We start from the raw sequence: 55,036 nt of genomic DNA on the forward strand, positions 1-55,036 counted from the left end.
AGCGAGACCGCGTGGAACATGCAGACGCATAACGGCGACCGCGGCGGCGTCGGAAACGACCCCGAGCTGGGCAACGCCCAGGCGGGTGCCCGCCTGGCCCACGTGCGCAACAACGCCAACCAGATCACCCCGCGCGACGGCATCGCCCCGGTCACGAACATGTACCTGTGGCAGCCGACCGCCGGGGGCTTCTACGGCCCCTGCGTGGACGGCGACTACGACATGTCGGTCATCGGACACGAATACACCCACGCCATCTCCGGCCGTATGATCGGCGGCCCCCTCTCCGGCTGGCAGGGCGCACAGGCCGGCGCGATGAACGAGAGCACATCCGACCTGTTCGCCATGGAATACCTCTACGAGTACGGCTACCGCCCCCGCGGCGAAACCCCCTACGTCACCGGCGGCTACGTCACCGGCGACGCCAAGGCCGGCATCCGCAACTACGACATGTCCCGCTCGCCGCTGAACTACAGCAACATCGCCTACGACGTGGTCGGGCAGCAGGTCCACGCCGACGGCGAGATCTGGTCCGCCACCCAGTTCGACGTGCGGCGGGCCTTCATCAAGAGGTACGGCCTCGCCACACCGAAAGTGCAGCGCGCCTGCGCCGAAGGCCACCGCCCGCTCGACGCGTGCCCCGGCAACCGGCGCTGGGTGCAGCTCTCGTTCGACGCCCTGCTGCTGATGACCAGCGGCGCGGTGTCCTACATCGACCACCGCGACGCCATCCTCGCCGCCGACGCCATCCGCTTCGGCGGGGCCAACCAGGACATCCTCTGGAACGCCTTCGCCGGCCGCGGCCTCGGCAAGGACGCCGCCGGCACCGGCCCGAACGACCCCGACCCGACGCCGAGCTTCGCCTCCCCCCACGCCCGCAACGCCACCGCCACCCTCGCCCCCGAGGGCGAGGCGGCGAACGCGCCGATCAGGCTGTACGTCGGGGACTACGAGAACCGCTCCGTCCCCGTGGCCGACACCGACCCGGAGACCCCGCTCGGCCCCACGTTCGAGATCACCCCCGGCACGTACTCCTTCCTCGCCACCGGCCCGGGATTCGGCCACACCAGGTTCACCGAGACCTTCACGCGGGGAGAGACCGAAACCCTCGACGTCGAACCCGCCCGCAACCACGCCTCGGCCGCGGCCGGGGCCACCGCGACGGGCGACGGCGTCAACCACGCCGAACTCATCGACGGCACGGAGAGCACCAACTGGGCCTCCCTGACCGGGCCGGCCGCCGGCAGGACCGTCACGGTCGACCTCGCGGGCACGGACCCCGTCAAGATCCGCCGCGTCCTGGTCAGCGCCATGCTGCGGCCCAACATCGGCGACCCGGAGGACCGCGGATCGCAGAACCGGTTCAGCGCCCTGCGATCCTTCGAGATCCTGGCCTGCAACAGCGCGGCCGGGAGCGACTGCGCCGACCCGTCGGCGTATTCGGTCATCCACACGAGCAAGGCCAACGCCTTCGACGCCCGGCGGCCCAGGCCCAGGGGCGCGGACCTGCTCGCCACGAGCTTCGCCGTACGCCCCACCGAGGCCACCCACCTCGCGCTGCGGGCGCTCACCACGCAATGCACCGGTAACCCGGTCTACGCCGGCGAGCAGGACAACGACCCGAACTCCGCCACCGACTGCACCACCTCAAGCGCCTCCGCCGGCCAGGTCCGCGCCGCGGAACTGCAGGCGTTCACACGCTGACCCGCCCTCCTGAGGGGGCGCCCCGCCCCCTCAGGACCGTCCTCAGTAGGACACGATCTCGGGCGCCCCCAGCCTGATCGCGTCGGCCTCCTGGTCGGTGTCCTGCTCCTGCGACAGGCGTTCGGCCTCGATGCGCTTGGTGTAGTACTCCACCTCGCGTTTGACCTGCTCACCGTCCCACCCGAGCGGCCCGGCCATGAGCTCGGCCGCCTCGGCGGCCACGGCCAGACCCCGGTGGAAGGTCTCGATGGAGATGTGGGTGCGCCGGGTCAACGCGTCGTTGAGGTGGCGGGCGCCTTCGCGCGTGGCCGCGTAGACGATCTCGGCCCGGAGGTAGTCGTCGGCGCCCGTGAGGGGGCGGCCGAGGGCCGGGTCGGCCTCGATGAGCAGGAGGACCTCGTCGATGAGCGAGCCGTACCTCCGCAGCAGGTGCTCGATGCGGGCCACGTGCAGCCCCGACGACTGGGCCAGCCGGTAGCGGGAGTTCCACAGCGCCTGGTAGCCCTCGGCTCCGGCGAGGGGGATGCGGTCGGTGCAGGACGGCGGGACGCGCTGGTCGAGGCCGTGCGCCACGGCGTCCACGGCGTCACGCGCCATCACCCGATATGTCGTGTATTTCCCGCCGGCCACCATCACCAGCCCCGGCACCGGATGGGTCACCACGTGCTCGCGTGACAGCTTGGAGGTCTGATCCGACTCCCCGGCGAGCAGCGGGCGCAGCCCGGCATAGACACCTTCGACGTCGTCCCTGGTCAGAGGCACCGAAAGCACGGCGTTGACATGGTTGAGCACATAGTCGATGTCGCCCCGGGACGCGGCCGGGTGCACCTTGTCGAGGGTCCACTCGGTGTCCGTCGTCCCAACGATCCAGTGGCGACCCCAGGGGATCACGAAAAGCACCGACTTCTCGGTGCGCAGAATGATCCCGGTGAGCGAATGGATCCGGTCACGCGGCACCACCAGATGGATGCCTTTGGAGGCCCGCACATGGATCTGGCCGCGTCCTCCCACCAATCCCTGGATATCGTCCGTCCACACACCTGTGGCGTTCACCACCTGCTGCGCGCGGATGTCGAACTCGTGCCCGTTCTCCACGTCCCGTGCCCGCACTCCCGTGACCCGCTCCCCCTCCCGCAGGAAGCCCGTCACCCGGGTGCGCGACGCGATGTGCGCGCCGTACGTCGCCGCCGTGCGCAGCGTGGTCATCACATAGCGCGCGTCGTCCACCTGCGCATCCCAGTACTGCACAGCCCCGGTAAACACACTTTTACGCAGTGCGGGGGCCAGCCGCAGCGCCCGCCGCCTCGACAGGTGGCGGTGTCCGGGAACGCCCCGGGTGAACCCGAAGGAGAAGCCCAGCGAGTCGTACAGCGCCAGCCCCGCCCCCACATAGGGCCTCTCCCACACCATGTGGGTCAGCGGAAACAGAAACGGCACCGGCCTGACCAGATGCGGGGCGATCCGCTGCATCAGCAGCGCCCGTTCCTGCAGCGCCTCCCGGACCAGGTCGAAATTGAGCTGCTCAAGATAGCGGACGCCGCCGTGGATCAGCTTGGACGACCGCGACGACGTGCCCGAGGCGAAATCCCGCGCCTCGACCAGCCCGACGCTCAGCCCCCGCGTCGCCGCGTCGAGCGCCACCCCGGCCCCCACCACACCTCCGCCGACGACGACCACGTCGAGTTCCAGCGAACCCATCCGCGCCAGCGCCGCCTCGCGCTCTGCGGGGCCAAGCCCCGCGGTGCCCAGTCCCGCAGTCATGCGCATTCCCCCCGGGTACGGCTATCGCGTGCACTTCCTTTCCTACCCGTTTCCCCTACCCACTGGTAGCCAATAACCATTCTCGGTAGGCGACCCTCAGGGTCTCGCAACCTGACCGCGATCTGTGATCCTTTAACTATGAGCATCACACTCGCCGACGCCCGCATTGTGACCACCGACGGTGTCCATGAGGGCTGGCTCACGATCGAGGACGGTCGGATCACCCACATCGGCCACGGCTCGGCCCCCGGGAACGGCTACCGCCTTTCCGGGCGCTACGTCGTGCCCGGGTTCGTCGACATCCACAACCACGGTGGGGCGGGCGGCTCCTTCCCCACCGGCGATCAGGAGCAGGCCGGGAAAGCCGTGGCCTTCCACACCGCCCACGGCACGACCACGCTCATCGCGAGCCTCGTGAGCGGCCCGACCGCCGCCCTGACCGAGGCCGCATCCTCCCTGGCCGAGCTCTGCGAGGAAGGGCTGCTGGCCGGCATCCACTACGAAGGGCCCTACATCTCGACCCGCCGCTGCGGAGCCCACGACCTCGCCCAGCTCCGCAGCCCCGAACCCGCCGAGGTCGAGCAGCTCATCAAGGCCGGGCGGGGCCACATCCGCATGCTCACCATCGCCCCTGAACTGCCCGGCGCGCTCGACGCCATCAGAACCCTCGCCTCCCACGGGATCATCGCCGCCCTCGGCCACACCGACGCCACCCTCGACCAGACCCTCGCCGGGGTCGACGCCGGCGCCACCGTCGCCACGCACCTCTACAACGCGATGGCCCCCCTCCACCACCGCGACCCCGGCCCCATCGCCGCGCTCCTCCAGGACGAACGGGTCACCGTCGAGCTCATCAACGACGGTGTCCACGTGCACCCCGCCATGATGAGGCTGGCGTTCGACGCCGCCGGCGCAAGCCGTACGGCCCTCATCACCGACGCCATGACCGCCGCCGGCATGGGCGACGGCCGCTACGACCTGGGCGACATGGGCGTCACCGTCGAAGGCGGCGTGGCCCGCCTGATCGAAGGCGGCGCCATCGCCGGCAGCACCCTCACCATGGACGTCGCCTTCCGGCGCAGCGTCCGAGAGGTCGGCCTCTCCCTCACCGAGGCCGCCGTCATCGCCTCCCTCACCCCCGCCACCGTCCTCGGCCAGGCCGACCGCATCGGCTCCATCGCCGTCGGCAAACAGGCCGACCTCGTCATCCTCACCGACGACCTGCAGGTCTCCGGCGTCATGAAACGCGGCTCCTGGGTCACCGAACCCACCGCCTGAGCCGCCGTACGGCCGGCCAACTCGCGCGAACGCCTCCCAGAGCGGCCCGCTCCGACCACGACCCCGACCGCCTCCGGATCAACCCGACAGCGCCGTCGGGTTGTGAGGCGCACATCCCCCACCGCGAACACGCCGGCCCGGCCCGGTCAGCGGAAGTCGCCCGCGTGCTCCCGAGCCCCCTGGCCGAAAATGCGGCCCGGCCGTCCTATAACCTCCTCGACCGCCGGGGACACCCGCGAAAGCACATGTGAACGTTAAACATTCACACTTTGGCGACCTGCGAAAACATGCTTCGATGTGGAGTCGCCTCGCGCCTTCCGAGCAGATAATCGGAAAACCCGCGGCCGATACCCGACGGCTCGGATTCGCCATGGCGACCACCGCGTCACCATGCACACCAAGTGCGTCAAAATCATTTATGACCGGCCATGGAACGTTACAGACGCCCTGGTCACAGCCATAGGCATGGGCAAGTGGCCACAGCGCGGCAGGCGGGCAGGCCCGAGGGCCTGGCCTCAGCGAGGCGGAGCGCCCGCGAGGTAGCGTTAAAGAATGACGGATACCGCCTGTCACTCGCGAACCCGCGTGGCGGCACGAGGCACCTCGAAAGGCGAGAATTCCCATGCCCATTCATTTCAACCACACCATCGTCGCCGCCCATAAGAAGGAGGAGTCCGCCCGTTTCCTCACCGACCTGTTCGGGCTTGAACCCCCCTTCGTCTTCGGCCCTTTCCTTTCCGTGGAGTTGGGGAACGGCGTCACCCTTGACTACGCCGACATTCCCGGCGAGTTCCCGGCCCAGCACTACGCGTTCCTCGTCGGAGACGCCGACTTCGACACCGTCTTCGGCCGGATCCGCGACAAGGGGCTCACCTACTGGGCCGACCCTTACGGGGAGAAGGAGATGGAGATCAACCACCTGGACGGGGGGCGCGGGGTCTACTTCCATGATCCCTCAGGGCACAACCTGGAGATCCTCACCCGTCCGTACGGCGGAGGCTCCGGGCTGACAGATTAGGCAATCCACGACAAGGCCCCAGAAAACGGTAAAGGCCCCGCGAACGGGGCCTTCGCCGTACGAGATCTGGCCTTACCGATGTAGAGCACCGATGTCGCGCACCGATGTCGCGCACCGATGTCGAGCGCGGCCGATGTCTAGCGCGTGTGCGGGGCGACGACGACCTCGACGCGCTGGAACTCCTTGATGTCGGAGTAGCCGGCGGTGGCCATCGTGCGCTTGAGGGCTCCCATGAGGTTCATGGAGCCGTCGGCGACGCTGGAGGGACCGTGGAGGATCTCGGCCATGGTGCCGATGGTGCCGACCTCGACGCGGGCGCCGCGGGGAAGCTCGCCGTGGTGCGCCTCGGAACCCCAGTGGTAGCCCTGGCCGGGGGCCTCGGAGGCGCGGGCGAGCGGCGAGCCGACCATGACGGCGTCGGCGCCGCAGGCGATGGCCTTGGCGATGTCGCCGGAGTGGGTCATGCCGCCGTCGGCGACGACATGGACGTAGCGACCGCCCGACTCGTCGAGGTAGTCGCGGCGGGCCGCGGCGACGTCGGCGATCGCGGTGGCCATGGGGACGGCGACGCCGAGGACGGTGCGCGTGGTGTGGCCGGAGCCGCCGCCGAAGCCCACGAGCACGCCCGCGGCGCCGGTGCGCATGAGGTGGAGCGCCGCGGTGTAGGTGGCGCAGCCGCCGACGACCACGGGGACGTCGAGCTCGTAGATGAACTGCTTGAGGTTGAGCGGCTCGGCCCGGCCGGAGACGTGCTCGGCGGAGACGGTGGTGCCGCGGATGACGAAGATGTCGACGCCCGCCTCGATGACGGCCTTGTGGTGCTGCACGGTGCGCTGGGGCGACAGGCGCACGGCCGTCGTCACACCGGCGTCGCGGACCTCGGCGATGCGGCTGCCGATGAGGTCGTCCCTGATCGGAGCGGTGTAGATCTCCTGAAGCCGGCGCGTCGCGGCCTCACCCTGCAGCTCGGTCACCTCGGCGAGCAGCGAGGCGGGGTCCTCGTAGCGGGTCCACAGCCCTTCGAGGTCGAGGACCGCCAGACCGCCGAGCCGCCCGATCTCGATGGCCGTCTTCGGCGAGACGACGCTGTCCATCGGGCTGACCACGACGGGCAGATCGAACCGGTAGGCGTCGATCTGCCAGGAGATCGATACCTCTTCGGGGTCGCGGGTGCGCCGGGAGGGAACGATGCCGATCTCGTCGAGCGCGTATGCCCGCCGACCGCTCTTGCCGCGCCCGATCTCCACCTGTGTCATTGTGCCCATCTCTCCAAGATCACACGAATCCGGCACGCGCCTGAAAGCGCACGCCGTCAACGAACATTAGCGCCGGTGGTAGTTGGGAGCCTCAACCGTCATCTGGATGTCGTGCGGGTGGCTCTCCTTGAGCCCCGCCGACGTGATCGGCATGAGTTGCCCCCGTTCGTGCATCTCGCCGATCGTGCGCGACCCCGTATACCACATCGCCTGGCGCAGACCGCCGACGAGCTGGTGGGCGACGGCCGCGACGGGGCCGCGGTAGGGCACCTGGCCCTCGATGCCCTCGGGGATCAGCTTGTCCTCGCTCGACACCGCGTCCTGCGAGTAGCGGTCCTTGCTGAAGGAGCCGCCGCGCTCGCGGTTGCGCATCGCCCCGAGGGAGCCCATGCCCCGGTAGGACTTGAACTGCTTGCCGTTGATGAAGATCAGCTCCCCGGGGGACTCCTCGCACCCGGCGAGCAGCGAGCCGAGCATGACGCTGTCGGCGCCGGCGGCGATGGCCTTGGCGATGTCGCCGGAGTATTGCAGGCCGCCGTCGCCGATGACCGGCACCCCCGCGGGCGCGCAGGCGAGGGACGCCTGGTAGATCGCGGTCACCTGCGGGGCGCCGACACCCGCGACGACACGCGTGGTGCAGATGGACCCCGGCCCGACGCCCACCTTGACGGCGTCGGCCCCCGCGTCGACGAGGGCCTGCGCCCCCGCCCGCGTGGCCACGTTGCCGCCGATGACGTCGACCCGGGAGTTGGCCTTGACCTTGGAGATCATGTCGCACACGCCGCGCGAGTGGCCGTGGGCGGTGTCCACGATGATGACGTCGGCCCCCGCCTCGATCAGGGCCATCGCGCGCTGCTCGGCGTCGCCGGCCACACCGACCGCCGCGCCGACGACCAGGCGCCCGTCGGCGTCCTTGGTGGAGAGGGGGTATTGCTCACTCTTGGTGAAGTCTTTGACCGTGATCAGGCCACGGAGCCGACCGCGCGCATCGACGAGGGGAAGTTTTTCGATCTTGTGCGTGCGCAGCAGGGCGAAGGCGTCGTCCCGGGAGACACCGACCGGGGCGGTGACGAGCGGCATCGCCGTCATGACCTCGCGCACGGGCCGGGAGTGGTCGGTCTCGAAGCGCATGTCACGGTTGGTCACGATGCCGACCAGCACGCCCTCGGCGTCGGTCACGGGGACGCCGGAGATGCGGTAGCTCGCGCAGAGCCGCTCGACGTCGGCGAGCGTGTCGTCCGGACCGCAGACGACGGGGTTGGTGACCATGCCGGCCTCGGACCGTTTGACGAGGTCGACTTGCTGGGCCTGCTCCTCGATCGAAAGGTTGCGGTGCAGTATCCCGATGCCGCCCTGGCGGGCCATGGCCACCGCCATGCGCGCCTCGGTCACGGTGTCCATCGCCGCCGAGACCAAGGGGATGCGCAACGTGATCGACCTCGACAGCCGGGTCGCCGTATCGGCCTCGCCCGGTTGGAGGTCGGAATGAGCGGGCACGAGCAGCACGTCGTCGAACGTGAGCCCTGTCTCGGTGAACTTGGTCATGCTGGGACCCCTCCTGCGTGCGGCGCGCTAAGGGAGTGGGGAACGGCGCCGACCTCCGGAACAGTCATTTTAGTGGGTCGCCCCAGGCAGCCCGCCGTATGACCGCAATGCCGGGATTCGCGATGCTCAGAAGGGTGACAAGAGGCACGCCCATGCGCTCGTGGCTCCCCCCGCGAGGCCAGGCACCCATAAGGTGGGATGCGTGCTGGAAGACGTCCCTCGCGACCCGTTCGCGGACGACCCCAATGACCCCGCGTCGGCGCTGGGCGAGTTCGACGGTCCCGAGCCGCTCACACCGGCCGAGCGCGACGAGGCCCTGACGGACCTCGCCGATGTCGAGGTGTTCAGATCTCTCCTGGAACCCCAGGGAGTGCTGGGTCTTGTCCTGGATTGCCCGGAGTGCGGAGAGCGGCATTACTTCGACTGGGAGCTGCTCCGCGGCAATCTGCGCCAGATGATCGACAACGGGTGGCCCCAGGTGCACGAACCCGCCTTCCAGCCCGACCCGACCGACTATGTGAGCTGGGAATACGCCAGAGGCTACGTCGACGGTGTGATCGACACCGAGGAACGCCGCTGAATCGGCCGCTCGCGCGTCACCGACGACGCCGACCCGCCCCCGCGCGCCCCCCGCCCACCCTCGACACACCGGACACGTCTTCCACGAGCGCCGCGAGCAACCTGAGAGCGGGATCACCCCTGTCGGGCACCTTCTCCCGCCGGGAGATCGCATCGAGGATCGCGTCGGTGGCGAGCTCGTCGGCCGTATCCTCAGAGCTCCGCCTGCGCCCCGAACGCCACGGGTGAACAGCCGTCAAGCTATCGACTCCAGCTCGGCCATCTGCCGCAGCCGGGCCAGGGCCCGATGTTGGGCCACCCGAACCGCACCTGGTGACATGCCGAGTACATTACCTGTCTCCTCCGCCGACAATCCCGAGACCACCCTCAGCATCAGCAGCTCCCGTTGATTGTCGGGAAGGCGGGACAGAAGCCGCCGGGCATGCTCCGCCTCGATGTAGCGGACCACCGTCTCCTCCGGCCCCGGCCCCTCGTCCGGCCCGTCGGGGAGGTCCTGGGTGGGCACCGCGGAGCGCACGGAGCTCCTGAGGGCATCGGCGACCTTGTGGGACGCGATGCCGAACACGAAAGAGGCGAAAGGGCGCCCCATATCCCGATAACGCGGTAGAGCGGACAGGACAGCGATGCACACTTCCTGCGCCACATCATCGGCAATGTGATATTGGCCGGAAACACGGCCCAGTCTGGCGCGGCAATAGCGCACAACCATCGGACGCAGTTCGGCCAACAGGGATTCGATCGCCCCGCGATCCCCCTGCACGGCCAGGTTAGTCAGCTCCCGCAGATCGTCCCTGGGAGCAACCCCGTCCGACCTCGTCGCAAGCCCTACCCCACTTTTGGCGTCGGCGACGCATCCCTCGGTCACGTTAGGCATGATGCCCGTACTGATCCAGCCTGTCGTCATCGCGAACGGCTACGGATTGGTCACATTGAGGAGACGGCGACGGCCCGTGATCGACCAACGACGGTGGGGTTTTTCAGAGCGCCGAAATTTCCAAAGCATTACTGGCACATGCGGTAATTAGTCAAAACCGCGAGACATGTCTAGACGCTCCGCCAGGCCCGATGGTTTACCGGGAAACGTGTACGGCTCGCGCAAAGCGCGAGCCGTACACCATGATCTTGCCTTCGCGGAGAAACGCGCTCAGTGGCCGTGCCCGTGGCCGTGACCGCCGGCGGCGGCGGGCACCTCCTCCTCGGGCTTGTCGACGACCAGGACCTCGGTCGTCAGCAGCATGCCGGCGATGGACGCGGCGTTCTGGACGGCCGAGCGGGTGACCTTGACCGGGTCGATGACGCCCTGCGCGAGCAGATCGCCGTATTCCCCGGTGGCGGCGTTCAGACCGCTGCCCTGGGAGAGCTCGGAGATCTTGAAGGTGACCACATAGCCCTCAAGGCCGGCGTTCTCGGCGATCCAGCGGGCCGGCTCGACGAGAGCCCTGCGGACGACGCCCACACCGGTGGCCTCGTCGCCGGACAGGCCGAGGTCGTCGAGGTCCTTGCCCACGTGGACGAGCGCGGAGCCACCGCCGGAGACGATGCCCTCCTCGATCGCGGCGCGCGTAGCCGAGATCGCGTCCTCAAGGCGGTGCTTCTTCTCCTTGAGCTCGACCTCGGTCGCCGCACCGACGCGCAGCACGCAGACACCGCCCGAGAGCTTGGCGAGGCGCTCCTGCAGCTTCTCGCGGTCCCAGTCGGAGTCGGACTGCTCGATGGCGAGCCTGATCTCCTTGACGCGGTCCTCGATGGCCTGCGAGTCGCCGGCGCCGTCGACGATCGTCGTGGCGTCCTTGGTGACCACGACACGGCGGGCCGTGCCCAGCACCTCAAGCCCGACGTGCTCCAGCTTGAGGCCGATCTCCTCACTGACGACCTGGCCGCCGGTCAGGACGGCGATGTCCTGGAGCATCGCCTTGCGGCGGTCGCCGAACCCGGGAGCCTTGACGGCGACCGAGGTGAACGTGCCGCGGATCTTGTTGGTCACCAGAACGGCAAGGGCCTCGCCCTCGACGTCCTCGGCGATCACGAAGAGCGCCTTCTTGGTCTGGGCGACCTTCTCAAGCAGCGGCAGGAAGTCCGCGATCGAGGCGATCTTGCTCTGGGTGAGCAGGATGTAAGGGTCTTCGAGGACCGCTTCCATCCGCTCGGAGTCCGTCACCATGTAAGGCGAAAGGTAACCCTTGTCGAACTGGAGACCCTCGGTGAACTCCAGCTCCATGCCCATGGCGTTGGACTCTTCGACGGTGATCACACCGTCCTTGCCCACCTTGTCGAACGCCTCGGCGATAAGGTCACCGATCTTGGCGTCCTGGGCGGAGATGGTCGCGACGTTCGCGATCTCCTTCTTGTCCTCGACAGCGCGGGCCACGGCGAGCAGCTTGTCGCTGACCGCCCGGGCCGCCAGGTCGATGCCGCGCTTGAGGGAAAGCGGCGAGGCGCCGGCGGCGACGTTGCGCAGACCCTCGCGGACCATGGCCTGGGCCAGCACGGTCGCCGTGGTCGTGCCGTCACCGGCGATGTCGTTGGTCTTGGTGGCGACTTCCTTGGCGAGCTGAGCGCCGAGGTTCTCGTACGGCTTCTCCAGCTCCACCTCACGCGCGATGGTCACACCGTCGTTCGTGATGGTCGGGGCACCGAACTTCTTGTCGATGACCACATTGCGGCCGCGGGGGCCGAGGGTCACCTTGACGGCGTCCGCGAGGGCGTTCACGCCACGCTCAAGAGCGCGCCGCGCGTCCTCCTCGAACTCCAGGATCTTCGGCATGTCTGTCCTCTCTCGGGGAGCACCTCAGTGCTCCGGACGCACCAAACCCCGGGCGCTGAAGGCGACCCGGGGCTTGGCGCGTCGAACGGGTAAGGCCCCGCGGGCTGCTTACTTCTCGATGATGGCGAGCACGTCACGAGCGGAGAGCACGAGGTACTCCTCGCCGCTGTACTTCACCTCGGTGCCGCCGTACTTGCTGTAGAGGACGATGTCGCCCTCCTTGACGTCCAGCGGAATGCGCTTCTCGCCGTCCTCGTCCCAGTTACCCGGGCCCACCGCGAGGACCTTGCCCTCCTGGGGCTTCTCCTTCGCGGTGTCCGGGATGACCAGGCCGGACGCGGTCGTCTGCTCGGCCTCAAGCGGCTGGACCACAATGCGGTCACCAAGCGGCTTAACGGGAACCTTAGTGGCGGTCGTCACGATCGGACCTCCCCTTCAGATTTGAATGATCTAGAAGAGGCGACCAGCGGCCTGCCGTCGCGGGTGTCAGACCTGCCTCGTCGCTTTGATTTGGCACTCTCACCAGGAGAGTGCCAACACGAAACAGTATGCAAGCACGCGTGGACAGTCAACACGAACCGCCCCGCGAAGCCTTCCGCAGGTCAGGAAGGCCCCACAAGCGATACTTCCATCCCCTTCGCCCGACTGAACCACCCCCACCACACACCCCAACCCCGCACAGCCCAGCACCGCCCACCCCAGAAGCGCGAGAAGTCAGCCGACTCGGCCCGTCCCCATTCCGGACCCGCCCACCCCGGGAGCGCGAGGGGGCGCCGGTGCTTGGACCGAGGAGCGCCGGGAGCGCAGCGACCAGAGCGACGAGGGAAAGCACCGGACCAAGAGCCCCCTCGCCGCGACGCGAAGCGTCGCCATCAGAACCGGACCAAGAGCCCCCTCGCCGCGCGCCGCAGGCGCGCAATCAAATACAGCGAAGCGTCGTAATCGCACACGGGGCGCTAACGTCGGACAGCGTGGATCTCGACACCTTCCTTGACCTGCTGACCGAACGGGGCCGGCGGGCCCTCGCCGAGGCCGTCGAGGCCACCTCCTCCGGCCTCGATCCTGTCGTGGCCGCCACAAGGCTGCGCAAGACCTACGACCCGGCCCTCTCGGCGGTCGCCTTGACGCAGGCCGCCCTGCGTGAACGCGCCAGGGACAAGTTCGGCCCCGACGCCGCCGCCATGTACTTCACGCGCGCCGGCCTTGAGCAGTCCACCCGCCGCGAGGTCGCCGACCACCGCGCCCGCCGCCTCGCCGCCCACTTCGGCATCGCACCCCTATCCGCGCAGGCCGCCCTGACCGCGCCACCACAAGCCGCCCCCTCTATGCCACCGGCCGCGTCCCCGAACGGGCCGAGTGTGGCCGACCTGTGCTGCGGAATCGGCGGCGACATGATCGCGCTCGCCCGGGCGGGCTTCGCCGTACACGCCGTGGACGCCGACCCGCTCACGGCGGCCGTCGCGCGGGCCAACGCCGAGGCGCTGGGCTTGGGCGACCGGGTGCGTGTGCACGCGGCGGAGGCCGCGTCGGTGGATCCCGCGGCCTTCGACGCGGTGTTCCTCGATCCGGCGCGCCGTACGTCCCGTGGCCGCACTTTCGACCCCATGGCGTACTCGCCCGCCTGGCCGGAGGTGCTGGGGATCGTCGCGCGGTCCCGGGCTGCCTGCTTGAAGGTGGCGCCGGGTATCCCCGACGAGATCCTGCCCGTGGGGGCGGAGGCGGAGTGGGTGTCTTACCGGGGCGAGGTGAAGGAGGCCGTCATCTGGTGCGGCCCGCTGGGGGCGGGGGCCGTACGGCGTGCGGGGGAGGCTGTGGCGCGCCGGGCGACCCTGCTTCCGGCCGGGCTGGTGCTCGCGCCTGACGCGCCGGAGGCGCCCGTAGGCGAGATCGGTGCGTATCTCTACGAGCCGGACGGCGCCGCTATCCGGGCGCATCTGGTGGCCGAGGTGGCGGACATGGTCCGGGGCCGTCTGATTGACCCGCTGATCGCCTATCTGACCTCGGACGAGCGGGTCTCGACACCGTGGGCGTCCTGCTATGAGATCCACAAGGTGATGCCGTTCTCCTTGAAGCGGCTGCGGGCGGCGCTGCGCGCGGAAGGTGTGGGCAGCGTGACCATCAAGAAGCGGGGGTCGGCAGTGGATATCGAGCGCTTGCGGAAAGACCTCAAGCTTTCTGGGGACAAATCCGTAGTAGTCGTCCTCACCCGAATTGGCGACCGCCCCTTTGCCCTTATCTGCACTCCCTGCTAATCCTTTCTCCATCACACCCGCGACCGCCACACACCAGCGCAGACCCCGGTGAACGTCCGCACTCGCCGCCCTGACCTGCGGCTACGGCGAATTTAGGCGATACAGCAACAATCGCGATCTTTTCCCGTCACCCCCAAAACCTTTTGGCCGTGAGGCTAAAGTGTCCGCGCGGGTCTCTTCTCCGAGCACGGTCACACCGTGCCCCCTTTCTTTCTCTTTCCTCAACAAACCGGACGTTCGGCTGATCGCCGGCGCGTGAAGGAGCCTTTCGTGGACCACTCCAGCCACACCCTGCTCCAGGCAGGCAGTCAGACCGCCATCTCCGACAGGATGCGCGAGCTTCTCGCCCGGGCCGCTCAGGACCACGTCTACGAGCAGCGCACCCAAGGCGCGGTCCTGGACGAGATACGGCAGCGCCTGGAAGGGATGGAGTGGCTGCTGCGCGAGGTCCGCGAACGCGAGCTCGGCGGGCTCAGCGGCACGCTGGAGTCCGTGCACGGCAGGCTCGACGACATCACCACCCGGCCCCCCGCCTGGGCCGAGGGCCTCGCCCAGCACGTCGAGGCGGTGCGCGACCACGTCGACGCGGTCGGCGGCCGGGTCGACGAACGCGTCGACACGCTCGGCGAGCAGGTCAAGCCGGTCGCCGAGCTGCCGAACCTCTGGGCCGACGTCGGCACGGTGGGCGAGGGCGTGGACGAGGCGCTCACCCGGCTCCAGGCCATCATCGAGGGCACCCAGGGCGTCACCGAGGCCATGGGCGACTTCAACAAGCGCCTCGGGCAGTTGCAGGCGAGCATGGAGGCCGCGGCCACACGGTTCACCCGGCTGGACAGGTCGCTCAGCGACCTCACCGCACGCACGGAACGGCTTGAGTCCGGCATGGCCGACCTGTCGGAGGGCCTGGGCAAGTCCGTGGGCTCGGCCACCGAGCGGGTGGTCGAGGCCGTCGCGCAGGTCAGCGGCACGGTCGAGGCCGCGGAGCTCCGTCTCGGCGCCCGGCTGGAGGCCGTCGAGGGCCGCGTCGAGCGCGTCGACAGGCACCTCGTCACGGTCGACGGGCGCATCGAGACCACCGACGAATACCTCGCCGACATCGACACCCGCATGACGGGGCTCGACGGCAGACTCTCCACCGTGGACGGCAGGCTCGGCGACCTCGACCGGCGCCTGACCACCGTCGACGCCAACGTCGGCACGGTGAAGAAGCACCTCGCCACGGTGGACACCAACGTCGACATCGTCACCAAGCACCTGACGACGGTCGACACCACCGTCGGTGCGGTGGCCAAGCACGTCGCCGGGGTGGACACCAACGTCGGCGCGGTCACCACGCATCTTGCGGCGGTCGACGCCAACGTCGGCGGAGTGAAGAAGCACCTCGCCACCGTCAACGCCCACGTGGAGACCGTCACCAAGCAGCTCACGAGCGTCGACGCCGACATCGACGCGGTGAAGATCCACCTGTCGGCCGTGGACACCCGGCTCGGCGCGATGGACGGCGGGCTCTCGGCCGTACGCACCCAGCTCACCTCGGTGGACGACCGGCTGTCCTCGGTCGACAGCCACCTGACGCACCACGACACGCGGTTCGACACGCTGGACGGCCGGGTGGACAGCCGGTTCACCTCCCTCGACGAGCGTCTCACCTCCGTCGACGCCCACCTGACCAAGCAGGACGGGCTGATCGCCGATACCGACGGCAAGATCGGCGATGTCGAGGGCCGCCTGTCCGGTCACCTGGGCGACGTCGAAGGCCGGCTGTCCGGTCACCTCGGCGACATCCACGGCAAGCTCAGCGGCGACCTCGGCGACGTCCAGGGCGAACTCTCGGGCCGCTTCGACACGGTCGACACCCACCTCGTGCACCTGTCCGGTCAGGCCGACAGGTCCAAGGAGCAGCTTGAGGCCGTCGACGACCGGGTGGAGGCGGTCAACCAGCGGGTCGGCCAGCTCCCGGCGACGCTCGGCATCACCGAGCGCGTCGGCGAGATGATCGAGTCCCAGACCGACAGCCACGGCAAACGCTTCGACTCGCTCGACGAGCGCCTCTCCGAGGCCGCCGACACGCTGATCACCGCCGTCCGGTCACGCCCGGACTGCGAGCAGCTCTCCGAGACCCTCAACGACATCGTCAAACCGGCCCACCACGACCTCACGCGCAGGCTCAGCACCTTGGAGGAGACCATGCTGGCGCTCGCCGAGGCCCTTCTGCGCCCCACCCGCACCGCCAAGGACTGACGAGCACCACGGCCGCAACAGCGACCGCGGCCACCTCCGCCCCGTCCCACATATCCGTCACACGTGGACGGTGGTGACCGGCAGCGACGAGTCCGCGGGGATGTCGAGCGGCGACGGCGCCACGCCGGCGGCGACCAGGTCGCTGCCCAGCGTCGCGACCATGGCGCCGTTGTCGGTGCACAGGCCCGGCCGGGGCACGCGCAGCCGGATGCCGGCGGCGTCGCAGCGCTCCTGGGCGAGGGCACGCAGCCGGGAATTGGCCGCGACCCCGCCCCCGACGAGCAGGTCGCGTACGCCGTGCTCGCGGCATGCCGCGATGGCCTTGCGCGTCAGCACGTCGACGACGGCCTCCTGGAAGGACGCGGCGACGTCGGAGACGGGGATGCTCTCCCCCGCCGCCAGTCTCGCCTCGACCCAGCGGGCGACCGCGGTCTTCAGACCGGAGAACGAGAAGTCGTAGGTGCCGTCGTCGTATTTCCCGCGCGGGAAGGCGATGGCGGTGCCCGACCCGGACGTGGCGGCCCGGTCGATGTGGGGGCCGCCGGGGAAGGGCAGCCCGAGCAGGCGGGCGACCTTGTCGAAGGCCTCCCCCGCGGCGTCGTCGACGGTCGAGCCGAGCGGGACGACCTCCTTGGCGACGTCCGGCACGAGCAGCAGCGAGGAGTGGCCGCCCGACACCAGCATCGCGATGCACGGTTTGGGGAGGGCGCCGTGTTCGAGCTGGTCGACGGCGACGTGGGCAGCGAGGTGGTTGACGCCGTAGAGCGGGATGCCGAGGCCCAGGGAGTACGCCTTGGCGGCGGCCACGCCCACCAGCAGCGCACCGGCGAGGCCCGGACCCGCGGTGACGGCGATGGCGTCGATGTCGGTGAAGGCGACACCGGCCTGGGCGAGCGCCCGCTCGACGGTGGGGGCCATGGCCTCCAGGTGGGCGCGTGAGGCCACCTCGGGTACGACCCCGCCGAACCGGGCGTGCTCTTCGACACTTGAGGCGATGGTGTTGGCCAGCAGCGTGTGCCCCTGGACGATCCCGACGCCGGTCTCGTCGCAGGAGGTCTCGATGCCCAAGACCAGGGGTGCGTCAGCCATCCAGCTTCCTCGTCATCACGATCGCGTCGGCGCCGTCGTCGTAGTAGCCCAGGCGGGTGCCGATCGGCTCGAAGCCGAACGCGGTGTACATCGCCTTGGCACTGTCGTTGTCGGCTCTGACTTCCAGGAACACGGAGTCGGTGCCGCGCCGCGCCGCCTCGGCGAGCAGCTCCGACAGGATCAGTCGGCCGATGCCCGAGCGGCGGTGGTCGGCGAGCACGGCGATGGTCTGCACGTCGGCCTGGTCGCCGGCCGCGGCGAGCCCGCCGTAGGCGATGATCTCGCCGTCGCGTTCGGCCACCACGTAGTGCCGGGTGCGCGGCTGGTCGGCCAGTTCGCCGCGCATCATGGTCTCGGTCCAGGCGTCCGCGGGGAAGGTCGCGCGCTCGATGCCCATGACCGGCGGCAGGTCGGCGAAGGTCATGGGGCGGAGCACCACCTCGCTCACACCGTCACCTTCTTCGGTGGCGCGGGGATGCTCGCGTCGGGCCGGCGCAGGTAGATCGGCGTCGGCGGGTCGAGGGCGGGCGCCGGCCCGCCGAGACGCTCCACGGCGAGCGCGGCGAGGGCCCCGGCGAACGGGTAGAGCGGAGCGGTATCGACGACGCGTTCGGCGCCGATCACCTCGCGGTAGAGCGCCGCGCCCGCGCCGACCACCGGCAGGTCGCCGGGGAGGTCGCGCGGGAGGTCGACGGCGGGGCCGTCCACACGGGTGCGCGGATCGGTGTAGCGCGCCCAGAACACCTCTTTGCGCCGCGCGTCGGTCGCGACCAGGAAGGGGGTGGAAAGGCCGCTGCCGTAGGCGACGGCGTCGAGTGTGCATATGCCGTACGCGGGGATGCCGAGTGCGGCGGAGAGCGCCTGCGCGGTCATCAGACCGACGCGTAGCCCGGTGTAGGGACCGGGACCGGCGCCCACGGCGATGGCCGTCACGTCACTCAGAGCGACACCGGCCTCCCCTAGCACGGTCTCGATCGTCGGAACGAGCAGTTCACCGTGTCGGCGCGCGTCGACGACCGTCGACTCGGCAAGCACGCGCTCACTATCGGCGAGCGCGGCGGTCACGGCGGGGGTGGCGGTGTCAAAGGCCAGGACCAGCACGAACATCAAGGGTAGTGCGTTCCTCGCGGGCCCTGACCCGAACCGCCCACACCGGCCCGTGCGAAGGCGGCGGCGCGGTCTACGCGGAGGGCCGTTTGGGCCGCACGGGAGAGGCGTAAACGATGACGTTGTCGCGGTATTCGCGGGTTTTCCAGTCGAATGATCCGCCGCAAGTGATCAGCCGGAGCCCCTCCCCCAAATACACGCGCTTAGTAGGAAAACGCCCCTTGTCCACCTGTTCGAGCGAGTCAACCTTGTACTCGACCGTCTTCCCGTCGCTGCGGGCCACCCGGACGACCTGTCCCTTTTTAAGCTGCCTCAGCTTGTAGAAGACGGCCGGGGCCGTCCGGGTGTCCACATGCCCGATGATCACGGTCGCGCCCTCGTCACCGGGCACCGCGCTGTGCTTGAACCACCCCGCCGTCTCTGGCTCCTCGTACGGCGGAAGCTCGACGTCGCCTCCCTTGGTCATGCCGAGTTCCATCAACGGCGCGTCCACGTCGATCGCGGGGATGGCGACCTTCTCGGGGATCACGGGGTCGGTCTCGTCCGTCGCGGCTCGGCCGAACGCGAACAGCACGATTCCAGTGACCGCTCCGGCGATGGCGATACGGAACGGACGGGGGGAGTCCGCCATGATCAGCTGCCTATGTGGTGCATGGAGCCACTACGTCAGGTACGGCGCCGCCGCCAGGCCACGAAGCCGGCCCCGCCTCCGGCCACCGCCGCGCCGACAAGGGCGACCGTGCCGAGGGACATGCCGGACTCCTCCTGCGGCCCGCCGCCGGCGGCGGTGCCGCCGCCTCCGGCCTTCGGCGCCCGGTCCGGCACGACTTCGGGGCGCTTGGCCACGCGCAGCTTCGCCGTACCGGTGTCGTTGGTGCCCTCGCACTTGATGGAGACCTCGTAGGTGCCGCGGTCGATCGTGCCCGGCACCCGGGCCTCGCCCCGCACCCACGGGCCGCGCGCCGGGGCGGAGGGGGCGTCCGACGAGCCGCTGTCGCCGCCGCCCTCGGCGTCCGTGGGGACCGGTTCGAGGGTGACCGCGCGGGTGAACGCGTCAGAGGTGGCGGTGCCGCTGTGCTCCGGCCCGCCCTCGGGGACGGGGCAGTTGGCGAGCACCCACACGCTGTCGCGTTCGCCTTCGGTGACGCGTTCGGGGTTGAGCCTGATCGCGACGTTCTCGCGGCCCGTCACCGCCGCTGTGGGCGAGGCCGTGGGGGTCGCCGCTCCGCTTCCCGCCGCCAGTTCCGCCGCCTCCGGCTCAGCCGTGCACCCGACCGCGCCGATGAGGGCCAAGGCCCCGATTGCCATGATCTGTCCGACCCTTGGCACCGCCGTACTCCACTTCGCCGTCCGACCCGACCCACATCACGTAATGCTTAGCGCTGCACTTCCCCAATACCCAGAAAAATCAGGGCAGACCCATCGGGATTGATCTCTTCCCGATGATCTATATCAAGCGCGACATAGGTCAAGCGTGACAGTGTCGACCGGCGAATGGGAGGGTTTCAGGCGAGAGGTTGGACACCCGCCCACCGAGCGCCCACGCCGCGCACGTGGACAACCCGCTCCTCGTCCACCTCGCGGCGCTCGATGCGCACCTCCAGGCGGTCGTCCGCGAGGCCCTCCACCAGGCCCTCCCCCCATTCCACGACCGTCACCGACTCCTCAAGGGACGCGTCGAGGTCGAGGTCGTCGACCTCCAGACCGCCCTGCAGACGGTAGGCGTCCACGTGCACGAGCGGCGGCCCGCCGCAGAGCGACGGGTGGACCCGGGCGATCACGAACGTCGGCGACGTGATCGGCCCACGCACCTTGAGCCCCTCGGCCAACCCCTGCACCAGCGTGGTCTTGCCCGCCCCGAGAGGCCCGGACAGGACCACGAGGTCACCGGGGGCCAGCAGCCCCGCCACGCGTGCTCCGAACTCGCGCATGGCCTCGCCCGTCGCGACGACCTCGCTCATTCACCGACCTCCGGTTGAGTGCTCTTGACCAGATCCCCCAGCGCCTCGTTGACGACGCCCGGGTGTTCCAGCTGAACCAGGTGCGAGCTGTCCTCGACCTCGAGCAGCCGGCTGAGAGGCAGCACATCGGCGATGGCTCTGCTGTGCTCGGGAGGGGTGATCCAGTCCTTCGCACCGACGATGATCGCCGAGGGGATGCCTTCGAGAACGTTGAGCGCGGACAGTTTGTCATGGGACATGAGCGCCGGATAGAAGTCCGCGATCACATTGGTGGGCGTCGAGCGGATCATCGCCTCGACGAAGTCGACCAAGGTGGGGCTCACCGTGGCCGGGTCGCCGAAACCGAGGTAGCGCAGGGCCAGGAACACCACGTCGCTTCCCGCCTCCCGCCCCCTGTCGACCAGCTCGCCCTTGCTGCCGAGCAGCGACACCGCGGAGGGCACGACCGAGTGAACCGCCCTGGCGAGCAGCGCGGGCAGGCCGAAGGAGAGCTCGGCCAGCCTGCCCGCCGACGTGGAGACCAGCGCCACACCCTTCACGCGGTCGCCGAACAGCTCGGGGCGCCGCTCGGCGAGCGCCATGATCGTCATACCGCCCATGGAGTGGCCGACCAGCACACACGGCCCCGGCACCAGGGCCTCCAGCACGTCGAACAGGTCCTCGCCGAGCCGGTCGATGGAGGAGTCCTTGGTCCAGTGGCGCTGCGAACGGCCGTGGCAGCGCTGATCCCACAGCACGACGCGGTGCGTGTCGCGCAGCTCTTTCCACTGGAAGTGCCAGGAGTTGAGGTCGAGCGTGTATCCATGGCAGAACACGATCGTCAATGCCGCGTCCTCCGGCCCGTCTACCCTGGCGTGCAGGGACACGCCGTCGGAGGTGGTCACAGGCACGATCTGGCCGCCGAGCTCGCCGAACCGCTCGCTCAGCTCGATGTCCGGGCGCAGCCGGATGCGCCCCACGGCATAGCGCTTGGCCAGGGCCACGGCCGCCACTCCAGCGGAGGCGGCGCCCACGACCGCCCCGGCGACCCCGACCTTACGTCGTCGTGCAGCCATGTGCCCGATCCTTCCTGCGATACCCGCCTCTTCCATCTGGTGTGGGACGTTCCCCTACCGGTAAACGCGCGGGACCCGCGAACCGATCCTCGTCACGATCTCATGGGTGATCGTGCCGAGGGTATCCGCCCATTCCTGCGCGGTCGGCTCGCCGTCGCGACCCGATCCGAACAGGATCACCTCGTCGCCCGCGGCCAGCGCGGCGTCACCGACGTCGATCACGAACTGGTCCATGCAGACCCTCCCCGCGATCCTGTGCCGCCGTCCGGCGGCCAGCACCTCGACCTGCCCGCCGGCGTGGCGCAGCACCCCGTCGGCGTAGCCCAGCGGCACGAGACCGAGCGTGGTCTCGCGATCGGTCACGTAATGGTGCCCGTAGGACACCTCCGTGCCCTGAGGCACCCGCTTGCTCAGCGCCACCGTGGCCACCAGCGTCATCGCCGGCACCAGCCCGAAGGTCCCGAGTTGGGGGATCGGGCTCAGGCCGTATGCCGCGACGCCCGCTCTGACCATGTCGTAGCGCGCCTCGGGCAACGTGAGGATAGCCGCTGAATTGGCCAAATGCCTTATCACATGGGACCCGGCGGCCCCCATCTTCTCCGCTATCCCCAGAGCCTCATGAAAGGCGCCCAACTGCACCTCGATCGAAGGATGACCCGGCATATCGGCACACGCCAGGTGCGACCACAGCCCGACGATCTCCACAGCCCCCTCGGCCTGTACGGCGAGAGCCCGATCGACCAGCTCCGCCCACTCGGCGGGCGTCGCGCCGCCCCTGGACATCCCCGTGTCGACCTTCAAATGCACCCTGGCCGTGCGCCCGACCGCCCGCGCCGCCCCGGCGATCTCGTCGACCAGCCACGGAGCCGCCGCCGACAGCTCGACGTCGAGCTCGATCGCCCGGGCGATCGGCGCGCCCGGCGGGATGATCCACGTCAGCAGCGGGGCCGTGACGCCCGCCTCGCGCAGTGCGAACGCCTCCGCAAGGACCGCGGTGCCGAGCCGGCTCGCACCCCCCTCAAGGGCGGCCCGGCCGCTCTCGACCAGGCCGTGGCCATATCCGTCGGCCTTGACGGCGACCAGCGTCTCGGCGCCCCCCGCGTGGGCCGAGAGCACGCCGACGTTGTGGCGGATGGCCGCGAGATCGACCAAGGCATGGGCGGGAGTGCCCTCCCCGATGGGACTCGGAACGCTCATGACCCCAGTGTCGCAGCTCAACGCCGATGCCCGGCGCGTCCCCGGCCTCCCAGGATCCCGGAAAGGGTCTCGGGCAGAACCGTCAGCAGGTCCCCCGCCACCAGGGGAGCGCCTTCGGCCGCGACCCGCCCCGCCACACCGTGGATGTAAGCCGCGCACGCGGCGGCGTCGTAGCACGACAGGCCCCCGGCCAGCAGCGCGCCCCCGATCCCCGACAGGACGTCCCCCGTGCCGCCCGCGGCCAGCCACGGTGTGCCCGTGGGGTTGACCCGCACCGGCCGCCCCTCCTCGGCCACGACCGTCGTCGAGCCCTTGAGCAGCACGGTCACGCCCAGCCGCTCGGCCGCCAGCCGTACGTGCTCAAGCCGGGCCGCCTCGATCCGCTCCCTCGGCACGCCGAGCAGCCGGGAGAGCTCCCCCGCGTGCGGCGTGAGCAGGGTCGGCGCCGTACGGCGCAGCAGGGACGGCTCGCGCGCCACGAGCGTCAGCGCGTCGGCGTCCACGAGGACCGGGACATCGCTCGCCAGCACGTCCCGCACGACCGTGAGGGACTCCGTCCCGGTGCCGACCCCCGGCCCGACCACCCAGCTCTGCACCCGGCCGACCTCGGCCACGCCGAGCCCATGCTCGCGCAGTTCGCCCGTCACCGCCTCGGGCCAGTGCGTGCGCACCTGCGCCAGCGGCTCCGCGAACCCCACATACCTCACCAGCCCCGCCCCCGCCCGCAGCGCGCCGCCCACGGCCAGCACCGCGGCCCCGGTGTACTGGTGGCTGCCCGCAGCCACCCCCACCACACCACGTCGGTATTTGTCCGACTCCCGCGACGGCCTCGGCAGCATCGCCGCCACGTCCCACCCGGTCAGCATGGCGACATCGGGATCGTCCAGGTACGGCCCCAGCCCGATGTCGACCAGCTCCACCCTCCCGGCGTATTCCGCCCCCGGATCGACAAGCACACCCGTCTTCCGCGCCCCGAACGTCACGGTCAGCCCCGCCCGCACCGCCGCCCCCGCGACCTCGCCCGTGCCCGCGTCCACCCCGCTCGGCACGTCCACCGCCACGACCAGGCCGTCCGCCTCGTTCACCACGGCGGCCAGCCCCGCGTACGGCTCCCGCAGCGCGCCCGAGCCCCCGATGCCCACCAGCCCGTCGAGCACCAGATCGGCCCCCGCGATCAGGGCCGCCACCTCGCCTCCCCACGGGCCCGCCACCGCACCGACCACAGCACCGACCACCGGGCCCGACACCGCACCTGCCACCGGACCGCCGGCCACCCTGCCGCCCGCCGCCCTGAGCGCCGCCAGACCGCCCTCATGCACGCGTGTCCCGGCGGGCACGGCAGTCACCCGCGCCCCCCGGCCCGCCAGACGGGCCCCCGCGAACAGCGCGTCGCCCCCGTTGTCCCCCGACCCGGCCAACACCACCACGCGCGAGCCGTACACACCGCCCGCCGCCCTCTCGAGCTCCCGCGCACACGCGGTTGCGAGCCCCGCCGCCGCGCGGTCCATCAGCGTGCCCTCGGGCAGCCGCGCCATCAACGCGTGCTCAGCCGCCCGTATCTGCTCCGTGGTGTACGCCGTCCGCATGATCCAGACGTTACCCCGCTGCCCGCGCGCGTCGGGTGAGGTCAGGCGGCGGTGCCTTCGGCGACCACGTAGGCGACGGCCACGCCGCCGTCGTGGCTGAGGGAGACATGCCAGCGGCTCACGCCGAGCGTGGCGGCGACGTGGGCGGCCTCGCCCGTCACGTGGAGCTCGGGCCTGCCGTGAGGGCCGGAGAGCACCTCGGCCTCCCTGTGGGCGAGGCCGGGCGGAGCGCCGAGCGCCTTGGCCACGGCCTCCTTGGCGGCGAAGCGCGCGGCCAGCGACGCCGTGGCCAAAGAGCGCTCGCGCTCGGTGAACAGCCGCTCGCGCAGCCTCGGCGTGCGCTCCAGCGACGCGGCGAACCTCGCCACGTCCACCACATCCACACCGATGCCCACGATCATCTGTTCAGGCTATCTCCCGCCTAGGCTGGGAACGGGTCCGCACCAGCGATCGGGAGACGTCAAAATGCGCATGCTCGATGTGGCGCACAGCCCGCTTATGCCCACCCTGTGGGACTTCGCACTGGTCCTCCTCGGGCTGGTGGGCGTCGTGGCGGTGACCACGGCGATCGTCCTGGCCGTCGTCCGCATGCTCGGCGGCACCCGACCGGGGCCGCTGGAACCGCTTCCCCTTCCTTTCTAGGGAGCGCCCCATCTGAATCATAGGTAGCGCCCCACCTGAAGCCGCCGATGGGCCGCTCAGTAGGCTCCCCCCCATGGAGCGAGCGCGAGTATGAGCATTCCCACTGGGTGGGAGGGTGCGACGCCGTACGTCGAGCTGAGTCGTGAGCAGTGGAGTGACCTGCGGAAGAACACGCCGCTCACCCTCACCGCAGCCGAGCTCGAGGAACTGCGCGGCGTCGACGACCCCATAGACCTCACCGAAGTCACCGACATCTATCTGCCGCTCACCCGGCTGCTCAACCTCCATTTCACCGGATCGCGGGAGCGCAGCACGGCCGTCGGAGCGTTCCTCGGCGACACGGAGACCAGCAAGCCCTACATCCTGGGCATCGCGGGTAGTGTCGCCGTCGGCAAGTCGACCACCGCGCGACTGCTGCACACTCTGCTCGCCCGGTGGCCCGAACACCCGAGGGTCGAGCTCATCACCACCGACAGCTTCCTCTATCCCAACCGGGTGCTGGAGGAACGCGGCATCATGCACCGCAAGGGGTTTCCCGAGAGCTACGACCGCCGCGCCCTGGTGCGGTTCGTCTCCGCGGTGAAGGCCGGATCCCCCGAGGTGTCGGCGCCCGTCTACAGCCACCTCGAATACGACATCCTTCCCAGGACTCTGCAGACCATTAGCAAGCCCGACATTCTCATTGTCGAGGGGCTGAACGTCCTCCAGCCGGCTCCGCCCACCTCGCTCGCGGTCAACGACTTTTTCGATTTCTCCATCTATGTCGACGCCAAAGTGGAAAATATCCGCACTTGGTATGTCGACCGCTTTCACAAGCTCCGCCGCACGGCCTTCGAGGACCCCAAGTCGTACTTCCACCACTTGGCGGAACTCTCCAACGAGGAGGCGACCGAGTTCGCCGTCAACGTCTGGCGCGACATCAACGAGCGGAACCTCGTCGAAAACATCGCCCCCACCCGGGGCCGCGCCGGGCTCGTGCTGCACAAGGGCTCCGACCACTCCGTCCAGCGGGTACGGCTCCGCCGTACCTGAAGAGCGCGTACGGCACAGCCCGCACATCCACCCGTTAAAGTGCGAACGTGCTCCATCTGCGCCTGATCAGCCCCGAGGACCGCACGGACAAGGTGCTTGCGCAGCTTGACGGCACGACCGGGGTGACCAACGTCGTGCTGCTGCGGGCGGCGGCGCGCACGCCGCCCGGCGACGTGATCATGTGTGACGTCGCCCGCGAGGCCGCCAATGAGGTGCTCGACGAGCTTCGCCGGTTCGGGCTGTCGACCGAGGGGTCCATCGCGGGCGAGCAGGTGGACCTGGTGCTGTCCGACGCGGCCGAGCGGGCGAAGGAAGAGGCGCCGGGCGAGGGGGACGACGCGGTCGTCTGGGAAGACCTCGCCCGCAAGGTCGACAATGACTGCAAGCTGACCTGGGCGTTCATGGTGTTTCTGGCGATCGCCACGCAGATCGCCGGGATCGGGGTGCTGGTCGACTCGCCGATCCTCATCGTCGGCGCGATGGTGCTCGGCCCGGAGTTCGGCGCGGTGGCGGCGATCTGCTTCGGGATGCTGTTCGGCCGCGGGTTGCTGATCGCGCGGGCCGCCATGACGCTGGTGACGGGCTTCGCCATCGCGATCGCGATCACATTCGCGTGCGCCCTCGTGTCCGGGGTGCTGGGGTGGATCGACCCCGACATGCTGGTCGGCAACGCCGAGGTGGAGTTCATCGTCAAGCCCGACCGCTGGTCGTTCATCGTGGCGCTGCTCGCCGGTGTCGCGGGCGTGCTGTCCATCACCGCGGGCAAGTCCTCCGCGTTGGTGGGGGTGTTCATCTCGGTGACCACCGTCCCGGCGGCGGGATACGCGGCGGTGGCCTTGGCGCTCGGCCAGTGGGGCGAGGTCGCGGGCTCGGCGGCGCAGTTGGCCGTCAACATCACCGGCATGATCATCGCGGGTGTGGCGACCCTGTTCGTCCAGCGGCTGTTCTGGACGCGCTATCACCTGCCGCTTCCGGCGCAGCGCCCACCGGGCGAATAGCCAGAAGAATGCTCACATCCGGAAAGTCCCTCTAAAACCCCCAGGTCACCCCTGAACCAGGAGAGGGAATATCACCCGGTTCGGGGAGGAGAATTCCGGTGTCGCAACTCATCCATTCGGCGGAGGCGACACTGCGAACCCCCAGATAGGGTCCGACCATGACGATTCTCACCACCGAGGGGCTGACCAAGCGCTTCCCCCAGGTCACCGCGCTTGACCGGCTGTCGGTGAACGTGGGGCCCGGCGTGACCGGTCTGGTGGGTGCGAACGGCGCGGGCAAATCCACGTTGATCAAGATCCTTCTCGGACTGGTCGAGCCCACCGAGGGCACGGGGCGCGTGCTGGGGATGGACATCGCGACGCAGGGCCCGGAGATCCGCCGGGTCACGGGCTACATGCCCGAGCACGAATGCCTCCCGCCGGACATCTCCGCCACCGAATTCGTCGTGCACATGGGCCAGATGTCCGGCCTGCCGCGCGCGGCCGCCCGTGAACGCGCGGCCGACGTGCTGCGCCACGTCGGCCTCTACGAGGAGCGCTACCGCGCCATCGGGGGCTACTCCACGGGCATGCGCCAGCGGGTCAAACTCGCCCAGGCCCTCGTCCACGACCCCAAGCTCGTCTTCCTCGACGAGCCCACCAACGGCCTCGATCCGCAGGGCCGCGACGAGATGCTGGCCCTGATCCGGCGCATCGGCACGGAGTTCGGCATCAGCGTGCTCGTCACCTCGCACCTGCTGGGGGAGCTGGAGCGGGTCTGCGACCACGTGATCGTGATCGACGGCGGCAGGCTGCTGCGCTCGTCCGACATCGGCGACTTCACCCAGGCCACCCAGACGATCACCGTGGAGGTCGAGGAGGGCCAGGAGCCGCTGGCGGCCCGCCTCACCGAACTCGGCGAGACCGTCACCGTGCACGGCAGACTGCTTCTGCTCAGCGTCCGCGGCGACGAGACCTTCGACGCCGTCCGCGACGCCGTGTGCGACCTTTCCCTCAACCTCGTCCGCCTGGAACAGGGCCGGCAGCGCATCGAGGACGTCTTCCGGGAGAACGCCCATGTCTGAGCCCGCCCCCACTGGTGTCATTCACGACATCGGATACCGCCACTACGACGGAGCACGGCACGGCCGGGGCTACACGATCAGGGCGCTGATGCTGCACAGCCTGCGCGGCGTGTTCGGCCTGGGCCGTACGGCGCGCTCGAAAATCATTCCGTTCGTGCTGTTCGGCGTGATGATGCTGCCCGCGGTCGTGTCCATCGCGACGATGGCCCTCCTCCAGCGGAACATGATCACCTATTCGGACTACGCGATCATGATGCAGGTGCTCCTGGCCATCTTCGTGGCCTCCCAGTCGCCCTACCTCGTCGCCCCGGACCTGCGCTTCCGGATCCTTCCGCTCTACCTGTCGCGCCCGGTGACCCCGCGCGACTACGTCGCCGCCAAGCTCGGAGCCATGTCCATCGCGCTCGCCATGCTGATCGCGATCCCCATCACCGCGGTGTTCATCGGTGAACTCGTGATCGACATGCCCGGCCCGCCCAACACGTCCGGCTACGTGGGGTCGATGGTGTCGGCAGTCGTCTACGCCGTGCTGCTGGCCTCGCTCGGGGTGACGATCTCCTCCTTCACGCCACGACGGGGGCTCGGCGTCGCCTCGGTGATCGGCTTCTACCTGCTGACCTCGGCCGTGTCCGGCGTGCTCACCGGGGTGCTGCTGTCGATGAGCCGCGACGACGAGGCGGCATGGGCACAGCTTCTCAACCCGTTCTTCCTGGTCAACTCCGCACAGACGTGGATCACGGGCGAGAGCGGCGCGGGCCTGACGCCCTATCCGGACGGCCTCGGCGGCCCCGTGTCGGCCCTCGCCGTACTCGTCTTGATCGTGCTCTCCGTCACCGCGATGCTCGCCCGCTATCGGAAGGCGGCCTCCGCATGAGCCAGGCCACTGCTCCATCCCCCGCCGGACAGCGTCCGGCCGCCGCGCCAGCAGTCATCGAGCTGCGCCAGGTCTCGCGGTGGTACGGCAATGTCGTCGCCGTCAACGACGTCTCCATGACGATCGGTCCGGGGGTGACCGGTCTGCTCGGCCCGAACGGCGCCGGCAAGTCGACCCTGCTCCACATGATGGCCGGGTTCCTCGCGCCCTCGGGCGGCACCGCCACCCTCAACGGCACCCAGATCTGGCGCCATCATGACGTCTATCGCTCTATCGGGCTTGTTCCTGAGCGCGAGGGTGTCTACGGCTTCCTCACCGGGTGGCAGTTCGTGCTGTCCAGCGCGCGGCTCCACAAACTCCCCAACCCCGAGGACGCCGCGTTGAAAGCCCTCGCCACCGTCGACATGGAGGCGGCGAAGGACCGCAAGGTGGAGACCTACTCCAAAGGCATGCGCCAACGGGTCAAGGTCGCCGCCGCCCTGGTACACGAGCCCCAGGTGCTCCTGCTGGACGAGCCCTTCAACGGCATGGACCCCCGGCAGCGGCTCCACCTCATGGACCTCATCCGCGCCATGGGCGCGCAGGGCAAGACCATCCTGTTCAGCTCCCACATCCTCGAAGAGGTCGAGCGGGTGGCGCAGCAGATCGAGGTGCTCGTCGCAGGACGCCACGCCGCCTCCGGCGACTTCCGGGAGATCCGCAGACGCATGACCGACCGGCCGCACCTGTTCGTCATCAAGTCCAGCGACGACAGGAAACTCGCCGCCGCGCTGATCGCCGACGGCTCCTCGGGCGCGGTCGCGCTCACTCCGGGCGGGCTGGAGGTGCAGGCGATCGACTTCCGCCGGTTCACCTGGCTGCTCCCCCGCGTCGCCCGCGACCACGGGGTGCGCGTCTGGCAGGTCGCACCCGCCGACGAAGACCTCGAAAGCGTCTTCTCCTACCTCATCACCCGGAGCACCTGATGAACACCGTGATCGCCGGGATCACCTACCGCGCGCTGCTCGGCAGGCGGCGCATCTGGATGCTGATCCTGCTGCCCGCCGTGCTCATCGGCCTGGCCATCCTCCTGCGAAGCATCGACAGCGCCGACCACCGGTCGGTGGTCCTGCTCATGCAGAACTTCGCGATCGGCATGATGCTCCCCCTGCTCGGCCTGATCGCCGGCACCGGAGTCATCGCGCCCGAGATCGACGACGGCACGATCACCCACCTGCTGTCCAAACCGATCTCACGCCCCGTCATCGTCCGCACCAAGTTCGCCGTCGCGGTCTCCCTGCTCGCGCTGTTCGCCGCCGTACCGACCTTCGTCGCGGCCTGGCTGATGGTCGGCTTCGAAGCCGACATCGCGGTCGGTTTCGCAGTCGGTGCCCTGGCCGGCGGCATCGCCTACGCGGCGCTGTTCCTGGCGCTCGGCGTCGTCACCCGACACGCGGTGACGATCGGCATCACCTACGCACTGGTGTGGGAAGGCCTGGTGGGCAACTTCGTGCCGGGCGCGCGGAGGTTCTCGATCCAGCAGTGGGCGCAGTCCGTCACCGACTGGCTGTCCACCTCCGAGAGGATCGACGTGGAGACCACGCTCGCCTTCTCCCTTCCCGCCCTGGCCATCGTCACGGTGGTCGGAGTGGTGTGGGCCGGGACGCGGCTCAGCCGCTTCTCGTTCACCGGGGACGAGTGACCACCGGGACCCCACAGGGACCCCACAGCCCTCGGCACGGCCTCGGCACACGGAAGCGGCGGTCCATCCGGACCGCCGCTTCCGTGGCACGTGCCGTACGGCCATGGGCGCGGGGAGCGCTCCAAAGACCGCCGACGTCAGAGCATCAGACGCAGGACGAGCGCACGACCTCGGCGAGCCGCTGCGCGACCCGCTCGGCCTGCTCCTGCGAGGTGGCCTCCACCATGACGCGGACCATGGGCTCGGTGCCGCTCGGCCTGATGAGCACCCTGCCGGTGTCACCCAGCTCGGCCTCGGCCGCGGCGACCGCCTCGGCCAGCTCCGCCGACTCGGCGACCCTGGCCTTGGACACGTCGCGCACGTTCACCAGCACCTGCGGCAGCCGTGTCATGACCGACGCCAGCTCGGCGAGCGACCGGCCCGACCTCGCCACCTCCGCGAGCAGGTGAAGCGACGTCAGCACCCCGTCGCCGGTGGTGGCGTGGTCGAGCATCACCACATGGCCCGACTGCTCACCGCCGAGGTTGAACCCGCCGGCCTTCATGGCCTCAAGGACGTAGCGGTCGCCCACCCCGGTCTCGACCAACGTCAGGCCGGCCTCGCGCAGCGCGATCCGGAACCCGAGGTTGGACATCACGGTCGCCACCACCGTGTCCTTGACCAGCCTGCCCTCGGCGTGCATGGCGAGGGCGAGCACCGCCATGATCTGGTCGCCGTCGATGATCTCCCCGGTGTGGGTGACCGCCAGGCACCGGTCGGCGTCACCGTCGTAGGCGATGCCGACATCGGCGCCGCGCGAGACGACGACCTGTCGAAGCTTGTCCAGATGGGTCGAGCCGTGGCCGTCGTTGATGTTGAGCCCGTCGGGGCGTGCCCCGATGGCCTCCACGGTGGCCCCGGCCCGCAGGAGCGCCTCAGGGGCGACCACGTGGGCCGCGCCGTGGGCGCAGTCGATCACCACGTTGAGGCCGTCGAGACGGCCGGGCAGCGTGGTGAGCAGGTGCGCGATGTAGCGTTCGGCCTCGCCGTACGCCTCCCGCACCCGGCCGACGGCCGAGCCGACGGGCCTGTCCCACTTCCCCCCGAGACGCTGCTCGCCGAGCCGCTGCTCGATCTCGTCCTCCACCGCGTCGGGCAGCTTCCGGCCGCCTCGGGCGAAGAACTTGACGCCGTTGTCCGGCGCGGGATTGTGGGAGGCCGACAGCATGACCCCGAGGTCGGCGCCGAGCGCTGCGGTGAGGTGCGCGACGGCGGGCGTCGGCAGCACTCCGAGCCGGAGCACATCGACCCCCGACGACGCGAGGCCGGCGACCACGGCGGCTTCGAGGAACTCCCCCGAGGCACGCGGATCCCGGCCCACGACGGCCACCGGGCGGCCACGCCGCCCGGTGCTCGTGTCGAACGCGCCGGCATCGCCGAGGACATGGGCGGCCGCGACCGAGAGGTCCATGGCCAGCTCCGCGGTGAGGTCGCGACCCGCGACCCCACGCACCCCGTCGGTGCCGAATAGGCGGCCCGTCAACGCTTGCTGTACTGAGGAGCCTTACGGGCCTTCTTGAGGCCGTACTTCTTGCGCTCCTTGGCCCTCGCGTCGCGGGTCAGGAAGCCTGCCTTCTTCAGCGGCGGGCGGTTGGTCTCCACATCCAGGACGGAGAGCGCGCGGGACAGGCCCATGCGCAGCGCACCGGCCTGACCGGTCACGCCGCCGCCGTCGATGCGGGCGATCACGTCGAAGGCCTCTTCTGCACCGAGGGTGACGAAGGGCTCGTTGACGATCTGCTGGTGCACCTTGTTCGGGAAGTACGAGTCCAGCGAGCGGCCGTTGATGGTCCACTTGCCGGTGCCCGGCACGATGCGGACCCGGGCGATGGCCTCCTTGCGGCGGCCGGTGCCGTAAGAGTTGCCCGTGGTGACGGGCTTGCGGACGGCGGCCTCCGCGCCGGGCGCGGACTCACTGGTGTACTCGGTCGGGAACTCCTCGGAGGAGTACTCCTCCGGCTCGCCTTCGGTGGGCGTCTCGATACCGGTGGGCTCGGCCACGGTTCTCCTCTAACTCTCTATCTCGGCGCTACTGGGCGATCTGGGTGATCTCAAACGGCACGGGCTGCTGTGCCTGGTGGGGGTGGTTGGGCCCCGCGTAGACCTTCAGCTTCTTGGCCATCTTCCGGCCGAGGGAGTTCTTGGGGAGCATGCCCTTGACGGCCTTCTCCACGGCCCGGTCCGGCCGCTTCTCCATAAGCTCGCTGTAGGTCACCGAACGGAGACCGCCCGGGTAGCCCGAGTGGCGGTAAGCCTTCTTCTGCTCAAGCTTGTTGCCGGTCAGCGCGACCTTGTCGGCGTTGATGACGATGACGAAGTCACCGGTGTCGACGTGGGGCGCGAAGATCGGCTTGTGCTTGCCGCGCAGCAGGCCCGCGACGTGGCTGGCCAGCCGGCCGAGCACGACGTCGGTCGCGTCGATGACGTACCACTGACGCTGGACGTCGGCGGGCTTCGGTGAGTACGTACGCACGGTCGTAAGCCTTCTTTGCTCGCGTCTGGGCGCTGTCTGAAACTGACAGCCTAGGTTCGGAGGATGCGGGCGAGGAGACAGCCCGAACCACTCCGTCTCCGCTGAACGGGAGAAGACGCCGGACGCGCCGCGCATTGGTCACGAGGGACCGATCCGCACACAACGAAAGTGCAGACTATCGCCCTCCGCCGGGTCGGGTCAAAACGAGCCCGCCGGGGGATGCGTGATGTTCACCACGCACCAACGCCGGACGATCAACGCAAAGCCCGCATTCATCGACGCTGAGGCTCAGTTGAACGCGCGGCAAGCAGAACAGTTCCATTTCAGGTAGGGGCATCTACTTCTTCCCCCAGACCGAACATCTCTATCGTTAACTCCGGTATGTGGCAGACCCCTCACCCACGGCATACCCAGCGGATCACCCGAAGAAGGAATCATCTGGGTATCTTGGCCTGCTTGGTCGCCGTGCTCTTCCTGGGCATCCTCCTGGGCCGTCTCAGCCTCTCCGACGACGACAACAGCAGCCAGGTCTACCTCAACAACGCCGCCCCCACCAGCGCCTCGCCCACCCCCGCGCCGAACACCGGGCGGCGGCTCGAACGCGAACCCCTCGGCCTCGTCGCCCGCCCCACGCCGGGAAAGAGCCAGCTCACCCTGCGGCCCGCACCGACACCGAAGCGCACCAAGGACCGGCTCGCCAACAGCATCCCGGGCATCGTCGGCCCTTCGGACCCCTCCCGGCACGGAGGGCCTCTGGCCCTCGACGAAGAGACGCCGGTGACCCCGTCCGCCAGGCCGGCCGTCGAGGCGGAAGTCGTACGGCTCACCAACCAGCACCGACGCGAACGAGGATGCCGCCCGCTGCGCATCGAGCCGCGTCTGGTGCAGTCGGCCCGCCTGCACTCGGCGGAGATGGCCGCGTACAGCTTGTTCTCCCACAATTCACCCAACGGCGCGACGCCCTGGAAACGCATGGAGGACGCCGGCTACCGCAATGGCGGTGCCGAGAACATCGGGCGAGGGTATGCCAACGCCCGCGAAGCCGTACAAGGCTGGATGGAGAGCGCCAGCCACCGGCGCAACATCCTCAACTGCCGCCTGGTCGCCATCGGCGTGGGCATCGCACAGGGCTCCGGAGGGCTCTGGTGGACCCAGGACTTCGGGTATTCGTGACCTGCGCCCCCGAAAATCGCTACTAATCTCGCACCCATGGGTTTTCCCGGGGAACCGCCGCGCCGCCAGCCGTACGTCAATCCAGAAGCCGGTCAATGGTTCGACGCGCCACCGAGCGGCCGTGAGCAGGAGGGGCGTCCCATGGGCGGACGGCCCGAGTCCGCCGACGCCGACGCCGAACCACCGCAGATCGGTCGCCGTCGCTCCCCCGAGGACGCGGGCCCGCCACCGCCCCGGGCCGGCATGTGGAGTCCTTACGACGAAGGCCCGCGCTCACGCCGCCCGATCTTCCTGGCCATCGGCGGGTTCGGCCTTCTCGTCGCCGGAGGCATCGGGCTGGCCTTCCTGGCCAACACACCGTCCACGCCCCCCGCGGCGTCTCCCTCGCCGACGCCCAATCCCTCTCTCTCCGACATTCCGCAGCGCCCCGGGGGCGAGTACGGCTACGCCGCCTCGCGTACGACCGACCCGTCCCCGCTCACACTGAAAGAGGCCTTCGGCAAGACCAAGGTCACCCGCGACAAGCGCAGCTACACGATGACGGTTCGCCGCCACGACAAGAAGTGCAAGAGCGCCATCACCGGCTCGAAAATCACCAAGGCCGTCAACGACGGCAAGTGCACTCAGGTCATCCGGGCCAGTTTCCGCGACAAGAGCGGAAAGATCATTGGGACGATCGGCGTGGCGAACATGCGCAACAGCGCCGCCGTCTCCAAGGTCGTCTCCGCCGGCGCGGGAAAGGAGCGCAAGGACTACGTGAAGCCGCTGCCCGGCAAGGACAAGGCCACCAAGCCCCTCGGCGACGGCGAAGCCATTGCGGGAGTGTGGAAACACGGACACTACGCCGTGATGCTGTGGTTCCAATTCAAAGACGGGAGGCTTCCCGACAAGAACGAGCGCAAACAGCTCAACCAGGCTGCCGTCGACATCGCCGAACTCACCGTTTTCCGGGCCCTCGACTCACGCACCCTGACCGGCAAACCACCCCAGTGAGCCTCCCGGCTACACGGACAAATCCCCCGCAAATCCACCCTGTAAAGGCGCATACCGGCATGATGATCTAGGACACTCGCTACGCTTCGCCGTATGAGTGGCCAGGATTCCGGGTCTGAGCAGGAACGCGATACCGAAGGCACAACGGCGTCGGCGACACCGCCGCCGAGCTTCGGCCAGACGTCCCCCAAGACGCCCAGGACCGAACACTCCGCTCCGTCGGGGGAGGTGACCCCGTCGGCTGCCCCCGCGTTCGGGCAGTCCCAACCATGGGAGATCGCCCCCGGCGAAGCCGTCGCCTACGACTGGCACAGCCCTCCCGGCGCCCCCACCCCGCCCGCGCCACCCCCCGGCCCTCCCGGCAGCGCCTCCCCACCCCACGGGAACGCGCCCAGCCTGCCCCCAAGCACCCCCCGCAACCTGCACGCCCCACCCCCCATGCCGCCCATCGGCGCCCCCGGCATTCCCGTACCGCCCCCCGCCCCACCCGCCGACATGCACGGCATGCCGCCCCTACCCGGCACCGTGCCCGGCCTCCCCGGCCAGCCCGCCGACATGTACGGCATGCCGCCTCTGCCCGGCCCCTTGCCCGGCAACGCCCCCGGCATTACCTCCCCACCACCGGCGAACGCACCTGGACCACCCCCCGGCGCGCCCAACGACCTGTCCTCCCCTCCCCCCATGCCCGGCACGTTCCCCATGCCGCCCATCGGCATGGCCGCGCCACCCCCCGCGCCACCTGGCGACATGCACGGCATGCCACCCCCGCCGCCCCTGCCGCCCCCGCCGCCCCTTCGCGCGCCGGGAGGTGCGACCCCACCGCCCGGCTACCCCCCCGTGCCGCCCGTCGGCCTGCCCGTCGACCTGCCCGGTGGCATGCCCCTGCCGCCCGTCGGAGGGAGCGGCGCCACCCCCAGCATCCCGCCTATGCCCCCACATGGCCCGAGTGTTGGAGGCACCCCCCCATTCCCCCAGGGCGCAATGCCGATGGGCCCGCAGAGCGGCGGCAATCCGGCCGGTATGGCCCACCCTCCCGTCGCCGACGACAGACGCATGCCGTTCGCCTCGTCCCCGGCGAACGGCCCCGTCAATACCGCCCCACCGCCGGGCGGCGGGCAGGCACCGCCTCCGGCCTTCGGCCCGCAGGCCGTCCCTGACCCCGGAGCGCCGCCGTGGCAGCCGCCGCCCGCGTTCACTGCCGCAGCCGCGGGCATGCGCATTTGGCCGACGGCACCGGACTCGCCGGGTGAGCGCCCCTGGCCCGCCGCGACCGGCGAGCCTGTCGCCGAGCCGTCGTGGAACACGCCGGACGCGGAGCCTACGGACACCTCGGTCCGGCCGCCCGACCCGGGGCGAACCCCTCCCAAGGAGTGGGACTCGCACTCCCCCGTCAGCGTGCCGATCGTCGGGACCGCCTTCCCGCCGGGCGTGGTCGTGCCGATCCCGCCCGACGCCGTACTCTCCAGCGAGATGCCCAAGCCTGCGCGTGACACGACGCAGGAAGAGCACCATCCGCCGGTCATCCAGGGACAGGTGGTCCGGGACGAACCTCCCGCCAACGCCCCATTCACCAACACCCCGCCTGTCAGCCCCCCGTTCGGCCAGGCCGGGACGCCGGGGCCGGACCCCGACGGCCGCCCCCGCCAGAACCTCCACGCTCCAGGCACCGGGGGTGCCGAGGGTGCCGAGGGCGCCGAGGGCAGGGCTCGCGCCCTGCCCGAGCCGGGCCTGCCCCCCTCCCTTCCCGCCGACCCGCCCGAACCGGGGACACTCGTATCCGCGGGCACCGACAGCGCCACCGTGCCCACCGCCCTGAACCAGCTCCCCCCCGGCCCCAATCCCCCCGCCGTCGACGGCCCGGTCGGCCCTCACCCCGCCCCCCCACCCGACGATCATCAGCGTGCCTCCACCGGCGGCCCGCCCCCCGCCCCCGGCGGCCAGGGAGATCCAATCCCCGGCGCCCCGCCTAAGCAGACCCCGAGCACCCACCTCGCCGGGACGCCCACCCCCGGCGACGGACCCGCCGCCCCGCACGCAGGCCACCCCCAAGCCCCGGACGGCCCCAGCCCCGCCACCCCGCAGCAAGGTGGCCGATCGCCTGCGCCCGAAGCCGACCCCGACACGACACGCGCTCTGACGCGTCCCCCGGGCCAAGCGGGGGCGAGCGGCGCAACCGGTCCCATGGGTCCGCCCATAGCGGCCGACTCGACCGCAGAGGCCGCCGGCTCCTCTGCCGAACGAAGCGCTGAGCAAGGCACCGAACGAAACGCGGAAGGAAGCGCCGAAGGAGGCGCGGACGGCACCCCGGGCTCGCCCCCCTCGCTGCCGAAGAGATCCCCCAAACAAGGCACCCCGCCCAGCCGACCGGGCGCCCTCGGCGACTCGCCGCCGCCCCCGATCCCGGGGCCGCCGGCCGTACCCGGTGCCAACGGGCGGCCCGGCACACCGAACGGCGCCGCCGCGAAGCCGCCGACCGGTTACCCCTCCATGCCGCCGATTCCTCCTGACCGCGAGGCGGCATCCCCCAATGGCCGCCCCGGCGGCGGACCGGCCGACAAGGCCAACCCCAAACCCACCCCGTCCAACGACATGTCCGATCTATCCGTCGTGACTGTCGTGGGCGCCTCCGACGACCGGAGCTCACCTCAACCGGAGATCCGCGGGCCGTTCACCCCGCCCAACACCGTCACCCAGAGCCTCTCCCCCCTGCCCTCGGCCCCTCGTGCCCCCGAGAGCGGGCGCGGCAGGACCGCGCTGATCGCGGCGGCGGGCGCGCTGCTGGTCGCGGGGTTGACCGCGGGCGGCTATTTCGCGTTCCGCACCCTGTCCCCCTCCGGCGCGGAAAGCGCCATGCCGAGTACGCCAGAGGACGTGATCGCCCCCGACGAGGCTCCGCAGCAGCCCGAACCCTATGAAATGAGCACCACTCTGCTGGACGCCGAGTCCACGGACCCACGCAAAATGACCCTGGACGAGGTGTTCCCCCAGAAGACCGTGAAGCTTGCCGACGTCGCCTTCGTCCGCATCAAGACCAACACGACCGACAAGTGCGACAAGGCCGCTACCGGCCCCTTCGCCGAGGCATTGACACAGCAGCGCTGCAGCCGGGTCATCCGGGCCACATATGTCGACAAGAAGAAGAAATACGCCGTCACCACCGGCATCGCCGTACTCCCCACCAACGAGGCGGCCCGCACGGTCAACGACGCCAAGGACTTCAAGGACAACCGCTGGTTCCGCGGGCTGCCCGGTAGAAAGGGGTCCGGAGGCGAGCGCGTGCACATCGCCGGAGGCTATGCCTCGGGCTTCGTGTGGGGGCGCTACATCGTCTTCAGCTACGCCACCCACAGCGACGGGCACACGCCGAGCGCCACGGACAAGACCCTGGGCACGGTGAGCAGCGCCTTCCGGGACAACACCTCAGTCGCCCTCGAACGCCGCATCACCGGCTGATCCGACACGCCACCGCGCGGTGCGGCCTCGCCGCGAGGCCATGCCGTACGGCGGGAGCCTCAGCCGTCGAGTGTGCGCACACGCCGCGTGGACACGGCCCGTGCGGCCAACTCACCGGCCGGCGGGTAACGCACCTCTTCCAGACACAGGCCGTGTGCGGGCGCGACATTGACCCCCGAGTCGCGTACGGCTGCCGCCAGCACCTGCCCCGGCCACTCGGCGGGGCGGCGCCCGTCGCCGACGGACAGCAGTGAGCCGACCAGGGCTCTGACCATGGAATGGCAGAACGCGTCGGCGACGACGGTGGCCACGAGATGGCCCTCGTGATCGCAATGCCAGTCAAGTCGCTGCAGCTCGCGAATGGTGGTGGCACCGTCACGCTTCTTGCAGAAGGCCGCGAAGTCGTGCTCGCCGAGGAGCGCGGCGGCCCCCTGGTTCAGGAGGGTGAGGTCGAGGGGGCGGTGGTGCCAGAGCACCTCATGCCGCCGCAGGGGGTCGATGCCGCCGGGGGCGTCGCTGACGCGATACGCGTAGCGGCGCGACAGGGCAGAGAATCGCGCGTCAAACCCCTCGGGGGCGAACGTGACGCGATAAATCCGTATGTCCGGGGGCAGGAGTCCGGCGAACCGCCTCAGAAGCCGTCCAAGCCTCTCAGCCTCGGAATCGCCCAACCCCTCAAGAGCTTCGGGCGCAACGTCCACATGGGCCACCTGTCCACGAGCGTGCACCCCTGCGTCGGTACGTCCGGCGACAGTCAGGGACGGGCCGGGGTCGAGTCGGAGAATCCTCGCCAACGCGGCCTCGATCTCGCCCTGGACCGTACGGCGGCCCGGCTGACGCGCCCACCCGGAGAAGCCGGTGCCGTCATAGGCAAGATCCAGGCGCAGCCGTACCTCATTCACCGTTCTCGCCTCCTCCGGCCCCTCGGCGCCGTCCCGACCGGCCGCGTGCACCGCGCGCGAACCGGCACCCCCTCAAACGCCGGTGTGCCCGGCCCTCCTCGTGCGAGGAGTGGCCGGGCACACCCAAATCCCTACACGAGTCCCGAAAAATCAGGACTCGGCCTTCTTGCTCTCCGCGCTCTCCGCGGGAGCGGCCTCGGCCGCCTCCGCCGCGGGAACCTCGGCACTCGCAGCCTCCTTGGGCGCCGTCTCCTCGGCCTCGACCTCGGCGGGCTCGGCCGGAGCCGTGGTGCGGGTCACGGTGGTGCCCCGGAGCGGCTCGGTCACCAGCTCGATGATCGCCATGGGCGCGGCGTCGCCCTTGCGCTGGCCGATCTTGGTGATGCGGGTGTAGCCACCGGGACGCTCGGCGAACTGCGGCGCGATCTCGGTGAACAGGTGGTGCACAACACCCTTGTCCTTCACCACGGTCAGCACGAGGCGACGGTTGTGGATGTCGCCCTTCTTGGCCTTGGTGATCAGACGCTCGGCCAGCGGGCGCAGGCGCTTGGCCTTCGTCTCCGTCGTGCGGATACGGCCGTGCTGGAAGAGCTGGGTGGCCATGTTGGCCAGGATCAGCCGCTGGTGCGCCGGGCTGCCGCCGAGACGCGCGCCCTTCGTGGGCTTGGGCATGATGATCTCCTAGAGGGATGACCCGCCCCGGCCGTATGAGGTACCGGAGTCGGGCGGGAGGCCGGGCGGTCGGCCTGGCCTCCCTTAACAGAACTGCTAGTACTGCTCGGTCTCGACGTAACGGCTGTCGTCGTCGTCGCTGTAGTCGCCGGCGACGGAGCTCGGGTCGAATCCGGGCGGGGAGTCCTTGAGGGACAGCGTCATCTCGTGGAGCTTCTGCTTGACCTCTTCGATGGACTTGGCCCCGAAGTTGCGGATGTCGAGCAGGTCCTGCTCGCTGCGGGCGACGAGCTCACCCACGGTGTGGATGCCCTCGCGCTTGAGGCAGTTGTAGGAGCGGACCGTGAGGTTGAGCTCCTCGATCGGCAGCGCCAGGTCCGCGGCCAGGGCCGCGTCCGTCGGCGAGGGGCCGATGTCGATGCCCTCGGCCTCGACGTTGAGCTCACGGGCCAGACCGAACAGCTCGACGAGGGTCTTACCGGCGGAGGCCACGGCGTCGCGCGGCTTCATGCACGGCTTGGTCTCGACGTCGAGGATCAGACGGTCGAAGTCGGTCCGCTGCTCGACTCGGGTCGCCTCGACCTTGTAGGTGACCTTGAGGACCGGCGAGTAGATCGAGTCGATCGGAATGCGGCCGATCTCCTGGCCGGGCTGCTTGTTCTGCGCCGCGGAGACGTAGCCCCGACCGCGCTCGACGGTCAGCTCCATCTCCAGCTTCGCCTTGCCGTTCAGCGTGGCAATGCGCAGCTCGGGGTTGTGCACCTCGACACCGGCCGGAGGCGCGATGTCGGCGGCGGTGACCTCACCGGGCCCCTGCTTGCGGAGGTACATCACGACGGGCTCGTCGTGCTCGGAGGAGACGACCAGCTCCTTGAGGTTCAGGATGATGTCGGTGACGTCTTCCTTGACCCCGGGCACGGTGGAGAACTCGTGCAGAACACCCTCAATGCGGATGCTCGTGACGGCTGCCCCCGGAATGGACGACAGCAGCGTACGGCGCAGCGAGTTGCCGATGGTGTAACCGAAGCCCGGCTCCAGCGGCTCGATGACGAACTTGGATCGGGTCTCGTCGATCTGCTCTTCGAGCAGACCCGGACGCTGAGCGATCAACATGTGGTCTCTCCCCCTTGAAAAGGCGAGGTGGCGAGGTGGCGCCCGCTATTTGACGCCACCCGGACTGCGAACGGCGACCGCGCCGAAGGCGAGGCCGCTCACCCGCCGAGCGCGCCCACCCGGTGAGGACGGGCGCGCCCACGAGCGTCTACTTGGAGTAGAGCTCGACGATGAGCTGCTCCTGGACCTGCGTGTCGATCTGCTGACGGACCGGGAGCTGGTGCACGAGCACCCGCATGGCGTCGGGAACGACGCCCAGCCACGCCGGGATGGTCTTGTCGCCGGAGGTCGCGCGGGCGACCTCGTAGGGCATCAGGTTGCGCGCACGGTCACGCACCTCGACGATGTCATGCTCACGCACGCGGTACGAGGGGATGTCCACCTTCTTTCCGTTCACAGTGATGTGACCGTGACGGACCTGCTGGCGGGCGGCGTCGCGCGACTCCGCGAAACCGGCGCGGAAGACCACGTTGTCGAGACGGCTCTCCAGAATCTGGAGGAGGTTCTCGCCGGTCTTGCCGGTCTTGCGGTTGGCTTCCTCGTAGTAGTTGCGGAACTGCTTCTCGAGGATGCCGTAGATCCGGCGGGTCTTCTGCTTCTCACGAAGCTGGAGCTGGTACTCCGTCTCCTTGGGACGAGCCCGGCCGTGCTCACCCGGCGGGTAAGGACGGATCTCGATGGGGCACTTGGCGGAATCGCACTTCTTGCCCTTGAGGAAGAGCTTGGTCTTCTCACGGCGGCAGAGCTTGCAGTCCGCTCCGGTGTAACGAGCCATTTCTCTCTATCTCCTGAGGCTCAAACGCGACGACGCTTGGGCGGACGGCAGCCGTTGTGCGGCACGGGGGTCACGTCCTGGATCGAACCCACCTCAAGGCCGGTGGCCTGGAGCGAGCGGATCGCGGTCTCGCGGCCGGAGCCCGGCCCCTTGACGAAGACGTCGACCTTGCGCATGCCGTGCTCCATGGCGCGGCGGGCGGCGTTCTCCGCCGCCATCTGCGCGGCGAACGGCGTGGACTTGCGGGAGCCCTTGAAGCCGACGTGGCCGGCGCTGGCCCAGGAGATCACGTTCCCACTCGGGTCGGTGATCGAAACGATCGTGTTGTTGAACGTGCTCTTGATGTGGGCGTGCCCGTGAGCGACGTTCTTCTTTTCCTTGCGGCGCACCTTCTTGGGTGCACCCTGGCGGCTCTTAGGAGGCATGTAGCGCTATCTCCGAAAGGTCGTCGGTCCTGCGTGCGGACTACAGAGCGGTCTTCGCCCCAGTGGGCGGGCCATGGTGCGGCGCGGCGGCGGCCCCGAGGGGACACCGTGCCTGCGCGGTCGACGCACGGCCCGCTGCCAAGAGGCAAAGAGGGCTCACTTCTTGCCGGGCTTCTTCTTACCTGCGACGGTCTTCTTCTTGCCCTTACGGGTGCGCGCGTTCGTCTGCGTGCGCTGACCGTGGACGGGGAGACCCTTGCGGTGCCGGATGCCCTGGTAGCACCCGATCTCGATCTTGCGCCGGATGTCGGCCTGGACCTCACGGCGGAGGTCACCTTCGATCTTGAAGTTGGCCTCGATGTAGTCACGCATGGGAACCAGCTCGGCGTCGCCGAGCTGGTGCACGCGCAGGTCCGGGCTGATACCGGTAGCCGCCAGGATCTCCTGGGCGCGGGTACGGCCGATGCCGTAGATGTAGGTGAGAGCGATCTCCACGCGCTTGTCGCGGGGGAGGTCGACGCCAACCAGGCGAGCCATGGTCGGGCATTCTCCTTTGTTTCGGCGGAGGTCTTACGCCTCACTTCCCCTCCCCATGCCCGGGGCGAGGGCCCCGGCCTCCGACCGGGGGTCTCCCGCGTGGTACGGAACCCGACATATGGGAACCGCCTGCGCGAGTGTGACACGTGTTACGTTGTTGGCCTCACATGCGTCGAGTCCGCTACAAGAGCGGACTCAAAGGCGAGGCCTGTCGTGACGCGAATCAGCCCTGACGCTGCTTGTGGCGCAGGTTGTCGCAGATCACCATGACGCGACCGTGACGGCGAATCACCTTGCACTTGTCACAGATCTTCTTGACGCTCGGCTTGACCTTCATAGTCCTTGTCGTTTCCTCAGACTGGTTGGATCCACACGGGCGGGGCCGCGCACGGATTCCCGCCGCAAACCCCAAAGTGCGGCCTCCAGCCGGCAGCACCGGAAGGAGGCTTACTTGTATCGGTAGACGATCCGCCCGCGACTCAAGTCATATGGGCTCAGTTCGACGACAACCCGGTCGTCGGGAAGAATCCGGATGTAGTGCATCCGCATCCTTCCGCTGATGTGGGCCAGGACCTTGTGCCCGTTGTCGAGCTGTACCCGGAACATAGCGTTCGGGAGCGACTCGACCACAGTGCCCTCGATCTCGATGGCGCCGTCTTTTTTGGGCATGTCCCTCGCGTTTCACTGAATCGGTCGTCTGAGGTATCGGATCACTACGCAGCCGCGACCTCACGCGCTTCGAGAGAGCGGCAGCCGGCCAAGGCTGCCGACGCGCAATGGTCATAGTGAGCCGACAAAGGAGTGTACGCCACTGGAGCCCTCAATGCGAGGCAAACAGCAGCCGCGTACACAGCCACCTAGCATGCTACCGCAGTGCTTAGGTAAAAAATGCCACCGTGCGTCTCGGGCACCCTCCGGCCCGGCCTCCACGGCCGCCCCGGCCAGATCAGGCACCACGGACCGGACGGTCAGAGCGCCTGCGGGCCCGAGATTCCGAGCGATTCCTCTTCATGGTCACATGAGAGCCGGGGTGATACCGTGCCCGCCCGTCGCGGCCCGGCACCGCCGATACGCGGGCCCAGGCGGGCACGGTGGCCATTCCCGGAGAACACGGCTGGAGCCACTAAGCCGTGATGTCCCCATAAAGATCAACTACCCATGCACATCCGGAGCAACTGTCACCAGCAGTAAAGAGTCTGTCTTTTGCCCTAGCCCTCGGCGAACACGACACCGGCCCACCGAAAGGTAGATCCTCTGCGGGCCAGTAACAGCTGGACTACTTATCGTCTCTGCCGCGACCTGCAATCGAAGAGACCAGAAGAGCGACACCCCATGGCCCCATCACCAACAGCGGCCACGGGAAAATCTCCTCCCACGTCCCCAGACTGACGGCCAACCAGATGACCCAGTTGATTCCGCTCGCCATAGCCCAGATGGCCCATGCCCCCTTCAGGCCACCGTCCTTTTCCGACTTCTTCTCCGGAACGGCGGTCGCCCGTGCGGTATACGCCCGCAGATCGACATGAGGCAGGTCCCGGGTCAGCACGCCGAGTTCGCCATGGGTCTTCGACCGGTAGACCTGGTCCAGGCGCTCGTCGAACTCCTCGACGTTCAACCTGCCCTCGGCGTAGTGCTCACGAAGCACCGCCGCGACACGGTCACGGTCGGCGTCAGACGCCCTCATCTCCGGACTAGACGCCATCGCCATCCACTCCCGCGCTCAAGGACCGGCAGCGACCGGCCCGTCTGGCCTATCCCTGCCCGGCGGTGCCGGGTCTGGCCGCCTCTCCGAGAAGCAGCGACAGGCGCTCGGCGCCGCCGTCGAGAGCGGTGAGCACCCAAGGTCCATTATGTGTCACAGCCACGCTGTGCTCGAAGTGCGCGGAAGCCTTTCCGTCGATGGTGACAACGGTCCAATCGTCGGCCAGCACCTTGGTCTTGTCGGTGCCGAGATTGACCATCGGCTCGATCGCGAAACACATGCCGGCCTCGAACCGCGGCCCTCTGCCCGGCCGACCGTGGTTGGCCACCCACGGGTCCATGTGCATCTCCGTGCCGATGCCGTGCCCGCCGTATTCCTGAGGAATTCCGTACGTGCCCTGCTGAGAACGAACGTAGCTCTCGATCTCGTGGCCGATGTCCGAGAGCCGACGGCCGACCGTGAGCGCCGAGATGCCGCGCCACATGGCCTCTTCCGTCACGCGCATCAGCTCGGTGAGCGCGGGGTCGACCTCGCCGACGGGCACGGTGATGGCCGCGTCGCCGTGCCAGCCGTCGAGAATCGCGCCGCAGTCGATGGAGATGACGTCGCCCTCGCGCAGTTTTCGGGCATCCCGGGGGATTCCGTGGACGACTTCATCGTTGACCGAAGCGCAAATCGTCCCGGGAAAGCCCTGGTAGCCCTTGAAGGAGGGCACCGCACCCTGCGAACGGATGAACTTCTCCGCGATGGCGTCGAGGTCGAGCGGCGTCAGGCCGGGCTCCACCGACTCGCGCAGCAACTGGAGCGTACGGCCCACCACCAGGCCCGCTTCGCGCATCTTCTCCAGCTGTTCAGGTGTCTTGACCTGAATCCCATGTCGGTTCTTCTTGAACAAGTACGGCACCCCCTGGGGTGGTTCAACGGGCAGCAAGGGAGCCCAATTCCCCTGATTGTGCCCTAAGAATCGGCGTGGCAAATCCCAGAACGCCTGACGGAATCATGCAAAAGCGCCACCCGTGTGAATGCACGGATGGCGCGTGACGACCACTGCGTCGCTTGGAACCCGCCGATAGAGGGCCCTGCACTGACCTCGGACCTCGGGCCGGCGGGAAACGCCGCCTCGTTGGGGCGCATCCCGGCCCGGCGGTCCTCACACAGGACTTCTAGTCGATGAACGGCTTCAAGGCTTCCATGGACCGCTGAGTGACCTCCTCAACGGGCCCGGTCGCGTCAACGCCGACCAGGAGGTTCTCAGAGGCGTAGAAGGACACGAGCGGCGCCGTCTGCCGAGCGTAGACCTCAAGGCGGTGCCGTACGGTCTCTTCCTTGTCGTCGTCGCGCTGGAAGAGCGGGCCGCCGCAGACATCGCAGATGTCATCGCGTTTGTCGTCGAACTCCACGTGGGAGATGTGCCCGCACTGCGCGCACGTGCGACGCCCGGCCAGGCGGCGGACGACCTCCTCGTCGTCCACCACCAGTTCTAGAACGATATCGAGTCCGCTGCCCATCTCGGCGAGCATCTTCTTCAAGACCTCTGCCTGCGGCACGTTTCTCGGGAAGCCGTCGAGCAGGAAGCCGTCCTGCGCGTCCTTCTCAGCGAGGCGGTTGCGGACCATGGCGATGGTCACCTCGTCGGGAACGAGGTCGCCGCGGTCCATGTACTCCTTGGCAAGCTTGCCGAGTTCCGTGCCGCCCGAGACGTTGGCACGGAAGATGTCACCTGTCGAAATCTTCGGGATGGACAGGTTAGATGCGATGAACTGGGCCTGCGTCCCCTTACCCGCTCCGGGGGGCCCGACCAGGACGAGGCGCACTACTTCAGGAAGCCTTCGTAGTTCCGCTGCTGTAGCTGGCTTTCGATCTGCTTCACCGTGTCAAGGCCGACACCAACCATGATCAGAATGCTCGTCCCTCCGAACGGGAAGTTCTGACTCGCACCGGCCACCGCCAGAGCGACGATCGGCACCATGGAGATGAGACCAAGATACAGAGCGCCTGGAGCGGTGAGACGGGTGAGCACGTAGTTCAGGTACTCAGCCGTCGGCCGGCCCGGACGGATGCCCGGAATGAACCCACCGTACTTCTTCATGTTGTCAGCCACTTCAACGGGGTTGAACGTGATGGACACGTAGAAGTAGGTGAAGAACACAATAAGCAGGAAGAAAGTGATCATGTAGGCCGGGGTATCCCCAGTGACCAGGTTCTGCGAGATCCACTGCACGACGGCGTTGGGATTCTCCGAGGACGCGAACAGCGTGGTCACGAGTTGCGGCAGGTAGAGCAGCGAGGAAGCGAAGATCACCGGGATGATGCCCGCCTGGTTGACCTTGAGCGGGATGTAGGTCGAGGTGCCGCCGTACATCCTCCGGCCCACCATGCGCTTGGCGTACTGCACGGGGATGCGGCGCTGAGCCTGCTCGACGAAGACCACCGCGGCGATCATGAAGACGCCCACGACCATCACCGCGGTGAACGTCCAGGCGCTGGCGCGGAAGATGTTCATCAGCTCGGCGGGGAAGACCGCGACCACCTGCGTGAAGATCAGGATGGACATGCCGTTGCCGATGCCCCGGTCGGTGATGAGCTCGCCGAGCCACATGACCACAGAGGTGCCGGCGGTCATGACGATCACCATGGTGATAATGGTGATCGGGTCTTGGTTGATCAGAAGTGGCTCGCGGCAGTTCTGGAAGAGCTGACCTGTTCGCGCGAGCGCCACAAAGGCGGTCGACTGGAGAACGGCCAATCCAATGGTGAGATAACGCGTGTATTGCGTAATCTTGGCGGTGCCGGACTGCCCCTCCTTCTTCAGGGCCTCCAGCCTCGGAATCACCACTGTGAGCAACTGAAGAATGATGCTGGCCGTGATGTACGGCATGATGCCCAGGGCGAACACCGACAGCTTCAGCAGCGCGCCACCACTGAAAAGCTGCACCATCCCGTAGATGTTGCCGGCCTCGCCCTGCGTGGCTTCAGCAAGGCATCGGCGGACGTTGTCCGTGTGCACACCAGGTGTGGGAAGAACCGAGCCGAGGCGGAACAGCGCGATGATGCCCAATGTGAAGAGCAACTTATTGCGCAGGTCCGGGGTACGGAACGCCCGGGTAATCGCGGTCAGCACGGTCCCTCCTGCGCGCCTATCAGGCGGTATCGGTCAACGATGGTGCGGGGGTGGTCCATCGGAATTCTCATGTCATTGAGCATTGCCGAGGCGGGCAAACGGCCCGCTGTCCAGCGAACTCTAACGCACCGAGGGCGCGAGGGCCTATCACGAACCCCCGCGCCTCGCATACAAAGCTATTTTCATCCGGCCGGAGGGCCGATCCGGACGATCACCCCAGAACAGAACGTTCTCCTGCTCTCGTCTGACCGCCCGGCCAACGCCTCCAACCGGATGGGAAACGCCCAGTTCACAGCTCGGTGACGGAGCCCCCGGCCGCGGTGATCCTCTCACGCGCGCTGGCGGAGAAGGCATGCACCTTCACGTCCAACGCGACAGAGATCTCGCCGGTTCCCAGAACCTTGACGAGCTGGTTCTTGCGCACGGCACCCTTGGCGACGAGCGCCTCGACGGTGACCTCGCCGCCCGCCGGGAAAAGCTCAGCGAGCTTGTCCAGGTTGACGACCTGGTACGTCGTCTTGAACATCGCGTTGGAGAAGCCCTTCAGCTTCGGAACGCGCATCTGGAGCGGAATCTGACCACCCTCGAAACCGAGCGGGGTCGTCTTCCTGGCCTTCGTGCCCTTGGTGCCGCGGCCGGCCGTCTTGCCCTTGGAGCCCTCGCCGCGGCCCTTGCGGGTCTTGGCCTTGTTGGAGCCACGGGCCGGACGCAGGTCGTGGAGCTTGAGCGGAGTGTTCTCGGACATGACTAGTCGACCTCTTCCACGTCGACGAGGTGCGTCACCACGGCGACCATGCCCCGGATCTCCGGACGGTCCTCCTTGACGACGACGTCGCCGATTCGCTTCAGGCCAAGCGAGCGCAGCGAGTCACGCTGGTTCTGCTTGCCACCGATCTTGGACCGGACCTGGGTGATCTTCAGACGTGCCATCGACTAGCTCACCGCCTTGGCCGCGGCAGCGGCCTCGGCGATGCCCTCGGCACGAGCCTTGAGCATCGCCTTGGGGGCGACGTCCTCGATCGGCAGACCACGGCGGGCCGCGATCTCCTCGGGGCGGCTGAGGCCCTTCAGAGCGGCGACCGTGGCGTGCACGATGTTGATCGGGTTGTCGGAGCCGAGCGACTTCGACAACACGTCGTGGATGCCGGCGCACTCGAGCACGGCGCGCACCGGACCACCGGCGATGACGCCGGTACCAGCCGACGCCGGACGCAGGAAGACGACTCCGGCGGCCTCCTCACCCTGCACGGTGTGCGGGATGGTGCCCTGGATGCGCGGAACCTTGAAGAAGTGCTTCTTGGCCTCTTCGACACCCTTGGCGATGGCCGCGGGGACTTCCTTGGCCTTGCCGTAGCCGACACCGACCAGGCCGTTGCCGTCACCGACGACAACCAGGGCGGTGAAGCTGAAGCGACGACCACCCTTCACGACCTTGGCCACTCGGTTGATCTTTACGACGCGCTCGATGTACGAGACGCCCTTGTCTGCGGCGCCACCGCGGCGATCGTCACGACGGTCCCGCCGCTCGCCACCGCCGCCGGCACCGCGGCGCGGAGCTGCAGCCATCAGTGGTTCCTCTTCTCGTTGCTCATAAGACGGGCCTTGGGGTGCGATCCTCGGGAAGGAGTCATCAGAACTCCAGCCCGCCCTCACGGGCGCTGTCCGCGAGGGCCGCGATGCGACCCGCGTAGCGGTTACCACCGCGGTCGAAGACCACAGCGGCGATCCCGGCGGCCTTGGCCCGCTGAGCGAGAAGCTCGCCGACCTGCTTCGCCTTGTCGGTCTTGTTGCCCTCGGCCGTGCGCAGGGAGCCGTCCAGCGTGGACGCGCTGACCAGCGTGTGGCCGATGGAGTCGTCGACGATCTGCACGAAGATGTGCTTGGTCGAGCGGTTGACGACGAGACGCGGACGCTCCGCCGTACCGACGACCTTCTTGCGGACTCGGCGGTGGCGACGGGCCCGCGAGAGTGCGCGGGCGGCCATGTGCTTGCCGAACGCAACCTTGCCAGCCATGTCTACCTACCAGCCTTTCCGACCTTGCGGCGGATCACTTCACCCTGGTAGCGCACACCCTTGCCCTTATACGGGTCGGGCTTGCGCAGCTTGCGGATGTTGGCGGAGACCTCACCGACCCGCTGCTTGTCGATGCCCTCCACGTGGAACAGGGTGGGCTTCTCAACGCGGAAGGTGATGCCCTCCGGCGCGTCGACGATCACCGGGTGGCTGAAGCCCAAGGAGAACTCCAGTTGCGTGGGGCCCTTGGCCTGCACGCGGTAACCGACGCCGACGATCTCCAGCGTCTTGCTGTAACCCTGCGTGACGCCGCCCACCATGTTGGCGATCAGCGTGCGAGACAGTCCGTGCAGAGCACGGACCTTGTTCTCGTCATTCGGGCGCGTGACGGCGATGGTGCCGTCCTCAGCGCGAGCCACCTCGATGGGCTCGGCGACCCGGTGCGAGAGCGTGCCCTTCGGGCCCTTGACCGTGACATCCCGGCCGTCGATGGTGATGTCTACACCATTCGGTACGGGGATGGGCAGCCGTCCGATTCGCGACATGCTGTGCTTCCTCCCCTCGTTACCAAACGTAGGCGAGGACTTCCCCGCCCACACCACGCTTGCCGGCCTGCTTGTCGGTCATGAGACCGGCGGACGTCGAGATGATCGCGACGCCCAGCCCGCCCAGGACCTTGGGCAGGTTGTCCTTCTTTGCATAGACCCGCAGACCGGGCTTGGAAACCCGTCGCAGGCCCGCGAGCGCCCGCTCGCGAGTCGGCCCGAACTTCAGCTCCACCACGAGGTTCTTTCCGACCTTGGCGTCCTCGACGGACCAGGTCTGGATGTAACCCTCCTGCTGGAGGATCTCGGCGATGTGCGCCTTGATCTTCGAGTACGGCATGGCCACGCTGTCGTGGTAAGCCGAGTTCGCGTTACGCAGACGAGTAAGCATGTCTGCGATCGGGTCGGTCATCGTCATGGCCGGTGGCCCTCCTCGCCGCGGTTTCCCTGCCGGGACCTTCGGCGTGGTCGTGGGCGCTTCAGGCAGCGCCCGGTTGATATGACTTCTCCTGCGGGGCGATGACCCCGCACTCCCCCGTACGGCACGGGCACACGACCCGCGCCGTACGAAGGGGTGGCGTGCCTATCGGAACGTCACCAACTGGACTTGGTGATGCCGGGCAGCTCGCCCCGGTGCGCCATCTCGCGGAAGCAGACACGGCAAAGGCCGAACTTGCGGTAGACGGCGCGGGGCCGGCCACAGCGAGAGCACCGAGTGTACGCCCGGACGTCGAACTTCTGCTTGCGCGCAGCCTTGGCGATCAGCGACTTCTTAGCCATGATCAGGCCTCCTTGAAGGGGAAGCCGAGAAGCTTGAGAAGCGCCCGGCCCTCGTCGTCATTCGTCGCGGTGGTCACGACCGTGATGTCCATGCCCCGCTGGCGGTCGACCTTGTCCTGGTCGACCTCGTGGAACATGACCTGCTCGGTGAGACCGAAGGTGTAGTTCCCGTTGCCGTCGAACTGCTTGGGCGACAGGCCGCGGAAGTCACGGATACGCGGCAGCGCCAGCGACAGCAGCCGGTCCATGAACTCCCACATCCGGTCGCCGCGCAGCGTGACGTGCGCGCCGATGGGCATGCCCTCGCGAAGCTTGAACTGCGCGATCGACTTGCGGGCCCTGGCGATGGCCGGCTTCTGCCCGGTGATCGCGGTCAGGTCGCGGACCGCGCCCTCGATCAGCTTGGAGTCGCGGGCGGCCTCGCCGACGCCCATGTTCACCTTGATCTTGGTGATCGTGGGCACCTGCATGATGTTCTGGATCTCGAACTGCTCACGCAGTTTCGCGATGATCTCTTCGCGGTAGCGCTGCTTGAGCCGCGGGATCGTGCGCTCTTCCGTCGTGGCGCTCATCACTTGTCCTCACCCGAATCGTCGGACGCGGCCTCGGCCTCGGCCTTCTTAGCGGGCTTGTCGTCCTTCTTCGCCTCTTCATCCTTGAGCTTCTTGACGTTGCTCACGTGGATGGGCGCCTCCATGGTCTGCACGCCGCCGGTCTTGGCGCCGCGCGGACCCTGGTGGGTCTCCTTCGAGTGCTTCTTGATCATGTTGACGCCCTCGACCACCACACGCTCGTCGCGCGGGTAGGCGGCGATCACACGACCCTTCGCACCCTTGTCCTTACCGGCGATGACCAGAACGAGGTCACCCTTCTTCACATGCAGCTTCGGCATTTAGAGCACCTCCGGAGCGAGCGAGATGATGCGCATGAACTTCTTCTCGCGCAGCTCGCGGCCGACCGGACCGAAGATACGCGTGCCCCTGGGGTCACCACTGTCCTTGATGATGACGGCGGCGTTCTCGTCGAAGCGGATGTAGGAGCCGTCGGGGCGGCGGCGCTCCTTGCGGGTGCGCACCACGACAGCCTTGACAACGTCGCCCTTCTTCACGCCGCCACCGGGAAGGGCGTCCTTCACCGTAGCGACGATGACGTCGCCGATACCCGCGTAGCGCCGACCCGAGCCGCCGAGCACGCGGATGCAGAGAATCTCCTTGGCACCCGTGTTGTCGGCGACCTTGAGCCGCGACTCCTGCTGGATCACGTCAACTCCCGTGTGTCGCGCTGGTTCTCACCGTCTGGGTGAGCCTGGCGGAACTGGTTATGGTCTTAGTCCCTGAGAGCCGGATTTCCGACTTCCCAGGGGGAAACGCCCGCGTGGGGGGTGAATGGTCACCCCCCATTGGGCGATCTACTTGGCCCGCTCGAGGATCTCGACGACGCGCCACCGCTTGGTGGCGGACAGCGGCCGGGTCTCCATCAGGAGCACGCGGTCACCGACGCCACACTCGTTCTTCTCGTCATGCGCCTTGTACTTGGTCGTACGACGGATGACCTTGCCGTACAGCGGGTGCTTGACGCGGTCTTCCACCGCGACAACGACGGTCTTGTCCATCTTGTCGCTGACGACCAGGCCCTCACGGGTCTTGCGGTAGTTCCGCGTCGCCTTCTCAGTTGTCTCAGCCATCGCTCGATTCCTTGTCGTCCTTCACAACGATGCCGAGCTCCTGCTCCCGCATCACGGTGTAGATACGGGCGATCTCGCGGCGGACGGCACGCAGCCGCCCGTGGCTCTCCAACTGGCCGGTCGCGGCCTGGAAGCGGAGGTTGAACAGCTCCTCCTTCGCCTCCTTCAGCTTGGCGACCAGTTCGTCCCGGTCCTGCACCCGCAGCTCACCGGCGGTCAGGCCCTTAGCCATCACGCCTCACCCACTTCTCGCTTGACGAACCGGCACTTCATCGGAAGCTTGTGCATCGCACGCCGCAGCGCCTCACGGGCCACCGGCTCGGCCACGCCCGACAGTTCGAACATGACGCGACCGGGCTTGACGTTCGCGATCCACCACTCGGGAGAACCCTTACCGGAACCCATACGGGTCTCAGCCGGCTTCTTCGTGAGCGGACGGTCCGGATAGATGTTGATCCACACCTTGCCACCACGACGGATGTGACGCGTCATGGCGATACGGGCGGACTCGATCTGGCGGTTGGTCACATAGGCGTGCTCAAGCGCCTGGATCCCATACTCGCCGAAGACGACGCGCGTGCCGCCCTTGGCCATACCACTGCGGTCGGGCCGGTGCTGCTTACGGTGCTTGACCCTGCGAGGGATCAGCATGGTCAGCTCCCTTCAGCACCCGGCTGCTCCGCCGGGCCGCTCTCGGGCGCCCCGACGGGCGCGGTGGATTCGGTCCTCTGCCCGCGGCCACCCCGGGAACCACCCTCGCGGCCACGGCCACCGCGGCCACGCTGCGGACGGTCGGTGCGGTCGCGACGCTGGCCGGCGGCACGGGCGCCGGCGGCGGCGGCCTCACGCTCGGCGCGGCTGGTCGGGGCCTCGCCCTTGTAGATCCACACCTTCACGCCGATACGGCCGAAGGTGGTGCGGGCCTCGTAGAAGCCGTAGTCGATGTCGGCGCGCAGCGTGTGCAGCGGCACACGACCCTCGCGGTAGAACTCCGACCGGGACATCTCCGCGCCGCCCAGACGACCCGAGCACTGCACCCGGATGCCCTTGGCGCCGCTCTTCATGGCCGACTGCATCGCCTTGCGCATGGCGCGGCGGAACGAGACACGGCTGGAGAGCTGCTCGGCCACACCCTGAGCGACGAGCTGAGCGTCGATCTCGGGGTTCTTGACCTCAAGGATGTTGAGCTGCACCTGCTTCTTGGTGAGCTTCTCCAGGTCACCGCGGATGCGGTCGGCCTCCGCGCCGCGGCGGCCGATGACGATGCCCGGCCGGGCGGTGTGGATGTCGACCTGCACACGGTCGGTCGTGCGCTCGATCTCGACCTTGGAGATGCCGGCCCGCTCCATGCCGCGCTGCAGCATGCGGCGGATGGCGACGTCCTCGGCCACGTAGGACTTGTACAGCTTGTCGGCGTACCACCGGCTCTTGAAGTCGGTCGTGATGCCGAGGCGGAACCCGTGCGGGTTAACCTTCTGGCCCACTAGCGGGTCCTTCCCTTCGGCTTGCCCTGGCCCGCGGGCCGGGACTCGACGATCACAGTGATGTGGCTCGTCCGCTTGTTGATCCGATAGGCACGGCCCTGGGCACGGGGGCGGAACCGCTTCAGCGTCGGCCCCTCGTCGACCCACGCGCGGCTCACGACAAGCGTGTCGCGGTCGAGCTTGAAGTTGTGCTCCGCGTTCGCCATGGCGCTCGAAAGCACCTTGTAGATCGGCTCACTCGCCGACTGGGTGGCGAACTGCAGTACGGCCTGCGCCTCCGAAGCGGGCAGCCCGCGAATGAGGTCCACCACGCGGCGGGCCTTCTGGGGCGTGACGCGGACAAACCGCGCCTGAGCCCTGGCTTCCATCGCTTACTCCTCTTATAACTTCGAAAGGCGCTTATCGCCGACTGCGGCGGTCTTCCTTGACGTGGCTGCGGAACGTCCGCGTCGGAGCGAACTCACCCA

General features: G+C 68.7%; 64 protein-coding genes (2 of these 64 only partly in view). 16 read left to right on the forward strand and 48 right to left on the reverse strand.

The annotated features are described in order from the left end of the window. Positions 1 to 1,704: the 3' portion of a M36 family metallopeptidase gene (locus BLQ73_RS34640; protein ID WP_275936299.1), read on the forward strand. 1,269 nt of this gene lie to the left of the window's left edge; the window shows 1,704 of its 2,973 coding nt (coding positions 1,270–2,973); the start codon falls outside the window, past its left edge; its stop codon occupies positions 1,702 to 1,704. A gap of 42 nt (positions 1,705 to 1,746) precedes the next feature. Here the strand turns inward: BLQ73_RS34640 and BLQ73_RS18405 are convergent, their stop codons facing one another. Continuing rightward, complete coding sequence (locus BLQ73_RS18405; RefSeq protein WP_093171775.1) at positions 1,747 to 3,465, reverse strand: glycerol-3-phosphate dehydrogenase/oxidase; 1,719 nt, start codon at positions 3,463 to 3,465, stop codon at positions 1,747 to 1,749. 138 nt (positions 3,466 to 3,603) lie between these two features. Here BLQ73_RS18405 and nagA point away from each other — a divergent pair, with 138 nt between their 5' ends. Then, positions 3,604 to 4,743, forward strand: a complete 1,140-nt coding sequence (gene nagA / locus BLQ73_RS18410) for an N-acetylglucosamine-6-phosphate deacetylase (protein WP_093171714.1) — start codon at positions 3,604 to 3,606, stop codon at positions 4,741 to 4,743. Positions 4,744 to 5,365: 622 nt separating this feature from the next. Beyond that, positions 5,366 to 5,761, forward strand: coding sequence for a VOC family protein (locus BLQ73_RS18415; protein WP_093171715.1), 396 nt, complete (start codon positions 5,366 to 5,368; stop codon positions 5,759 to 5,761). Between the two features lie 137 nt (positions 5,762 to 5,898). Here the strand turns inward: BLQ73_RS18415 and BLQ73_RS18420 are convergent, their stop codons facing one another. Further along, positions 5,899 to 7,008, reverse strand: a complete 1,110-nt coding sequence (locus BLQ73_RS18420; RefSeq protein WP_093171776.1) for a GuaB3 family IMP dehydrogenase-related protein — start codon at positions 7,006 to 7,008, stop codon at positions 5,899 to 5,901. A 75-nt stretch (positions 7,009 to 7,083) separates the two neighbouring features. Further along, positions 7,084 to 8,562, reverse strand: a complete 1,479-nt coding sequence (gene guaB / locus BLQ73_RS18425; protein WP_093171716.1) for an IMP dehydrogenase — start codon at positions 8,560 to 8,562, stop codon at positions 7,084 to 7,086. Between the two features lie 202 nt (positions 8,563 to 8,764). Here guaB and BLQ73_RS18430 point away from each other — a divergent pair, with 202 nt between their 5' ends. Continuing rightward, the gene (locus tag BLQ73_RS18430) at positions 8,765 to 9,142 is read left to right on the forward strand and encodes a DUF5319 domain-containing protein (protein WP_093171717.1); all 378 of its coding nucleotides are present in this window, start codon (positions 8,765 to 8,767) and stop codon (positions 9,140 to 9,142) included. Between the two features lie 16 nt (positions 9,143 to 9,158). Here BLQ73_RS18430 and BLQ73_RS18435 read toward each other — a convergent pair whose 3' ends face one another. The 4 genes from BLQ73_RS18435 to groES all read right to left on the reverse strand — a co-directional run bounded on the left by BLQ73_RS18435 (position 9,159) and on the right by groES (position 12,325). After that, a complete protein-coding gene (locus tag BLQ73_RS18435; RefSeq protein ID WP_093171718.1) occupies positions 9,159 to 9,380 on the reverse strand; it encodes a hypothetical protein in 222 nt (73 codons plus the stop codon). Continuing rightward, positions 9,377 to 10,015 carry a sigma-70 family RNA polymerase sigma factor gene (locus BLQ73_RS18440; RefSeq protein ID WP_093171777.1) on the reverse strand — a complete coding sequence of 213 codons (639 nt, stop codon included), beginning with the start codon at positions 10,013 to 10,015 and terminating at the stop codon, positions 9,377 to 9,379. The genes BLQ73_RS18435 and BLQ73_RS18440 overlap by 4 nt, the downstream gene beginning before the upstream one ends. A 270-nt stretch (positions 10,016 to 10,285) precedes the next feature. Further along, positions 10,286 to 11,905 (reverse strand): chaperonin GroEL, encoded by a 1,620-nt coding sequence (gene groL / locus BLQ73_RS18445; RefSeq protein ID WP_093171719.1) that lies wholly within the window; start codon positions 11,903 to 11,905, stop codon positions 10,286 to 10,288. A gap of 108 nt (positions 11,906 to 12,013) precedes the next feature. Further along, positions 12,014 to 12,325, reverse strand: coding sequence for a co-chaperone GroES (groES, locus tag BLQ73_RS18450; RefSeq protein WP_476712866.1), 312 nt, complete (start codon positions 12,323 to 12,325; stop codon positions 12,014 to 12,016). 551 nt (positions 12,326 to 12,876) lie between these two features. On the opposite strand from groES, the gene BLQ73_RS18455 reads away from it, so the two are divergent. Together BLQ73_RS18455 and BLQ73_RS18460 are read left to right on the forward strand one after the other, a co-directional pair. Next, on the forward strand, positions 12,877 to 14,157 hold the full coding sequence (locus BLQ73_RS18455; protein WP_245691180.1) for a class I SAM-dependent methyltransferase: 1,281 nt from the start codon (positions 12,877 to 12,879) through the stop codon (positions 14,155 to 14,157). Between the two features lie 270 nt (positions 14,158 to 14,427). Continuing rightward, positions 14,428 to 16,398: a hypothetical protein gene (locus BLQ73_RS18460; protein ID WP_143020322.1), complete on the forward strand. Its 1,971-nt coding sequence runs from the start codon at positions 14,428 to 14,430 to the stop codon at positions 16,396 to 16,398. Positions 16,399 to 16,455: 57 nt separating this feature from the next. Here the strand turns inward: BLQ73_RS18460 and tsaD are convergent, their stop codons facing one another. From tsaD to BLQ73_RS18510, 10 genes are all read right to left on the reverse strand, one after another. Next, on the reverse strand, positions 16,456 to 17,487 hold the full coding sequence (gene tsaD, locus BLQ73_RS18465; protein ID WP_093171723.1) for a tRNA (adenosine(37)-N6)-threonylcarbamoyltransferase complex transferase subunit TsaD: 1,032 nt from the start codon (positions 17,485 to 17,487) through the stop codon (positions 16,456 to 16,458). Continuing rightward, positions 17,480 to 17,911 (reverse strand): ribosomal protein S18-alanine N-acetyltransferase, encoded by a 432-nt coding sequence (gene rimI, locus BLQ73_RS18470; protein ID WP_093171778.1) that lies wholly within the window; start codon positions 17,909 to 17,911, stop codon positions 17,480 to 17,482. The genes tsaD and rimI overlap by 8 nt, the downstream gene beginning before the upstream one ends. A 20-nt stretch (positions 17,912 to 17,931) precedes the next feature. Beyond that, the gene (tsaB, locus tag BLQ73_RS18475; RefSeq protein WP_093171779.1) at positions 17,932 to 18,588 is read right to left on the reverse strand and encodes a tRNA (adenosine(37)-N6)-threonylcarbamoyltransferase complex dimerization subunit type 1 TsaB; all 657 of its coding nucleotides are present in this window, start codon (positions 18,586 to 18,588) and stop codon (positions 17,932 to 17,934) included. 79 nt (positions 18,589 to 18,667) lie between these two features. Beyond that, the gene (locus BLQ73_RS18480) at positions 18,668 to 19,225 is read right to left on the reverse strand and encodes a class F sortase (protein ID WP_093171724.1); all 558 of its coding nucleotides are present in this window, start codon (positions 19,223 to 19,225) and stop codon (positions 18,668 to 18,670) included. 35 nt (positions 19,226 to 19,260) lie between these two features. Further along, complete coding sequence (locus BLQ73_RS18485) at positions 19,261 to 19,902, reverse strand: hypothetical protein (RefSeq protein WP_093171725.1); 642 nt, start codon at positions 19,900 to 19,902, stop codon at positions 19,261 to 19,263. Positions 19,903 to 20,099: 197 nt separating this feature from the next. After that, complete coding sequence (gene tsaE, locus BLQ73_RS18490; RefSeq protein WP_093171726.1) at positions 20,100 to 20,555, reverse strand: tRNA (adenosine(37)-N6)-threonylcarbamoyltransferase complex ATPase subunit type 1 TsaE; 456 nt, start codon at positions 20,553 to 20,555, stop codon at positions 20,100 to 20,102. Next, positions 20,552 to 21,610 carry an alpha/beta fold hydrolase gene (locus BLQ73_RS18495; RefSeq protein WP_093171727.1) on the reverse strand — a complete coding sequence of 353 codons (1,059 nt, stop codon included), beginning with the start codon at positions 21,608 to 21,610 and terminating at the stop codon, positions 20,552 to 20,554. The genes tsaE and BLQ73_RS18495 overlap by 4 nt, the downstream gene beginning before the upstream one ends. A 54-nt stretch (positions 21,611 to 21,664) precedes the next feature. Continuing rightward, complete coding sequence (alr, locus tag BLQ73_RS18500) at positions 21,665 to 22,807, reverse strand: alanine racemase (RefSeq protein WP_093171728.1); 1,143 nt, start codon at positions 22,805 to 22,807, stop codon at positions 21,665 to 21,667. Between the two features lie 17 nt (positions 22,808 to 22,824). Continuing rightward, the gene (locus tag BLQ73_RS18505) at positions 22,825 to 24,393 is read right to left on the reverse strand and encodes an NAD(P)H-hydrate dehydratase (protein ID WP_093171729.1); all 1,569 of its coding nucleotides are present in this window, start codon (positions 24,391 to 24,393) and stop codon (positions 22,825 to 22,827) included. Positions 24,394 to 24,434: 41 nt separating this feature from the next. Further along, positions 24,435 to 24,794 (reverse strand): holo-ACP synthase, encoded by a 360-nt coding sequence (locus BLQ73_RS18510; RefSeq protein ID WP_093171730.1) that lies wholly within the window; start codon positions 24,792 to 24,794, stop codon positions 24,435 to 24,437. Positions 24,795 to 24,858: 64 nt separating this feature from the next. Between BLQ73_RS18510 and BLQ73_RS32530 the strand changes: the two genes are divergently transcribed. The 7 genes from BLQ73_RS32530 (at position 24,859) to BLQ73_RS18540 (ending at position 30,684) form a co-directional block, all read left to right on the forward strand. Beyond that, positions 24,859 to 25,035 (forward strand): hypothetical protein, encoded by a 177-nt coding sequence (locus BLQ73_RS32530; protein WP_176955536.1) that lies wholly within the window; start codon positions 24,859 to 24,861, stop codon positions 25,033 to 25,035. A gap of 90 nt (positions 25,036 to 25,125) precedes the next feature. Further along, entirely contained in the window at positions 25,126 to 26,067 is a 942-nt protein-coding gene (gene coaA / locus BLQ73_RS18515) for a type I pantothenate kinase (RefSeq protein WP_093171731.1), read from the forward strand. A gap of 47 nt (positions 26,068 to 26,114) precedes the next feature. Beyond that, positions 26,115 to 27,065, forward strand: a complete 951-nt coding sequence (locus BLQ73_RS18520) for a DUF389 domain-containing protein (RefSeq protein WP_093171732.1) — start codon at positions 26,115 to 26,117, stop codon at positions 27,063 to 27,065. A gap of 158 nt (positions 27,066 to 27,223) precedes the next feature. Beyond that, positions 27,224 to 28,129, forward strand: coding sequence for an ABC transporter ATP-binding protein (locus BLQ73_RS18525; protein WP_093171733.1), 906 nt, complete (start codon positions 27,224 to 27,226; stop codon positions 28,127 to 28,129). Beyond that, entirely contained in the window at positions 28,122 to 29,003 is an 882-nt protein-coding gene (locus BLQ73_RS18530; protein WP_093171734.1) for an ABC transporter permease subunit, read from the forward strand. Before BLQ73_RS18525 ends, BLQ73_RS18530 begins: the two co-directional genes overlap by 8 nt. Continuing rightward, positions 29,000 to 29,968 (forward strand): ABC transporter ATP-binding protein, encoded by a 969-nt coding sequence (locus BLQ73_RS18535; protein WP_093171735.1) that lies wholly within the window; start codon positions 29,000 to 29,002, stop codon positions 29,966 to 29,968. The genes BLQ73_RS18530 and BLQ73_RS18535 overlap by 4 nt, the downstream gene beginning before the upstream one ends. Continuing rightward, positions 29,968 to 30,684 (forward strand): ABC transporter permease, encoded by a 717-nt coding sequence (locus BLQ73_RS18540; RefSeq protein WP_093171736.1) that lies wholly within the window; start codon positions 29,968 to 29,970, stop codon positions 30,682 to 30,684. Before BLQ73_RS18535 ends, BLQ73_RS18540 begins: the two co-directional genes overlap by 1 nt. Positions 30,685 to 30,829: 145 nt before the next feature. Here the strand turns inward: BLQ73_RS18540 and glmM are convergent, their stop codons facing one another. The 3 genes from glmM to rplM are packed head-to-tail and all read right to left on the reverse strand — an operon-like array spanning position 30,830 to position 33,196. Then, on the reverse strand, positions 30,830 to 32,206 hold the full coding sequence (gene glmM / locus BLQ73_RS18545; protein WP_093171737.1) for a phosphoglucosamine mutase: 1,377 nt from the start codon (positions 32,204 to 32,206) through the stop codon (positions 30,830 to 30,832). Beyond that, the gene (gene rpsI, locus BLQ73_RS18550) at positions 32,203 to 32,724 is read right to left on the reverse strand and encodes a 30S ribosomal protein S9 (RefSeq protein ID WP_093171738.1); all 522 of its coding nucleotides are present in this window, start codon (positions 32,722 to 32,724) and stop codon (positions 32,203 to 32,205) included. Before rpsI ends, glmM begins: the two co-directional genes overlap by 4 nt. A 28-nt stretch (positions 32,725 to 32,752) precedes the next feature. Continuing rightward, on the reverse strand, positions 32,753 to 33,196 hold the full coding sequence (gene rplM / locus BLQ73_RS18555; protein ID WP_093171739.1) for a 50S ribosomal protein L13: 444 nt from the start codon (positions 33,194 to 33,196) through the stop codon (positions 32,753 to 32,755). Between the two features lie 465 nt (positions 33,197 to 33,661). Here rplM and BLQ73_RS18560 point away from each other — a divergent pair, with 465 nt between their 5' ends. The 3 genes from BLQ73_RS18560 to BLQ73_RS34645 all read left to right on the forward strand — a co-directional run bounded on the left by BLQ73_RS18560 (position 33,662) and on the right by BLQ73_RS34645 (position 38,815). Further along, positions 33,662 to 34,369, forward strand: a complete 708-nt coding sequence (locus BLQ73_RS18560; RefSeq protein ID WP_245691182.1) for a CAP domain-containing protein — start codon at positions 33,662 to 33,664, stop codon at positions 34,367 to 34,369. Positions 34,370 to 34,405: 36 nt separating this feature from the next. Continuing rightward, positions 34,406 to 35,362 carry a hypothetical protein gene (locus BLQ73_RS18565; protein WP_143020324.1) on the forward strand — a complete coding sequence of 319 codons (957 nt, stop codon included), beginning with the start codon at positions 34,406 to 34,408 and terminating at the stop codon, positions 35,360 to 35,362. Positions 35,363 to 35,455: 93 nt separating this feature from the next. Further along, entirely contained in the window at positions 35,456 to 38,815 is a 3,360-nt protein-coding gene (locus BLQ73_RS34645) for a hypothetical protein (RefSeq protein WP_143020325.1), read from the forward strand. Between the two features lie 59 nt (positions 38,816 to 38,874). Here BLQ73_RS34645 and truA read toward each other — a convergent pair whose 3' ends face one another. The 28 genes from truA to rpsS all read right to left on the reverse strand — a co-directional run. Next, positions 38,875 to 39,717: a tRNA pseudouridine(38-40) synthase TruA gene (gene truA, locus BLQ73_RS18575; protein ID WP_093171780.1), complete on the reverse strand. Its 843-nt coding sequence runs from the start codon at positions 39,715 to 39,717 to the stop codon at positions 38,875 to 38,877. A gap of 150 nt (positions 39,718 to 39,867) precedes the next feature. Further along, on the reverse strand, positions 39,868 to 40,389 hold the full coding sequence (rplQ, locus tag BLQ73_RS18580) for a 50S ribosomal protein L17 (protein WP_093171743.1): 522 nt from the start codon (positions 40,387 to 40,389) through the stop codon (positions 39,868 to 39,870). Positions 40,390 to 40,485: 96 nt separating this feature from the next. After that, complete coding sequence (locus BLQ73_RS18585) at positions 40,486 to 41,502, reverse strand: DNA-directed RNA polymerase subunit alpha (protein ID WP_093171744.1); 1,017 nt, start codon at positions 41,500 to 41,502, stop codon at positions 40,486 to 40,488. 148 nt (positions 41,503 to 41,650) lie between these two features. Then, positions 41,651 to 42,277, reverse strand: coding sequence for a 30S ribosomal protein S4 (rpsD, locus tag BLQ73_RS18590; protein WP_093171745.1), 627 nt, complete (start codon positions 42,275 to 42,277; stop codon positions 41,651 to 41,653). A gap of 20 nt (positions 42,278 to 42,297) precedes the next feature. Beyond that, the gene (gene rpsK, locus BLQ73_RS18595) at positions 42,298 to 42,702 is read right to left on the reverse strand and encodes a 30S ribosomal protein S11 (RefSeq protein WP_012887860.1); all 405 of its coding nucleotides are present in this window, start codon (positions 42,700 to 42,702) and stop codon (positions 42,298 to 42,300) included. 156 nt (positions 42,703 to 42,858) lie between these two features. Beyond that, on the reverse strand, positions 42,859 to 43,239 hold the full coding sequence (gene rpsM, locus BLQ73_RS18600) for a 30S ribosomal protein S13 (protein ID WP_093171746.1): 381 nt from the start codon (positions 43,237 to 43,239) through the stop codon (positions 42,859 to 42,861). A gap of 223 nt (positions 43,240 to 43,462) precedes the next feature. Continuing rightward, complete coding sequence (gene rpmJ / locus BLQ73_RS18605) at positions 43,463 to 43,576, reverse strand: 50S ribosomal protein L36 (protein WP_003956441.1); 114 nt, start codon at positions 43,574 to 43,576, stop codon at positions 43,463 to 43,465. 110 nt (positions 43,577 to 43,686) lie between these two features. After that, a complete protein-coding gene (gene infA, locus BLQ73_RS18610; RefSeq protein WP_093171747.1) occupies positions 43,687 to 43,908 on the reverse strand; it encodes a translation initiation factor IF-1 in 222 nt (73 codons plus the stop codon). Positions 43,909 to 44,515: 607 nt separating this feature from the next. Continuing rightward, positions 44,516 to 44,923, reverse strand: a complete 408-nt coding sequence (locus tag BLQ73_RS18615; RefSeq protein WP_245691181.1) for a DUF1707 SHOCT-like domain-containing protein — start codon at positions 44,921 to 44,923, stop codon at positions 44,516 to 44,518. 67 nt (positions 44,924 to 44,990) lie between these two features. Beyond that, on the reverse strand, positions 44,991 to 45,836 hold the full coding sequence (map, locus tag BLQ73_RS18620) for a type I methionyl aminopeptidase (protein WP_093171782.1): 846 nt from the start codon (positions 45,834 to 45,836) through the stop codon (positions 44,991 to 44,993). Between the two features lie 268 nt (positions 45,837 to 46,104). Then, entirely contained in the window at positions 46,105 to 46,755 is a 651-nt protein-coding gene (locus tag BLQ73_RS18625) for an adenylate kinase (RefSeq protein WP_093171748.1), read from the reverse strand. Further along, on the reverse strand, positions 46,755 to 48,062 hold the full coding sequence (secY, locus tag BLQ73_RS18630; protein ID WP_093171749.1) for a preprotein translocase subunit SecY: 1,308 nt from the start codon (positions 48,060 to 48,062) through the stop codon (positions 46,755 to 46,757). Before secY ends, BLQ73_RS18625 begins: the two co-directional genes overlap by 1 nt. Before the next feature lie 289 nt (positions 48,063 to 48,351). Further along, positions 48,352 to 48,807, reverse strand: coding sequence for a 50S ribosomal protein L15 (gene rplO / locus BLQ73_RS18635; protein WP_093171750.1), 456 nt, complete (start codon positions 48,805 to 48,807; stop codon positions 48,352 to 48,354). A gap of 2 nt (positions 48,808 to 48,809) precedes the next feature. Continuing rightward, positions 48,810 to 48,992, reverse strand: a complete 183-nt coding sequence (gene rpmD / locus BLQ73_RS18640; RefSeq protein WP_093171751.1) for a 50S ribosomal protein L30 — start codon at positions 48,990 to 48,992, stop codon at positions 48,810 to 48,812. A gap of 3 nt (positions 48,993 to 48,995) precedes the next feature. Then, the gene (gene rpsE, locus BLQ73_RS18645) at positions 48,996 to 49,628 is read right to left on the reverse strand and encodes a 30S ribosomal protein S5 (RefSeq protein WP_093171752.1); all 633 of its coding nucleotides are present in this window, start codon (positions 49,626 to 49,628) and stop codon (positions 48,996 to 48,998) included. Between the two features lie 64 nt (positions 49,629 to 49,692). Continuing rightward, a complete protein-coding gene (gene rplR, locus BLQ73_RS18650; protein WP_218125919.1) occupies positions 49,693 to 50,076 on the reverse strand; it encodes a 50S ribosomal protein L18 in 384 nt (127 codons plus the stop codon). A 2-nt stretch (positions 50,077 to 50,078) separates the two neighbouring features. Continuing rightward, a complete protein-coding gene (rplF, locus tag BLQ73_RS18655) occupies positions 50,079 to 50,621 on the reverse strand; it encodes a 50S ribosomal protein L6 (protein WP_093171753.1) in 543 nt (180 codons plus the stop codon). A 19-nt stretch (positions 50,622 to 50,640) separates the two neighbouring features. After that, positions 50,641 to 51,039, reverse strand: coding sequence for a 30S ribosomal protein S8 (gene rpsH, locus BLQ73_RS18660; RefSeq protein WP_093171754.1), 399 nt, complete (start codon positions 51,037 to 51,039; stop codon positions 50,641 to 50,643). A 176-nt stretch (positions 51,040 to 51,215) separates the two neighbouring features. Next, positions 51,216 to 51,401: a type Z 30S ribosomal protein S14 gene (locus BLQ73_RS18665; protein WP_093171755.1), complete on the reverse strand. Its 186-nt coding sequence runs from the start codon at positions 51,399 to 51,401 to the stop codon at positions 51,216 to 51,218. 2 nt (positions 51,402 to 51,403) lie between these two features. Next, positions 51,404 to 51,973, reverse strand: a complete 570-nt coding sequence (gene rplE, locus BLQ73_RS18670; RefSeq protein ID WP_093171756.1) for a 50S ribosomal protein L5 — start codon at positions 51,971 to 51,973, stop codon at positions 51,404 to 51,406. Then, positions 51,973 to 52,284, reverse strand: a complete 312-nt coding sequence (gene rplX, locus BLQ73_RS18675; protein WP_245691183.1) for a 50S ribosomal protein L24 — start codon at positions 52,282 to 52,284, stop codon at positions 51,973 to 51,975. Before rplX ends, rplE begins: the two co-directional genes overlap by 1 nt. Positions 52,285 to 52,293: 9 nt before the next feature. After that, on the reverse strand, positions 52,294 to 52,662 hold the full coding sequence (gene rplN / locus BLQ73_RS18680) for a 50S ribosomal protein L14 (RefSeq protein ID WP_093171758.1): 369 nt from the start codon (positions 52,660 to 52,662) through the stop codon (positions 52,294 to 52,296). Positions 52,663 to 52,809: 147 nt separating this feature from the next. Then, the gene (rpsQ, locus tag BLQ73_RS18685; protein WP_093171759.1) at positions 52,810 to 53,085 is read right to left on the reverse strand and encodes a 30S ribosomal protein S17; all 276 of its coding nucleotides are present in this window, start codon (positions 53,083 to 53,085) and stop codon (positions 52,810 to 52,812) included. Further along, a complete protein-coding gene (rpmC, locus tag BLQ73_RS18690; protein ID WP_093171784.1) occupies positions 53,078 to 53,317 on the reverse strand; it encodes a 50S ribosomal protein L29 in 240 nt (79 codons plus the stop codon). The genes rpsQ and rpmC overlap by 8 nt, the downstream gene beginning before the upstream one ends. Next, positions 53,317 to 53,736 carry a 50S ribosomal protein L16 gene (gene rplP / locus BLQ73_RS18695; protein WP_093171760.1) on the reverse strand — a complete coding sequence of 140 codons (420 nt, stop codon included), beginning with the start codon at positions 53,734 to 53,736 and terminating at the stop codon, positions 53,317 to 53,319. The genes rpmC and rplP overlap by 1 nt, the downstream gene beginning before the upstream one ends. Before the next feature lie 2 nt (positions 53,737 to 53,738). Then, positions 53,739 to 54,569 (reverse strand): 30S ribosomal protein S3, encoded by an 831-nt coding sequence (gene rpsC, locus BLQ73_RS18700; RefSeq protein ID WP_093171761.1) that lies wholly within the window; start codon positions 54,567 to 54,569, stop codon positions 53,739 to 53,741. Then, on the reverse strand, positions 54,569 to 54,937 hold the full coding sequence (gene rplV, locus BLQ73_RS18705; RefSeq protein WP_093171762.1) for a 50S ribosomal protein L22: 369 nt from the start codon (positions 54,935 to 54,937) through the stop codon (positions 54,569 to 54,571). The genes rpsC and rplV overlap by 1 nt, the downstream gene beginning before the upstream one ends. A gap of 31 nt (positions 54,938 to 54,968) precedes the next feature. Further along, positions 54,969 to 55,036: the end of a 30S ribosomal protein S19 gene (gene rpsS / locus BLQ73_RS18710; protein WP_093171763.1), read on the reverse strand. Its footprint extends 211 nt past the window's final position; only the last 68 of its 279 coding nucleotides appear in the window; its start codon lies beyond the right edge, outside the window; the stop codon is at positions 54,969 to 54,971.

This window comes from Sinosporangium album, assembly GCF_900100605.1.
In the GTDB taxonomy this organism is placed as follows: domain Bacteria; phylum Actinomycetota; class Actinomycetes; order Streptosporangiales; family Streptosporangiaceae; genus Sinosporangium; species Sinosporangium album.

Bases quoted from the DNA above. Each gene is read 5' to 3' on its own strand.
- BLQ73_RS18405 (WP_093171775.1), bottom strand. From the start codon at position 3,465: ATGACTGCGGGACTGGGCACCGCGGGGCTTGGCCCCGCAGAGCGCGAG.
- nagA (WP_093171714.1), top strand. From the start codon at position 3,604: ATGAGCATCACACTCGCCGACGCCCGCATTGTGACCACCGACGGTGTC.
- BLQ73_RS18415 (WP_093171715.1), top strand. From the start codon at position 5,366: ATGCCCATTCATTTCAACCACACCATCGTCGCCGCCCATAAGAAGGAG.
- guaB (WP_093171716.1), bottom strand. From the start codon at position 8,562: ATGACCAAGTTCACCGAGACAGGGCTCACGTTCGACGACGTGCTGCTC.
- BLQ73_RS18440 (WP_093171777.1), bottom strand. From the start codon at position 10,015: ATGCCTAACGTGACCGAGGGATGCGTCGCCGACGCCAAAAGTGGGGTA.
- groL (WP_093171719.1), bottom strand. From the start codon at position 11,905: ATGCCGAAGATCCTGGAGTTCGAGGAGGACGCGCGGCGCGCTCTTGAG.
- tsaD (WP_093171723.1), bottom strand. From the start codon at position 17,487: ATGGCTGACGCACCCCTGGTCTTGGGCATCGAGACCTCCTGCGACGAG.
- rimI (WP_093171778.1), bottom strand. From the start codon at position 17,911: ATGACCTTCGCCGACCTGCCGCCGGTCATGGGCATCGAGCGCGCGACC.
- BLQ73_RS18480 (WP_093171724.1), bottom strand. From the start codon at position 19,225: ATGGCGGACTCCCCCCGTCCGTTCCGTATCGCCATCGCCGGAGCGGTC.
- BLQ73_RS18485 (WP_093171725.1), bottom strand. From the start codon at position 19,902: ATGGCAATCGGGGCCTTGGCCCTCATCGGCGCGGTCGGGTGCACGGCT.
- tsaE (WP_093171726.1), bottom strand. From the start codon at position 20,555: ATGAGCGAGGTCGTCGCGACGGGCGAGGCCATGCGCGAGTTCGGAGCA.
- BLQ73_RS18495 (WP_093171727.1), bottom strand. From the start codon at position 21,610: ATGGCTGCACGACGACGTAAGGTCGGGGTCGCCGGGGCGGTCGTGGGC.
- alr (WP_093171728.1), bottom strand. From the start codon at position 22,807: ATGAGCGTTCCGAGTCCCATCGGGGAGGGCACTCCCGCCCATGCCTTG.
- BLQ73_RS18505 (WP_093171729.1), bottom strand. From the start codon at position 24,393: ATGCGGACGGCGTACACCACGGAGCAGATACGGGCGGCTGAGCACGCG.
- BLQ73_RS18510 (WP_093171730.1), bottom strand. From the start codon at position 24,794: ATGATCGTGGGCATCGGTGTGGATGTGGTGGACGTGGCGAGGTTCGCC.
- BLQ73_RS32530 (WP_176955536.1), top strand. From the start codon at position 24,859: ATGCGCATGCTCGATGTGGCGCACAGCCCGCTTATGCCCACCCTGTGG.
- coaA (WP_093171731.1), top strand. From the start codon at position 25,126: ATGAGCATTCCCACTGGGTGGGAGGGTGCGACGCCGTACGTCGAGCTG.
- BLQ73_RS18525 (WP_093171733.1), top strand. From the start codon at position 27,224: ATGACGATTCTCACCACCGAGGGGCTGACCAAGCGCTTCCCCCAGGTC.
- BLQ73_RS18530 (WP_093171734.1), top strand. From the start codon at position 28,122: ATGTCTGAGCCCGCCCCCACTGGTGTCATTCACGACATCGGATACCGC.
- BLQ73_RS18535 (WP_093171735.1), top strand. From the start codon at position 29,000: ATGAGCCAGGCCACTGCTCCATCCCCCGCCGGACAGCGTCCGGCCGCC.
- BLQ73_RS18540 (WP_093171736.1), top strand. From the start codon at position 29,968: ATGAACACCGTGATCGCCGGGATCACCTACCGCGCGCTGCTCGGCAGG.
- BLQ73_RS18565 (WP_143020324.1), top strand. From the start codon at position 34,406: ATGGGTTTTCCCGGGGAACCGCCGCGCCGCCAGCCGTACGTCAATCCA.
- BLQ73_RS34645 (WP_143020325.1), top strand. From the start codon at position 35,456: ATGAGTGGCCAGGATTCCGGGTCTGAGCAGGAACGCGATACCGAAGGC.
- rplQ (WP_093171743.1), bottom strand. From the start codon at position 40,389: ATGCCCAAGCCCACGAAGGGCGCGCGTCTCGGCGGCAGCCCGGCGCAC.
- BLQ73_RS18585 (WP_093171744.1), bottom strand. From the start codon at position 41,502: ATGTTGATCGCTCAGCGTCCGGGTCTGCTCGAAGAGCAGATCGACGAG.
- rpsD (WP_093171745.1), bottom strand. From the start codon at position 42,277: ATGGCTCGTTACACCGGAGCGGACTGCAAGCTCTGCCGCCGTGAGAAG.
- rpsK (WP_012887860.1), bottom strand. From the start codon at position 42,702: ATGCCTCCTAAGAGCCGCCAGGGTGCACCCAAGAAGGTGCGCCGCAAG.
- rpsM (WP_093171746.1), bottom strand. From the start codon at position 43,239: ATGGCTCGCCTGGTTGGCGTCGACCTCCCCCGCGACAAGCGCGTGGAG.
- rpmJ (WP_003956441.1), bottom strand. From the start codon at position 43,576: ATGAAGGTCAAGCCGAGCGTCAAGAAGATCTGTGACAAGTGCAAGGTG.
- infA (WP_093171747.1), bottom strand. From the start codon at position 43,908: ATGCCCAAAAAAGACGGCGCCATCGAGATCGAGGGCACTGTGGTCGAG.
- BLQ73_RS18615 (WP_245691181.1), bottom strand. From the start codon at position 44,923: ATGAGGGCGTCTGACGCCGACCGTGACCGTGTCGCGGCGGTGCTTCGT.
- rplO (WP_093171750.1), bottom strand. From the start codon at position 48,807: ATGTCCGAGAACACTCCGCTCAAGCTCCACGACCTGCGTCCGGCCCGT.
- rpmD (WP_093171751.1), bottom strand. From the start codon at position 48,992: ATGGCACGTCTGAAGATCACCCAGGTCCGGTCCAAGATCGGTGGCAAG.
- rpsE (WP_093171752.1), bottom strand. From the start codon at position 49,628: ATGGCTGCAGCTCCGCGCCGCGGTGCCGGCGGCGGTGGCGAGCGGCGG.
- rplR (WP_218125919.1), bottom strand. From the start codon at position 50,076: ATGGCTGGCAAGGTTGCGTTCGGCAAGCACATGGCCGCCCGCGCACTC.
- rplF (WP_093171753.1), bottom strand. From the start codon at position 50,621: ATGTCGCGAATCGGACGGCTGCCCATCCCCGTACCGAATGGTGTAGAC.
- rpsH (WP_093171754.1), bottom strand. From the start codon at position 51,039: ATGACGATGACCGACCCGATCGCAGACATGCTTACTCGTCTGCGTAAC.
- BLQ73_RS18665 (WP_093171755.1), bottom strand. From the start codon at position 51,401: ATGGCTAAGAAGTCGCTGATCGCCAAGGCTGCGCGCAAGCAGAAGTTC.
- rplE (WP_093171756.1), bottom strand. From the start codon at position 51,973: ATGAGCGCCACGACGGAAGAGCGCACGATCCCGCGGCTCAAGCAGCGC.
- rpsQ (WP_093171759.1), bottom strand. From the start codon at position 53,085: ATGGCTGAGACAACTGAGAAGGCGACGCGGAACTACCGCAAGACCCGT.
- rpmC (WP_093171784.1), bottom strand. From the start codon at position 53,317: ATGGCTAAGGGCCTGACCGCCGGTGAGCTGCGGGTGCAGGACCGGGAC.
- rplP (WP_093171760.1), bottom strand. From the start codon at position 53,736: ATGCTGATCCCTCGCAGGGTCAAGCACCGTAAGCAGCACCGGCCCGAC.
- rplV (WP_093171762.1), bottom strand. From the start codon at position 54,937: ATGGAAGCCAGGGCTCAGGCGCGGTTTGTCCGCGTCACGCCCCAGAAG.